We start from the raw sequence: 57,215 nt of genomic DNA on the forward strand, positions 1-57,215 counted from the left end.
GTATTGTATCATACGCAACCATTGGAGCTTTCTGATCCCTCGAATATGCTCAACGTAATCAAGACTTGGAGCGCATCCCGAAAAACGTCAAGCGCCCAGCCAACATCACAACAAGAGGCGCGTCAAAACAAACAGATGAGACGGGCCCATCTCTTCAAGCAAATCAAAACGCGCTCCAAACTATCAAACAGCCGCATTATCAGAGGAAGACAATGGTGAACCTCCACCGGTCGGTGCTCGCCGATCTCAACATATTCGTGACAATCGTACGGCGACAAAGCATGAAACAGGCCGCCAACGAAATCGGAGTCTCAACATCCGCTATCAGTCATCGAATCAGAAAACTGGAGGCGGATCTGGGTGTGCGCTTGCTCAACCGCACCAGCCGTTCTCTCACGCCAACCGAAGCCGGCGCGGCGTTTGCGGCACAACTTGAAGGCGGGTTGCGGACGATAGGCGAGGCCATCGAGGCGCTGACCAGCCAGCGGGACTTCCCGTCGGGACGCATAAGGCTGAATGCATTGCGCGATGCCGCGCGGTTGATCATTGCACCCGTCTTGCCGCGTTATACGCAAACCTATCCGGACATGCATCTCGATATCACCATAGATGACCAGATGGTCGATATCGTCGCCGATGGTTTCGACGCGGGGATTCGCTATGGTGACCGGGTGCCGCAAGATATGATCGGTGTGGCGCTGACTGGTCCGTTGCAATGGATTGTCGTTGGTTCCCCAATTTTGATCTCGAGGGTAGGGCACCCGAGAATGCCCGACGACCTGCTTCATTTGCCGTGTATAGAGACGAGACTTGGCGACAATTCCCGTTATGCGTGGGAACTGGGAAACGGAGCATCGTTGCGACGGGTGGATGTGAAGGGGCCGATTTGCGCCAATGAGACTGAGCAGGCCATTGAGGCCGCCCTGGGCAGCGTTGGTTTTGCCTATTGTCTGGAGCCATTGGTGCAGAAGTACATTGCTAAAGGTGCGCTTGAAGCGGTGTTGCCGGACTGGGCTTCGGAAGGACCACCCCTGACCATGTACTATCCCAGTCGGCGACAGGTCCCTGCCGGTTTGCGACGGCTGATTGATCTTATCCGTGAGGAACAAGGCTTGACGAAGTTGGTGGTCACCGAGGAAGCGACGGCGCTTTGATATGTTGATCGTTGATATTTTCTCATTCGTTCGTTGAGGTAATCTCAACAAATTATCGTTGCCTCGGGTCCCTTTCGAGCTCAAATATGCGCCAGACCTGATATGTGTGGAACCGGCGCTGCCTTCCATGCATGGTCGAACCATTTCATTTATGGAGATGCGTCATGCATTACAATGCAGCGGCTGATCGCTACCAGACGAATATGATCTATCGCCGGACCGGTCGAAGCGGCCTCGATCTACCGGCAGTTTCGCTTGGTCTCTGGCACAATTTCGGTGGCCGGGATGTTTATGAAAATGGTCGCGCCATTCTGCGTCGGGCGTTCGATCTGGGTGTCACCCATTTCGACCTGGCGAATAATTATGGCCCGCCGCCTGGATCTGCGGAAGAAAATTTCGGTCGCATCATGGCCAGTGATTTTCGACCCTATCGCGATGAGATGATCGTCTCTTCAAAAGCCGGCTGGGATATGTGGCCTGGACCTTATGGCGGGATCGGCGGCAGCCGCAAATATCTGATCGCCAGTCTCGACCAATCGCTGCAGCGGATGGGGCTCGACTATGTCGACATCTTCTATTCGCATCGCGTCGATGCCACGACCCCGTTGGAAGAGACGATGGGAGCGCTTGCGCATCTGCATCGTCAGGGCAAGGCGCTGTATATTGGCATTTCCAGCTATTCGCCCGAACTCACTCAGAAGGCGGCGGCGATCCTGAAGGAAGAACGCGTGCCGCTTTTCATCCACCAGCCGAACTACAACATGTTCAACCGCTGGATCGAGAATGGCCTGCTCGACACGCTTGAGGAACTGGGCACCGGCTGCATCGTCTTTTCACCACTGGCCCAGGGGTTACTGACATCGCGCTATTTGAATGGCATCCCAGAAGGTGCACGGGCGAATCAGGGCGGTTCGTTGAAGGCTAGCGCCCAGAGCGAAGAATTGCTGGGACGTATCCGGGCACTGAACGCCATTGCGGAACGTCGTGGGCAGACCTTGGCCCAGATGGCTATTGCCTGGACGCTTCGCGATCCGCGTGTCACGTCTTCGCTCATCGGCGCGAGCTCGGTCGAGCAGTTGGAAAACTCTCTGGGAGCCATGAAGGGGCTGGATTTCAGCACCGAGGAACTGGCTGAAATTGACCAATATGCGCATGATGGCGGAACCGATTGGTGGAAGAGCTCGACTTCGCTTTGATGCATTATACCAGGGCGCTGAGATGCTGACGCATCACGCCCTGAAAATGCTCAATCGCCACACAGGCTTAACCAAAAACCCATGAGTCATACTCATAGGTTTTTGGTATTAGTTTTAACGAACACTATGATAAAGGGCCGTACGCTTTGCGTGCGGCCTTTTTGCTTGAAATAAGAGGCGGTGAAAGCAATTCACGCGGGGTGATGAAATTGCTATAGGGCAAATGGGGTTCAGGACTGGCGCTCTGCCTTTCACGAAGCCGGTCCGTCGGGGAAATGTATTCGAGACAATGTCGCTGCGTTCAATAAAGGGCAGTTTGAAGTATCCGCTGATCCGGGCAGGGCTGGAGGCTATCGCGCTTTCCGGTGCAGCGACGCTTTTCCCTTCTGCCGGTGGCCGCGGTGTTGTCTTCACGATGCATCACGTAAAGCCTGACGATGCGCAGGATGGATCTGATCCCAACGCCATACTTTCGATTACGCCGCAAACGCTCGGAATGGCGATAGAGGCGGCGTTGGAAGCGGGCCTCGTTCCGGTGCATCTGCATGATTTGCCAAAACTGCTTTCCGAGCCGGATAACCAACAGAAATATGTCGTTTTCACACTGGATGACGGTTATCGGAACAATGCGGAATTCGCGGCTCCTGTATTTTCCCGATATAACATCCCCTACACGATTTTCATCACGACCGGCTTTGTGGAGCGCAAGCGGTCCATGTGGTGGAGAACCGCCGCCGCTCTGGTGACGGAAGCTGACAGCTTCCGGTTTGACTTTGGCGGCGGTGCTGTCGATATCCGCTCGACAAATTCGGCTCAAAAATCGGCGGCCTTTGCCCGGCTTGTGCAGTTCATGCAGTGTTTCGATGAAGACGAAGCAGTAGCCCGCATTGATGCAGCCGCGCAGAGGGTCGGGATTGACGCAATTTCTCTTGTCGATGAATCAGTAATGAGCTCATCGGAATTACGAAATCTGGCTATCGATCCGCTTGTGCATCTTGGAGCCCACACGGTCACCCACGTTAATCTGCGTCGTGTGGATGACAAAAGGCTGGCAAAGGAAATTGCTGATTCGACCGATGCCGTGGCACGCTATGCCGGTTACAGACCGCGATCGTTCGCCTATCCATATGGATGGAAGGCGGCGGCTGGAGCGCGCGAGATCCGAGCCGTTTCCGAAGCAGGCTTCGATGTGGGGGTGACCACCCAGCCGGGCGTGCTGCAGCAGACAGACGAGATGCAGGTGGCGGCTATTCCGCGTATTTCCCTCAACGGCTATTTTCAGAAGAAACGCTATATAAAGGTGCTCGTTTCAGGCTTGCCATTCAAGCTTCTCTAGAGAATTTTCCCGAAAGTGGGAACCGGTTTTGGGATAAAGACATAGGTAAAAACAAACGGATAGAGTGGTTCCAACGACTCTGTTTTAAACAGAACCACTCTAGCTAAAGTCTGAATAGCTGCTCGGTCCTGAAAACACGAAAGGCCGCCTGTCGGCAGCCTTCGTAAAACCTGATCTGAAGAAAAACTGGAGCGGGCGAAGGGATTCGAACCCTCGACCCCAACCTTGGCAAGGTTGTGCTCTACCCCTGAGCTACACCCGCTCGCGCCAGTCATTCCGGAAACCATTCGTTTCCGTCAGGCAGGCGCTATATGGACCAACGCTTCGGAGATTGCAACAGGGAAATTTGCTTCCTTGTGCAAGTTATTTGCCGGTTCTCTCCAAAGCTGTGGATGAAATCAGCGCCCAAGGCGCGTGACGCTGATAAGTGAGGCGAACAGCGCAAATCCGGATGCGAAGAAGAGAATATACGGTGTTCCTCCACGCCCCATTGCGACAGCAGAAATGCCACGAATGCCGCCCCCAGCGACTGGCCGAGGAGACGCGCCGTACCCAGCATGCCGCTTGCAGCGCCACTGCGCGAGCGCGGCGTCGAGGTAATCATCATCCGGTTGTTGGGCGCCTGAAACAGCCCGAAACCGACGCCGCAGATCGCCATGCGCCAGCATATATCAGGAATCGACGGATGTTCCGGCAGCATGCCGACCAGAGCAAGCCCGATGGCGAAGATGACAAGGCCGAGTAAGCCCAGGATCGCTGGCGAATGCTTGTCGGACAGTTTGCCCGATAGCGGCGCGATGACTGCAAGAGCGATAGGCCAGGGCATCATCAGCAAACCGACTTCGATTGGCCTGAAACCGAAGACGACCTGAAAGAGGAAAGGCAGCGAGATAAATGCCATCATCTGGGCCAGGAATGACATGATCGACGTGCAGATGGAGAGCGTGAAGACCGGTATGCGCAGGAGATCGAGCGGCAGCAGCGGGTCGGCCATGCGCAGCGACCGCCGCGTGAGGAGAACGCCTGCGGTCACGCAGACGACCGCTTGCAAGAGGACGATAGAGGAATTGATCTCGTTGCCTGCGCTGTCGATGGTGGTGACCAGCAAGCCGATGGTAAGCGCTGACAGAATTGCGCTGACCACGTCGAACTTGCGCGCAGAGCGGTCATTTTCGGGCAGGCTTTTGATGCCCATCACGACGGCAGCAACGCCGAGCGGAATGTTGATGACAAAAAGCCACGGCCAGCTCAGGGAGGAGAGCATGACACCGGCGAGTGTCGGCCCGATGGTCGACGAAACGGCGACGAAAAGCGCATTGAGGCCGATGGCTGTGCCGAATTTCGCCTGCGGCACCGTATAGCGCAGAAGCGCGGCGTTCACGCTCATCAGGCCGGCTGCGCCCAGACCTTGAACGATGCGGGCGAAAGTGAGCGCTTCCAGCGAGCGTGAGAACACACAGGCCACGGAAGCGACCGTAAACAACGCTACGCCGCCCAGATAAACGCGCCGATAGCCATAGATTTCACCGAGTGCCGCAAGTGGAAGCAGCGTGACCACGATCGCAAGCTGGTAGCCGTTGACGATCCAGATAGAAGCGGCAGGGCCAGCCGAAAAGTCGGCGGCGATGGTCGGCAGGGCGACATTTGCAATCGTGCCGTCGATGACGGCGAGTGTCAGGCCCACCATCAGGGTTGCCCATGCCCAATAGATTCTGGGCTTAGGCAAACCGTCCGGAGCTGCGGACGCGGCTTGCTGAATAGCGGTTTCGTGCTTCATTTCATGACCAGTGTTCGGGACCAGAGCGGCGGGCGGTTCCGTGTGAAGAGGAACCGTTCCAGGTGCCGCAAAATAAAAGACAGGTTTCCTGTAACCTTAACCGTATCGGTAAGGTCAGCAAGCTATCTAGCCGAAAATCACCTGACGAACGCTGTTTTCGGGCCGTAAACCGGCTAGGTAACGCTATTGTGTGCCACTTTCCGCCGCAACCGGCAGTTTCATGACATGCGCATATTTGCGTGGATTGAAGCTCAGATAGAGCGGACAGATGCTTGCGACCAGAACGAGATGCATGATCCAGCCGGAGGCGAACGAACCGGTAAGACTGTGCAGGAACGCGGTCGCGACCGGGCCGAGAGCTGCGATCAGGAAGCCGCCGCCCTGCATCATGGCGGCCAGTGCACCGGCTTCCTCCGGCCTGGGCAGGTGGTCGAGCGATGTAATCATGGCGAGCGCGAAGCTGCCGCCGAGCCCTGCGCCGCAGATAGCTGACCAGCAGAAGGGCGAAAGTTGCGGTGCAAAAGCAAGACCTGCGAAGCCAATAGCCTGCATGGCCAGTGTCAGCAGCAACCAAGGGCGACGGTCGATACCGTGGCGGGCAAGCAGCGGCAGTCCGAAAGCCGCAAGCGCTTGTGCGACGGCCATTGCCGCGACGAGATTGCCGGTGGTGGACGCAGTAAGCCCCAGCGACTGATAATAGGGAGCAAGCCAGGCGACCATGGATGAATAGCCTGCATTGACGAGACCGAATGCAGCCATCAATACCCAGGTGCGCGGGCGTTGCAGCAGGTGCCCGGTTATTCCGGATTTTTTGCCCGACGATGACGTTTCGCGGAGAATGGGAATTGCTGTCAGCAATGCCAACACTGCGGGGATTGCAAGGACGGCGAGGGCGAACCGCCAGTTATGCTCCGGGCCTGCAAGCCACGGTGTCAGCCGTGCGCCGAGCGCGCCGCCACCCATGATCATGGCAGAATAGAGCCCCGTCACGGTGGCAATGCTCGACGGAAAGTTGGCCTTGATGAGGCCCGGCATCAATGCCTGGATCATCGCAACGCCTGCGCCGCACAGAACGGCGGTCAGCACCAGCGAAACACCGTCAGGAACAAAGCCGCGCAGGAGGGAGCCTGCTGCAAGAATGGCGAGTGCCGCGAACATGCTGCGGCGGGTGCCGAACAGCGACTGGATGCGGGGAGCAGCGAAAGCGCCAAGTCCCATCAGCATCATTGGCAGGAAGGTGAGCAGTGACAGCGCACCGAAACCCATGCCGGTGTCGGCTGCGATATTCGAAAGTACCGGCCCCGGCGCGGTCAGGAACGGACGCAGATTGAGGCCGATCAGGACGACGAGCGCGATGAGGGCGAAGCTTGCTGCGTTCTTGCTGCCGGTCGCCGGATGGGTGGTGGTCTGCATGTCTCAGGCGCCTGCCTTGTTCTTAGAACGCGTTTCGATCTGATTGAATCAGATCGGCGCTCTAACTTTTTGTTTTGAACTGCGCATCTTATCCGAAAACCGTTTCACACTTTTCGGGATGCGCTCTTATTTTTCCAGGCTTGGTAGAGTTCAGGATCGTTTTCCGGCGGGGAATGCTCGAAGCTGATACCTGTCTGCGCGTTGAGAGGCTTGGCAAGTTCAGCCGCGATTTTCGCGGTCGAAAGACCGAAGGGCTCGGCCTGCTTGTTGGAATAGGCGAAGCGGATTTTTTCGACGCCAGCCATGCGCATCGCGGCAAAGCACATGGGGCAGGGTTGACCGCTGGCATAGACTTCACAGCCATCGAGACGCGGCGATTGCAGCGTCTTGCCTGCCGCACGCAATGCCAGCAATTCGGCATGGGCGGTCGGGTCGCAATCGGCCTGCATGCGATTGACGCCTGTGGCGATGATCTCGCCGCCCTTGACGACCACCGCACCGAACGGGCGTCCGCCTTGTTCGACATTGTCGAAGGCGAGCTTGATAGCCTGATCGAGAAATGTGCTGTCGCTGCTCATTTCGCACCCGCCTTTTCCAGCAGGGCCACCATCGGCGCATAGCCGCGGCTGCGGGCATGCTGAAGCGGCGTGACGCCGTCATTGTCTGCCAGATTGACGTCTGCACCGGCGTCGATGAGAAGCTTCACAATATCGATATGACGCTGGCCGCCGTCGCCGAGCATGATGGCTTCGAGGAGCGCCGTCCAGCCAAGATTGTTGACGTGATCGACCTTGACGCCAGCCTCGATCAGCGTGCGTACCGTTTCGACATGCCCGCGTTCGGAGGCGGGAATGAGGGCCGTTCCGCCATAGCGATTGGTGCTCTTCAGGTCCGCGCCATGCGCAAGCGTCATCTTGAGGATTTCGAGGTGTCCGCGTGCGCCCGCATAAAGATAGGGGCTGTCCTTGATGGCATCCTTGGCGTTTACGTCGGCCCCTGCATCGATGAGCGCGCGGGCGACATCGATCTTGTTGGCATGGGTGGCTGCAAGAAGCGCTGTCTCGCCGTTCTTGCCGCGCGTTTCGAGGTTTGCTCCGGTCTTGATAGCCGCGTTGACTGCGGCCAGATCGCCTGCTGCTGCGGCCTGAAGCAGCGAGGTTTCGGCCTGGGCATGGGCTGCGGCGTGGTGGCCGGGCAATGTCGGTTCGGTCATAACTATCGTCCCTGCAATCAATGCCAAGGCACTCAAGCTGAATATCGTTTGACGCATCGGCTGGTTCTCCTGCTTGTTGTGTTCATACAAGCCGGATGTCATATTTGGAAATTAAATGTTGAACTGGTATCCAGTGATTTTATGAATAAAACGTTCAATCTCGATCTATTGAGAGCCTTCGTGGCCGTCGTTGACAGCCGCAGTTTTACGGCTGCGGCCTTGCAGTTGCACTCGACCCAATCGACGGTGAGCCAGAAGATCATACGGCTGGAGGAAGCTGCCGGACAAGCGCTTCTGGAACGTGCCCGGCATGATGTGCGTCCGACAGATGCAGGCGAAAAGCTGCTGGGCTATGCGCGTCGTATCCTGCATCTGCATGACGAGGCCGCAGCCGCGATGACCGGGACGGCGCTCGCCGCCGTGTTTCGCCTCGGCCTGCCAGAGGATTTTGCTTCACGGCTGGTTACACCTGCGCTGGCGCGTTTCATGCGCACGCATCCCAACACGAAACTTGAAGTGACAAGCGGTCTCAGCCGCGAATTGCAGAAAGGTTTCGAGACCGGTGAGTTCGACCTTGTCATGGTGAAGCAGAAGCGCGGCGAAACGGTTGGAACCATGCATTGGCCGGAGCCTTTGTCATGGCTCGATAGCGCTGATTTTCCCGTTTCTCATGTCGATCCGCTGCCGCTTGTCGTGTTCCCGCCCAACGGACTTTATCGCAGCGACATGATGGAAGCTCTCGATCGGGCGGGGCGGCGCTGGCATGTGGTTTTCACCAGCTCCAGCCTGGCGAGTATCCAGAGTGCTGTCGCTGAAGGACTGGGCGTCAGCCTGCTGCCGACGCGTGTAGCACTTCCCGGTCATCGGGTGTTGCCTGCCGCTGGGGGATTGCCGTCCGTCGAGCCGATGGAAATCGTCATCCGGCACATGGACAATGGTCCCGACCAGATCCGTCAGCTTGCCGAAATGCTGGCGGAAATCGTCGGCGAGTGAGGGCTCTTCCGACGGGCCACCGATAGAGGTTCTCCAGACGCAAATGCCCCGCACGACAGTTTGTATTGTTTCGAGCATCGTTTGCGAAATTTCCGGTCTTTCATTCCCTTGTTTATTTCTGAAAAGCGCGTTCGTTTTCAGATTGACTGATTTTGTATCCAGGATATTGTTTCCAGAAAAGTTGGGAGGCTTTTCTATTGGCGGCTTTTGAATGGCGCAGTCAGACCCGTTTGCTGGACGAAGTGGCAGAGGCGCTTCGCGAGCGAATTTATGCGGGCGTCTATGCGCCGGGCGCGATACTTCGGCAGGAACATATTGCTGCTGAATTCGGCATCAGCCGCACGCCCTTGCGTGAAGCCCTGCGCGTTCTGGAACGTGACGGGCTGGTCATCCATCTGCCGGGCAGGGGGGTGCGTGTCGCATCCGCCGATCTCACTCGCCTGATCGATGCCTATGCCGTGCGTGAAGTGCTCGACGGTGTCGCTGCCCGTTTTGCCGCCGAGCGGGCGAGCGATGCGGATATTGCCAGATTGCGCACCCATGTTGCAGGCCAGTCGGCTGTGGTCGATCCGTGGGACGCAAAAGCCTATACCCAGTCTAATGTCGATTTTCATATGGCGGTGATGGACACGGCGGGCAATACTTCGCTGATTGCCTTCGTGCCGCTCCTGCGTATGACATCGCAGGTTTTTGCACCGTCCTTCTCGCTGTCGGTAGACCGTGCGCGCGACGCTATCCGCGAACATGGCGCCATCGTTGAGGCTATTGCCGCGCGCGATGGCGAGCAGGCTGAGCGGCTGGCACGGGCGCATATCCGCGCCACCACAGCAAGATTGGAGGCGGAGCAGCCTCTTCGGGAGAATGAAGATGAAGCATGAGAACCAGACAGGAGGAGCTGGCTTGCTCCGTTATGGCAATTTCATCGCAGGTCAGTGGCAGGATGCGGCTGGCGGCGAGCATATCACCGTCAAGAATCCTTCCGATGGCAGCGATCTGGCGCTGATTGCGCGCGGCACCAAGGCCGATATCGATCAGGCCGTAGCGGCAGCCCGCAAGGCGCTTTCCGGCGATTGGGGCAAGCTGACCGCGACCGAGCGTGGCCGTGTGCTGCATCGCATTTCGGAAGAGGTGTTGAAGAACATCGACCTCCTGACCGATCTGGAATCGAAGGATGTGGGCAAGCCGGTCACTCAGGCGCGTGCCGATGTGGTGGCGCTGGCGCGCTATCTCGAGTTTTATGGCGCATCCGCCGACAAGGTGCATGGCGATACGCTGCCCTATCAGAACGGCTTTACGGTTCTGTCGATCTATGAGCCGCATGGTGTCACGGGCCATATCATTCCGTGGAACTATCCGATGCAGATTCTGGGTCGCAGCCTCGGCGCAGCACTGGCCATGGGCAATGCAGCCGTAGTCAAGCCTGCCGAAGAAGCCTGCCTGACGATTCTGGAATTCGCGAAGATCGCCGAAAAGGCTGGTCTGCCGGTCGGCGCGCTTAATGTCGTCACCGGGCTTGGTGCAGAAGCAGGCGCAGCGCTTTCCGAGCATCCCGATGTCAACCACATCTCCTTTACGGGGTCGGTGCGCACGGGCGAAGCGGTGCAGGCCGCAGCAGCGAAGAACACGGTGCCAGTGACGCTGGAGCTTGGCGGAAAATCGCCGCAGATCGTTTTCGCCGATGCAGATATCGACCGCGCTTTGCCGTTTCTGGTCAATGCGGGCATTCAAAATGCCGGTCAGACCTGTTCGGCTTCGTCGCGCATTCTGGTCGAGCGCAGCATTTACGAGGATGTCGTGGCGCGCATGAGCGAGCGCTATCGCGCATTGAAAGTGGGCCCGGCCAGCGCCGATCTGTCGGTCGGCCCGGTGGTATCGCAACGCCAGAAGGCAATTGTCGAGAGCTATCTCGATCTGGCGAAGGAAAGCGGGCTGGCCATTGCCGCGCAAGGCGTGCTTGTCGATGATGCGCCGGAAGGCGGGGCCTATGTGTTGCCGACGCTGATCCGCGACGTGCCCGCCGGTCATCGTCTGGCGCAGGAAGAAATCTTCGGTCCGGTACAGGTCATTCTGCCTTTCGATACCGAAGAAGAAGCCATCGCGATTGCCAATGGCACGTCCTATGGCCTCGTCTGCGGCATCTGGACCAATGATGGCGGACGGCAGTTCCGCCTGGCGCGGGCTATCCATTCCGGTCAGGTATTCATCAATAATTACGGCGCTGGCGGCGGTATCGAACTGCCATTCGGCGGCGTGAAGAAATCCGGCCATGGCCGCGAAAAGGGTTTTGAGGCGCTCTACGGGTTTGCCTCGCTGAAGACCATCTCGGTCTGGCACGGTTAGAAATAGCATTTGGGAGAAGCATAGTGTCGCTTGAAGGTAAGGTCGCGCTCATTACGGGAGCGGGTTCGGGGTTTGGCGAAGGCATGGCAAAGCGCTTTGCTGACGGCGGCGCAAAGGTCGTCATCGTGGACCGCGACAAGGCAGGTGCTGAGCGCGTCGCAGGCGAAATCGGCGATGCGGCGCTGGCCGTGGCTGCCGATATTTCCAAGGAAGCCGATGTCGATGCAGCGGTGGAAGCCGCTCTTTCGAAATTCGGCAAGATCGATATTCTGATCAACAATGCCGGCATCGGTCACAAGCCGCAAAATGCCGAACTGGTGGAGCCGGAAGAGTTCGACCGCATTCTGGGCGTCAATGTGCGCGGCGTCTATCTGATGACGCGCAAGCTCATTCCGCATTTCAAGGGCAATGGAGAGGGCGTTATATTGAATGTCGCTTCGACGGGTGCCGGTCGCCCGCGTCCGAACCTTGCGTGGTACAATGCCACCAAGGGCTGGGTTGTATCGGTGACGAAGGCGCTCGCCATTGAACTCGCACCGTCGAAAATCCGCGTTGTGGCGCTGAACCCGGTTGCCGGTGAAACGCCGCTTCTCACCACATTCATGGGCGAGGACACCGAGGAAATCCGCAAAAAATTCCGCGATTCCATCCCGATGGGCCGCCTGTTGAAACCCGACGATCTTGCTGAAGCGGCGGCTTTCCTTTGTTCGCCTGCTGCCTCTATGATTACGGGGGTTGCGCTCGACGTGGATGGCGGACGCTCGATTTAAAGTTGGAGGGATAGGGGAACTCATGGGTAACTTACTGAAAGCCGGGCTTATAACGGCTGCGATGCTGGCATCGATCAACGGTGCCTTCGCGAAAGACACGCTGGTGGTCGGCGAAGTGCTGGAGCCTCCGGGTCTGGACCCGACCGCCAATGCCGCTGCCGGTATCCGGCAGGTTACCTATGCCAACCTTTATGAAGGTCTTGTGCGCATTGTCGAAGACGGCACGGTGAAGCCTCTTCTGGCAGAAAGCTGGACTGTCTCCGACGACAAGAAGACCTATACGTTCAAGCTGCGTCAGGGCGTGAAGTTTCACGACGGCACGCCGTTCGACTGCTCGGTGGTGAAATTCTCCTATGAGCGCGCCGTCGCTCCGGATTCCATCAATGCGCAAAAGGGGCTGTTTGAACCGATTGCGAGCACGGAGTGTCCTGATCCCGCAACCGCCGTTGTGACGCTGAAGCGCCCGACCTCGAACTTCCTGTTCAATATGGGCTGGGGTGACGCGGTGATGGTCGCGCCGAATTCGGCTGCGGAAAACAAGACAAAGCCGGTCGGCACGGGTCCGTTCAAGTTCAAGCGCTGGGTGCAGGGCGACCGTGTCGAGCTGGAGCGCAATGCGGATTACTGGGGCGAGCCTGCAAAGCTCTCCGCTGTTACGTTCCGTTTCGTCAGCGATCCGTCGGCTGCCGCTGCTGCCATCCTTGCGGGTGATATCGACGTGTTCCCGATGTTCCAGGCGCCGGAACTCATCAGCCGCTTCAAGAGCGACGATAAGTTGCAGGTTGAGGTGGGCGATACCGCGGGCAAGGTTCTGCTGTCGCTCAACAATGCCAAGGCTCCGTTCGATAATCTGAAAGTGCGTCAGGCTCTGGCCCATGCCATCGACAGCAAAGCGCTGATCGAAGGCGTTTATTCTGGTTTCGGTACGCCAATCGGCTCGCATTATGCGCCGGTCGATCCAGGCTATGTCGATCTGTCGGAAACCTATCCGTATGATCCGGCCAAGGCCAAGCAACTGTTGGAAGAAGCCGGTGTTCCGGCTGGCACGTCGATCACCATCACGCTTCCGCCTCCGGCCTATGCGCGTCGCGGCGGCGAGATCATTGCAGCGATGCTGGCGGAAGTCGGCATCCAGGCCAATCTCGTACCGATCGAGTTTGCGCAATGGCTGGATCAGGTGTTCAAGCGCTCGGATTTCGATGCGACGATCATTGCTCATACCGAAGCGCGCGATCTCGATATCTACGCCCGCGACAAATATTACTTCAACTATAACAGCCCGGAATATAAGGCGCTCTACAAGGCCTATGCCGAGGCTGGCAGCGACGAGGAACAGCTCGAACTCGTCAAGAAGCTGCAGGAAAAGCTTGCCGCCGACGAGCCGAACATCTTCCTCTATGCGCTGCCGAAAATCGGTGTGTGGAACAAGAACGTAAAGGGTCTGTGGAAGAACATGCCGATCCCGGCTGACGATCTGACGCAAGCCTATTGGGCTGAATAAAAACATCCGCCCCGGCGCTTTGGCAAAGGGGCGGATAACAACACGAATAGCCGCGCACCCCATAAAGAAAAGGGGAGGGCGTGCGGCGAGTTGGAATGTGGAAAGCGGATATCCGTCTTTTCAAGGAGGTCGCTTTGCTGGCTTACATATCCGGGCGATTGGTTTCGCTCTCGCTGACGACGCTTGCGGCTTCCGTTATCGTCTTTCTGCTGATGCAGGTGCTGCCGGGCGATCCGGCGGCGGTGATCCTCGGCATCAATGCGCAGCCTGAAACGCTTGCAGCGCTCCACACCCAGCTCGGCCTCGACCAGCCGCTCTGGTGGCGTTATCTTTCGTGGATTGGCGGCTTTCTGAAAGGCGACTTCGGCACGAGTTACACATACTCCGTGCCGATCAGCGAACTGCTCGGGCCGCGCATCATGGTCACGCTGCCGTTGGCGCTTCTGTCCATGGTGCTGTCAGTTGCAGTTGCCATTCCGGTCGGTGTCTATGCGGCGTCCAAGCGCGGCAAGACCGGCGATGTGCTTTCCATGGGCGTAGCGCAGGTCGGCGTCGCCATCCCGAATTTCTGGCTTGGTTTGCTTTTGATCCTGCTCTTTGCCTTGCAGCTCGGCTGGTTTCCGGCCTCGGGTTTTGCAGGCTGGGAAGGCGGTTTTTGGAACGGCATCCGCTCGTTGTTTCTGCCCGCACTGGCGCTCGCGCTGCCGCTTGCCGCCATTCTGGCCCGCGTCACCCGATCCGCCGTCATCGAAACGCTGGGTGAGGATTTCGTACGGACTGCGCGCGCCAAGGGCCTCACACGCAACGCCGCACTCTGGCGTCATGCGGTGCCCAATGCGCTGATCCCGGTTGTCACCATCATCGGCCTGCAATTCTCCTTTCTGCTGGCGGGAACCATCATCATCGAAAACGTCTTCAATCTCCCAGGCCTTGGAAGGCTGGTGTTTCAGGCCATTGCCCAGCGCGATCTCGTCACCGTGCAGTCGCTGGTGACGCTGCTTGCGGCTTCCGTGATCGCGGTCAATTTCATCGTCGATCTTGTCTATGGCTGCATCGATCCGCGCCTTTCGACGGGAGGCAGCCGATGAGCGACGCGCAAATCCTGCCGAAGCCCGGCTTTTTCCGAACGGTGCTTTTGAGCCGCAGCCTGACCATCGGCACGCTGATAACGGTTATTCTCGTCGCGATGGCGCTCATCTCCTTTTTCTGGACGCCCTATTCGCCGACGGCCATGAATTTCCGCGACAAGTTGCAGGGGCCGAGCCTCAATCATCTGTTCGGCACGGATAATTTCGGTCGTGACGTGTTTTCCATGATCATGGTCGGCGCGCGCAATTCCATCGCGGTGTCGATCATTGCCGTACTGGTTGGCGCAGGCATCGGCATTCCGCTTGGGTCGCTTGCGGCTGCACGCGGCGGCATGGTGGACGGTTTCGTCATGCGCATGACGGATCTGGCCTTCGCCTTTCCGGCGCTGCTCACCGCCGTCATCATCACTGCCGTTTTCGGTCCCGGCGCGGTGAATGCGATGATCGCCATCGGCATTTTCAACATTCCTGTGTTTGCGCGTGTCACGCGCGGCGCATCGCTGGGGCTCTGGAAGCGCGAATATGTGCAGGCGGCCCGTTGCGCAGGGCGCGGCGACGTGTCGATCACGCTGTTGCATGTGCTGCCCAATATCAACCATGTGCTGATCGTGCAGGCGACGATCCAGTTTGCGCTCGCCATCGTGGCCGAGGCGGGCCTTTCCTATGTCGGTCTTGGCACCCAGCCGCCCATGCCGAGCTGGGGCAAGATGCTCAACGACGCACAGACCTTTATTTATGACGCGCCATGGCTCGCCATTTTCCCCGGCCTTGCCATCACGTTTGCCGTGCTTGGCCTCAACATGCTGGGTGATGGACTGCGCGATGTGCTCGATCCGCGCGTGCGGAGGCAGAGATGACAACACCCCTTCTTGAAATGGACAATATGTCCGTCGAGCTGCCCTTTGGCGTTCGTTCGGCAGATATTGTCTCCGGCATCACGCTGACGCTGAACCGTGGCGAGCGCCTCGGTATCGTGGGCGAATCCGGCAGCGGCAAGTCGATCACGGCACTTGCCGCAATGGGCTTGCTGCCGGAGCGCATGCAGGTGCGCGGTCGCTTGCGTTTTGACGGCGAGGATCTGGCGAACAAGCCGGAAGCGGAACTCTGCAAGATGCGCGGACGGCGCATGGCGATGATTTTTCAGGAGCCGATGACGGCGCTCAATCCGGTCAAGTCCATCGGCGCGCAGATTGCCGAAGGCCGCCGTCTGCATTTGGGCGAAAGCCGGACCGATGCGGAGCGTGAAGCACGCCGCCTTCTGGATCGCGTGGGGCTGCCTGCGCCGCGCTTCAATCTCGATCTTTATCCGCATCAGCTTTCCGGCGGTCAACGCCAGCGTGTGATGATCGCCATGGCGATTGCCTGCGAGCCGGACCTGTTGATCGCGGATGAGCCGACAACGGCGCTTGATGTGACCGTTCAAGCGCAGATCCTCGATCTGATGGACGAGTTGATCGACGAAACCGGCACCGCCCTGATGCTCATTACCCACGATCTCGGCGTGGTTTCCGAAATGACCGATCGTATTGCTGTCATGTATGCGGGCCGCATCGTTGAGACGGGACGCACCGAAGCCGTCTTTCATCGCATGGCGCACCCCTATGCCCGCGGCTTGTTTGCAGCCTCGCCCCATGGTGCGGCACTGGTGCGCAGCCACGGCACGGGGCGTCAGCGCCTTGCCGCCATTCCCGGCGTTGTGCCGGACCCACTGGCGCGTCCGCCTTATTGCACCTTTGCCGACCGCTGCGCCTTTGTGCAGGACGACTGCCGACAGGCGATGCCAGGGCTGGATTTCATCGCCGAGAATGACGGCATCGTGCATCGCGCCGCCTGCCTGCATCCGCGTGAAGGCGAGGTGGTTTCATGAGCAACATGATTTTGCAGGTGCGCGATGTGGTGCGCGAATATCAGCTTCCGCGAGCATCTTTCCTTTCAAAGCCCAGCGCATTGCGGGTGCTGCATGGTGTAAATGTCGAGATCGAAGCAGGGCAAAGCCTTGGCATCGTCGGCGAAAGCGGTTCCGGCAAATCCACGCTGGCGCGTGCGGTGATGGGGCTGGAGCGTCCGCAATCGGGTCAGATTCTCATCAACGGTCAGGATATCTATGCGCTGGATCGCTCGGGCCTGCGTGAAGCGCGCAAAGGCTTTCAGGCGATCTTTCAGGACCCTTATGGGTCGCTTGATCCACGCCATACGGTCAAGCGCATCATTTCCGAGCCGATTGTGTCGCTGGAAAGCGGCACCAGTTCCAAAGACCGCGACGACCGCGTGGCGGAAGTGCTGGAAGCGGTTGGCCTGCCCAAGGCATCTGCGGAAAAATATCCGCACGAGTTTTCCGGCGGGCAGCGCCAGCGTATTGCCATTGCGCGCGCCCTGATCACCAAACCGGCGCTGATCGTCGCCGACGAGCCGGTCTCCGCGCTCGACGTTTCCATTCAGGCGCAGGTCTTGAACCTGATGATGGATTTGCAGGAAAAGTTCGGCCTTTCCTATCTTTTCATCAGCCACGACCTTGGCGTGGTGCGCGCGATTACCGACCGTGTTGCGGTGATCTATCGCGGCAATATTGTCGAGCAGGGGCCGACCAATGCGGTGTTCGACAATCCGCAGCATGACTATACGCGGGCGCTGGTCGATGCCGTGCCAAAGCCTTTCTCCGGTCGCCGCAAGCGCGCGCGGCGATCCGATTCCACACTGAAATTGCCTGAGTGATTTGAGGAAATATCCAATGTCGAATCCTGCCGATTTGTCAGCCGTCGAACTCGTGGCCGCCTATAAGGCGAAGTCGCTTTCGCCGGTCGAGGTCACCGAAGCTGTCATCACCCGCATCGACGCCTGTGAGCCGAAGCTGAATGCGCTTTGGGCTTATGATCCGGATGCCGCGCGGGCGGCGGCCAAGGCCTCGGAATCGCGCTGGTCGAAAGGTGAACCTGCCGGTCCCATCGATGGTGTGCCGCTGACGATCAAGGAGAATATCGCGACGGAAGGGACAGCGGTTCCGCTTGGCTGCGCGGCGCTGCCGCTGAAGCCTGCCGCCGCTGATGCACCGCCTGCGGCGCGCACCCGCGAGGCTGGCGGCGTGCTGCTCGCCAAGACCACCATGCCGGATCTCGGCATGTTATCTTCGGGCCTGTCGAGCTTCCACAAACTGGCGCGCAATCCATGGAACCTCAACACCAATCCGGGCGGTTCGAGCGCGGGCGCAGGCAGCGCCGGTGCTGCCGGTTATGGCCCGTTGCACATTGGCACCGACATTGGCGGCTCCATTCGCCTGCCTGCTGGCTGGTGCGGTCTCGTCGGTCTGAAACCGTCCTTCGGGCGCATTCCGATTGATCCGCCATTCCTCGGTCGCGTTGCCGGGCCGATGACTCGCACGGTTGCCGACAGCGCGCTCTATATGTCGGTGCTGTCGCGGCCGGACCGTCGTGATGGCATGAGCCTGCCTTATCAGGACATCGACTGGATGAGCCTCGGCCTCGATGTAAAGGGCCTGAAGATCGGTCTATGGCTTGATGCCGGTTTCGGTGAGCCGACAGGCGATGAAACCCGCGCTGCCGTAGAAGCCGCAGCCAAGCTTTTTGCTGATGCAGGCGCGATTATCGAGCCCGTGGCACCGTTCGTGAACCGTACCATGATCGACGGTCTGGATCGCTTCTGGCGTGCGCGTTCATGGTCGGACATCAAGAAGATGACGCCGGAAAACCGTGCGAAGATTCTGCCTTATATCTATCAATGGACGGAGACTGCAGAAGGCCTGACCGGCGAAGAAGTGTATCTCGGTTTTGCGCAGATGGATGCCATGCGCAATGCAGCGCTTGCAGCTTCCAAGGGCTTCGACTTCATCCTGTCACCGACCGCTCCGATGCCGACCTATCCAGCAGAGTGGGCATCTCCGGTCAATGATCCGCAGCGTCCGTTCGAACATATCGCCTTCACCGTTGCGATGAACATGTCGGAACAACCGGCGGTCTCGATCAATTGCGGCTATACATCGTCGGGACTGCCAATAGGCTTGCAGATTTTCGGCCAGCGTTTCGACGATCTGGGCGTGTTGCGTCTCGCTCAAGCTTATGAAGATATGCGGCCAGCGCAACGCCCATGGCCGGTTCTCGTCTGATCGCCAAACGCATCCCTCATCCTGAGGAGGCGCGAAGCGCCGTCTCGAAGGGCGAGGGGTGCGAGCGGTAAGGTTAGAGTTTTGTCCCACCTTCTCCTCACCCTTCGAGACGATGTCCTTCGACAAGCTCAGGACCTCTCCTCAGGATGAGGGGGCGTACCCCATCTTTTCTATTTACCGGGCCTGAGTGGCGCGCGTTCCTTGTAGCGATCCACGGCGGTAAGCTTCTGGATCAGCGGATCGGCATCGCGCCAGCCGTAAATCTCGGTGCGCAGATAATCGAGCTCGGCGTCGAGTTCATCCTCGCCGATCTCCGTCCACCACGATTTCGGGCGTCCGTCACTGCCATCCGACCAGCGATAGCGGCGTTCTTTCAGCTTGTCCTTCATGTCGAAGGGGCTGTTTTCGGCATAGATGCGCAGTCGCGATTTCTGGCTGGCTTTCAGCAGCTCGGCAAAGGGCGTGATTTCGCCCGACTGCTCCTTCAACACCGCGAGCAGTGCCTGACAATCATCCTCGGCACGGTGCCCGTTATGAAAATAACCGCTCTGGCCGATCAGATAGCCAAGCTTGGTGCCTTCAAAACCACGTGCCGTCCAGTCGATTTCCTTGACCGAGCAGGCCCATGGCTTGTCGGCGAAAGCGATTGAGAAACGTTCGAGAAATGGACGGTCAAAACCGGCATTATGCGCAATGATGATATCGGCTTCGGTGATGAGTGCGTTCAGCTTCTCGCGCGGGATCGTCTGGCCCTTTACCATCTCGTCGGTAATACCGGTGATGCGGGTAATGTCAGCGGGGATTGGCTTCGACGGTTCCTGCAGCGCGCCGAAAGTGGCGCAGACGTCGCCGATGGAGCCATCGTCGGCATAGCGGAAGGCGACGGCGCCGATTTCGATGATTTCTTCCTGCGCCGCACTGAGGCCGGTGGTTTCCGTATCGACAACTACGCCGAGACGGGGAAAGGCAACCATGTCAGCATCCGGTACTGTCGGCGGCGGATCGAGCCGCTGCAAGATGCGATAACGTCCGCTATCTTTCAGGCGCTGCACCATTTCTGCTTCATCGATGCCCGTCGTCTTGCCGGATTTGGCGCGGGCAGGGCGCAGTTCTGCCCGTTCCTCTCCTTCCGCTGGGGAAAGAGCAAAAAGGTCGAACTGATGGCGCATGGAACTTCTCCGCATGGGGGAACGGGTTTGACAAAGAATGCCATTTTGCGGTGCTGCAACCAAGGCCGCAATCGTATAAGTAACAGGTAATCATCCTGTCGAGCGGTAGCAAGGCAGGCTTTTGCGTCGGAAAAGGGCAAGAGGAGGGACGTCTTGGCAGATTATGATTATTGCGTCATCGGCGGCGGTATTGTCGGACTTGCGACTGCAAAAGCCATGCAGGAAGCAGAGCCGGGCGCAAGGATCATTCTGCTGGAGAAGGAAAGCGACTTTGCTCGCCACCAGACAGGACAAAATAGCGGTGTCATTCATGCCGGCATCTATTATCAGCCGGGTTCATTGAAAGCGCAGCTATGTCGGGCAGGCGCCGAAGCCACGAAGGCTTTTTGCAGACAATATTCCATTCCGTTCGAAACATGCGGCAAGCTTCTGGTGGCAACCTCTCCGCAGGAGGTCGAACGCATGGAGGCTCTGGCCAAGCGCGCAATCCAGAACGATATCACGTTCCAGCATGTGGATCGGCAGGCGCTACGCGAGGTCGAGCCTGCGGTTTCAGGGCTCGAAGCACTCCTCGTTCCGGCGACAGGTATTGTCGACTATGCAAAAGTATCGCGGGCCATGGCTGCGGAGATCATCGAGCGTGGCGGGATCGTACGGCTCAATTCGCCGGTCACGGTAATCCGGGAGGATGACAGGGGCGTTACTGTAACGGCGAATGGGGAGATCGTGCGCGCTTCCAGATTGGTCGCATGTGCCGGATTGCAGTCAGACCGCATCGCGAGGCTTGCCGGACTGGATATCAGCCATCGCATCGTTCCGTTTCGCGGTGAATACTACACCTTACCGCAATCGAAGGCGAATATCGTCAAGCATTTGATCTATCCGATCCCCGATCCCGACCTGCCATTTCTCGGCATTCATCTGACGCGGACGATTGACGGCGGCGTGACCGTCGGACCGAATGCGGTTCTGGGTTTCTCCCGCGAAGGATATGACAAAGGTAGTTTTCGCGCAGGCGATGTCGCGGATATGTCGACGTTTCCGGGCTTCTGGAAAATGGCGAGGAAGAACTGGCGCTCGGCACTATCCGAGTTCAGCAATTCCGCATCTCGAACACGCTATCTGAAGGAATGCCGGAAATATTGCCCGACACTGGAGCTTTCCGATCTTGGTGCACCGGGAGCTGGCATACGGGCGCAAGCCGTCCTTGATGACGGCACACTGGTACATGATTTTCTCTTCAAGGAGACGGAGAGAATGCTTCATGTATGCAATGCGCCGTCACCGGCCGCGACGTCTTCCATTCCTATCGGTCGCATGATTGCCGAAAAGCTTCTGGGGATAAATCTGACGGTAAAAACTGCGTGAAAAGAGGCTTTCACCGAATCATGTTGTTTTCAATTTATTTTTAGCAATCGCTTATTCTCAATGCTGCTCTTTTAGGTTTTAGTGTTCATCTATATTGCAATCTAACAACTTGACTTTGATGTTGGTTTGTAATTGCACATGGGGTTCTATTTGAAATAGCGTTTTCGCATTCTCATTTTCAACCGATTTAGGGCCTGTACGTGAAGTTTGTGCCGCCGCTGGTAGTATTGCTGTTTGCTGCGACGATGTTGGGCATCTGGATGCTCGACACGAAGCGCAGGCATCTTTTGCTTTTCGGCCTGAGCTTTGCCAGCTTTGCTTTTGGACTTCTGGTCCCGATATCGCTGATCTCGAACAGCCTTACCCTGACCTCGCCGATTGCCACGACTTTTCATTTTATGGGCGGCTGGCTGCTATGCGAAGGTGTGATGATACGCATGGGCGGGCGATATTCCCGCCTGGCGTCAGGCTTGATAGGGCTCGGTCTCCTTGGTGCGATGATCTATTTCATCGCGAATGATACGAGCTATGCGCGGATTGCGCCTGCGGTGCAGTTGACTCTGGGCAGTCTGGTGGCCGTTCTTTGCATTCAGGCGCGCGATCTCGCACACCGAAGCTGGATCGAGCGCGTGCTGTTTGGCGCATTGCTGCTGTTGACGGTGCATTTCTATGTACAGGCTGGAATGGCGCTAGGGCTTTCCCCCGAAATTGCACGACCTTCCGAGCTGATACATTCGCGCTATTGGCAAGGCATCATGATATTCGGTGCCTTTGCTGGCGTCTTTGCCGGGCTTGTTCTTCTGGTGGTGACGACTTCCGATGTGGTGAAGGAGTTGCAGGCGGAGCGCGACTCCGACCCGCTGACCGGTGTTTTCAATCGTCGTGGTCTTGAGCGTCACGCGCATCTGCGCCTGGCCGAGGCCCAGCGCGGTGATTATGGGGTCATCATCGCCGATATAGACCACTTCAAGTCAATCAATGATGAGTTGGGCCATGCGACCGGCGATCAGGTTCTGGTCGAGTTCGCCCGCATCCTGCAAACGTCGGCAGCAAACACGACGATTGTCGGGCGCATCGGTGGTGAAGAGTTTGTTCTTCTGGTTCATGGCGATGCAGAGACATGCGAGCGACTGGGCAACAGGCTCTGCGGACGCGTCGCCCGCCACAGTTTTCCCATGCTGCCTGCAGGGCGCCAACTGACATGCAGTTTCGGTATCGCCATGGTGCGCGGTGGTGAGACACTATGGGAAACGGCGGCCCGTGCCGATCTTGCCCTGATGCGTGTAAAGCATCGCGGACGCAATCGCGTGGCCGTGGAGGGATTGGAATTCCCGAGCGCCACGCAGGGCGCCTATCTCCTGACCGCCTGAATTGTTTTCCGAGGCCCGCTGAACCGGATTTCTTCATCCCGTAAAGGATTTGGTTACCATAATTGACGATGCTGGAGGCGACCTTCCAGTCACCGTCTTGTCATGTCTTGTTCGTCTTTTTGCCGAACTGACATGCAAGGCGGTGCCGCGAAAGTTGATCTTCACTCGGATTTTGTATCATGGCGTGTGTAACAGAAGTGTATGACTACGCGGCACCGCGCAGCAACGGCATCAGGCTTCCATTCGGTTTCAGGGGTTTTACGCGCGTTGCGGTCTTCGCCGTGACGGGCCTCGTGGCCGGTAGCTGGATGATGACGGCGCTCGGCACGCTTGAAACGATCGTGCCGGCCTTTGCGCCTGTCGCTCCGATCATGCGCCGGGTTTCGTTGACAGCGCCGCAGGCACTTGCAGTCGTTGATCACAAGATCGCGCCATCACGGAAGATCAGGCAAAGTTTCATCAATGCCTACACTGCCGATACGGCCTATTCCAATCTCGACTGGCGCCGCACCAAAGGCGCGAGCGATGAACCGATCATTGCCGACATTGGGCCTGACTCCGTGATCGAGGACAAACCCGTCGATACGGCCTCTCTTGTCGAATTGCGCGCTGACCGCGTCCGGCGCGAAGAGCCTGTTGTGGCGAGAGTGGGGCAAGAGCAACCGGCTGCGACTACCGGTACGAACGTGGTCGCCTATGCGCCGATGCCGACCGCAGCGGCAGCTGCGTCGGCTTTCAGCAAGATAGCGCCTCTTTCGCAAGCAGAAGAAGCGGATGCCGTTGAAATGCAGGCGAACCTTCCCGCCGGCATTGCTGTTCCTGTTCCGCAACTCGCTCCGGATCAGAAGACCGATATGGCTGCAGAAGACGAGGCCGCCCGCGACGCGTTCCTGCCCGATGATGTACCGTTACCAGGCGCCAAGCCTTCGCTGCGTCGCTCCCGTATGCATGAGAAGACCGAACTCGCCTATGCGCCGGAAAGCGGTGCAACCGAGGAGCCACGCCCCGGCCTGTTCAGCCCGCTTCTCAATCAGGCTTCGCGCAGCAAAGTCGCTATCTATGACATTTCAGCAGCTACCGTTTATCTGCCGGGCGGAGAACGCCTGGAAGCACATTCCGGCCTCGGCCCGATGCGTGATAACCCGCGCTATGTGAACCAGAAGAACCGCGGGCCCACGCCGCCGCATACCTATGATCTGCGCATGCGCGAGGCGCTGTTCCATGGTGTCGAGGCGATCCGCCTTACGCCCGTTGACGGCAATAACCGCTATAATCGCGATGGTCTGCTGGCGCATACTTTTATGTTGGGGCGCCGTGGTGATTCCAACGGTTGTGTGGTGTTCAAGGACTACGCCCGCTTCCTGCGTGCCTTCAAGCGCGGTGAGTTCAACAAGATGGTTGTCGTCACGCGAATGCAGTCTTCGAAGCCTGCGCGGATCGCATCGCTTTTCTGACAAATCGCGCGTCGTGAGACGATCTTTCGAATGATGGTGCATCACAAAGAAATGTGATCCCCAGTTTCTTGCGAGGCGCGCCAGAATTGGTAGAAATCTTTCATCGAAACTGATCGGAGATTTCTATGAAGCTTTATTACAAGGTTGGTGCTTGTTCGCTCGCACCCCATATCATTCTGAGCGAAGCAGGCCTGCCTTATGAACTGGAAGCCGTGGACCTCAAGGCCAAGACGACGGCAGATGGTGCCGACTATTTCGTGGTCAATCCGCGTGGAGCAGTTCCCGCGCTGGAAGTGGAGCCCGGCACTGTCATTACGCAGAACGCGGCAATCCTCCAATATATTGGTGACCATTCCGATGTTGCGGCGTTCAAGCCTGCCTATGGCACGATTGAACGCGCACGCCTGCAGGAAGCGCTCGGCTTCTGCTCGGACTTGCATTCGGCCTTTAGTGGTCTGTTCGCGCCGAACCTGAGCGAGGAAGCCAAAGCTGGCGTTATCGCTAATATCAATCGTCGCCTGGGCCAGTTCGAAGCCATGCTGTCGGATAAGAATGCTTACTGGCTAGGCGATGACTTCACGCAGCCTGATGCCTATGCGTCTGTCATCATTGGCTGGGGTGTCGGCCTCAAGCTTGATCTCAGTGCTTATCCCAAGGCTCTGAAATTGCGCGAGCATGTGCTGGCCCGCCCAAACGTGCAGAAGGCATTCAGGGAAGAAGGCCTGAACTAAAAAATCAAAGCCGGAGGCCCAAACCTCCGGCTTTGATTACCTTGGCTACAGACGCAGCAATTGCCTACTGCGTTCATAGGTGCATCTCTTGTCAATTCTTGGGAAGATCAAATGGCGGAGAGAGCGGGATTCGAACCCGCGATACGGTTCCCCGTATACACACTTTCCAGGCGTGCGCCTTCAACCACTCGGCCACCTCTCCGTCCGCCTTGCTGTCGGGAAACCGTGTATCACGGTGAAAACTGACTGCAAACGTGGCACCGCTTTTCGAAACAGGCGCTGGTTAATCGCCAACTAGCGGGTGCGGCGCGAATATAGCCAGAAAATGCATATGTTCAACAGCTATTTGCAAGTTTTTGTGCCTAAATCACCGAGCCTGTGCAAAGAACGGTATATGAGGCGTAACCATATGTAATTATTTGGCTTTATTTTAATCGTGCAATTGTGTTGCTGCGTGGCTTTGAGTCTGACGGGCTCTGTGTGCTATGCTTTAGCAACATCAAAAAGACAAATCCTCGGATGACCGGGCTGAAAACCGGTGCCGAGATCAGGGTAGGAATTCCGGGGCAGAGAATCGTGATCCGATTTGTATTGCGTGGTTTTGCGGTTGTTTTTCTGGCTTTGGCTGTGATTTTCGCGGTCCTTGATGGTGCGCGTTCCGTCGGAGCATCACAGTTCACGGCAAAACCACTTTTGTCCATGTGGTCGCGTAATGCGCCCGAGACATTGGCCGATGCAGAAACCTTCGTGACGCACTATATAGGGGCAGGAGCCTGGAATGCAGTCTGCATTCCGCTGCTTGAGCAACCGGGCTGGCTTCTTTTCGGCATTCTCGCCCTTTTATTCTATGCAATCGGTCATCGTCGGGAGCGCCCTCTGGGACGCTTCACCGCTCGATAATCAGGAGGTGGAGACCATGAGTTTCTTGGACAGCTATCGCAAGAAGACGCAGATGCCTTCGTCGGATGAGGCCTTGCCCGGACGCGCGCAACCGATCCCGACATCCGTGACCCACTTCGTTAACGGTCGTCCGCTGAAAGGCCCCTGGCCGGAAGGCTACAAGCAGGTTCTGTTCGGAATGGGCTGTTTCTGGGGTGCCGAGCGCCTGTTCTGGCAGGTGCCGGGTGTTTATGTCACCGCTGTCGGCTATGCGGGCGGCTCGACGCCCAACCCCACCTATGAGGAAACCTGCACCGGACTGACTGGTCATGCCGAAGTTGTGCTTGTGGTCTACGATCCCAACGTCGTGAGCCTCGATGAGTTGCTGACCCTGTTCTGGGAGGAGCACGATCCAACCCAGGGCATGCGGCAGGGCAACGATATAGGCACGACCTATCGTTCGGTCATCTATACGTTCGACAAGGCGGATCGTGACGTGGCGGAAAAGAGCCGTGAAGCCTATTCGCAGGCGCTTGCTGCCCGTGATCTCGGTCCGATCACCACGGAAATCGAGGATGCGCCGGAACTCTATTATGCCGAGGACTATCACCAGCAATATCTGGCGAAGAACCCGAATGGTTATTGCGGATTGCGCGGCACCGGCGTGAGCTGCCCGATCCCGTTGGCACAATAAGCGGGTTGTAATCAACAGATCGCGCGGTCCTTACCGCGCGGTCTGTTTTTTCAGGATCAACATCCCGGCATAGTCGCCTTCCAGATGCTCGAAATCGCTCCAACCTATTTGCCGGTATAGGTCCGGCTTGTTCGTATAGAGATAGATTTCTCCATAGCCGAGTTCCTGCGCGGCGTCCTCGATGGCGCTGACAAGACCTTTGGCAATGCCTTTGCCGCGATAGTCGGGTGCGACGAACACGCTCGCCACCCAAGGCTTCAGATGTGGATGGGTTTCCAGATCGCTGTGGATCAGAAGGGCAAGACCGGCGGGTTGCCCGTTCCAAAGCGCGACCCGTGCCGCCTGTCCATCGTTTTCGCGGGAAATTTCGCCGAAAGCCTTGGCTGTCTGCTCAAGGGATGAACCGGAAAATTCGCCCCATTCCGCATGGTTCCATGCGGCACAGATGGGCACGAGATCGGGACGCTCAGCGAGGGAGGCGATCTGGAGCATGGCTTTACCAGTGCGGTGGCTTGGTGACCGGCACGTCCGGCGCAGTCTGTTCTTCCAGTTCCAGAAAACGGTCGGTCAATGCGCCGAGTTTCTTGGAAAGCTGATCTATGGTTTTCCATTGTTCGGCCAGAACGGATGACAACTCATCGATTGTCTTTTCCTGTTCGACTACGCGAATTTCGAGCTCGGTCAGGCGCTGGTCCGGTGTCATGGCTGGGTTCCATTGGTCTTTGGGTATCGGTGGTCAGCGGGGTTTAGCCGCTTTCGATCCATATCGGAAGTACGGTATCACATCATTGCGTCAGCACGAGTGTGCCGTTTGAAACTTCATAGTGACGCAGACGCTTCAGAAAGCTCATGCCGAGAAGCGTGTCGGACAGAGCATCGTCACGCAGTACCATGGCTTCCACATTTTCCAACCGGACTCGTCCGATTTCGATGCTGGGCAGGGTGGCGGATGCAGCAATGGTTTCGCCATTGGCGGTCGAGACGCGATATTTGAAATCGGCGGGTTTGAGCGACAGGCCGACGCGCCTTGCGGCGCTGGCGTTGATCGCAACGACACTTGCTCCCGTATCCACCATGGCGCGAAGGGATTGACCGGCAACCTTTATGTCCGTGATGAAATGACCGCGACTGTCCGGCGCGATCTGTGTGCGGCGTCCGCTATAGGCGGTGGCGTTCTGCGAAGGAACCGTCGAAGCTGTAGCGGATGTGTTTGAAACGGCTTTCGGTCCTTGGCCGAATTTCTCAAACAAAAGCGGGAAGGCTATTGCCAGTCCCGCAAATACCAGAAGGATCGTAAAAACCCGCGCCATGCCGCCCCCGTTTCCAAGGACAATAGCAGGCGCGGGCCGCTCTGCATTGTTTATTTTAGCGCGTATCCCGAAAGCCACTTTACACTTTTCGGGATGCGCGCTGGTGCTTATTTCGTGCCGTACATGCGGTCGCCCGCATCGCCGAGGCCGGGAACGATATAGCCCTTTTCATCGAGACGTTCATCGATGGAGGCCGTGAACACGTCGACATCCGGATGGGCGTCGGTAAATCGCTTGATGCCTTCCGGTGCGGCCAGCAGGCAGAGGAAGCGGATATTGGTCGCGCCGCGTTCCTTCAGCTTGTCGATGGCTGCAATTGCCGAATGCCCGGTGGCCAGCATCGGATCGACCACGATGATGAGGCGGTTGACGATGTCTTCCGGCGCCTTGAAGTAATATTCGACCGGCTGCAGCGTGTCGTGATCTCGATAAAGGCCGATATGGGCGACGCGGGCCGCAGGCACCAGATCGAGCATGCCTTCGAGAAGACCGTTGCCCGCACGCAGGATCGAGGCGAAGACAAGCTTCTTGCCTTCAAGCACCGGCGCTTCCATTGGCATCAACGGTGTTTCGATCGGCATGGTGGTCAGTTCGAGATCGCGCGTCACTTCATAGCAGAGCAACAGCGATATTTCCTTCAGCAGCCGCCGAAAGCTGGCTGTGGACGTTTCCTTCTTGCGCATGATGGTGAGCTTGTGCTGGACAAGCGGATGGCTGACGACTGTAACGCCCATGATCTTTCCACTTTTCTTGTTATCTTTTTGACTTTAGCGGCAGTTTGCGCCGGAGAAAACGCGTGGCGAGCGCGCACGCACAGTTTTATGTCTCTTTGGCCATTTTTAAGCGCTAACGCAAGCCAGTTCACAGGTGCCGGATCACAAAAGGGGTAGTGGAGGACGGTCTCTGCTTGTATCGTTCGGCACAAGCTTTATATGCATAACCGAAAATCATTTTCGTCAGACTATTCAAAAAGCAGGATGAGCTATGAGCCAGCAGAACGGCAATGCGGACCGCGTCGGCGCACAAGGTGGCATGGAGCATTCATTCGGCTTCAAGGCGGTTGACGAAAGCGAAAAGCAGAGCCTGGTCAACGACGTATTCCATAAGGTCGCCAGCAAGTACGACGTGATGAATGATCTCATGTCTGCGGGTATGCACCGCGTCTGGAAAGATGCGATGATTGCATGGCTGGCGCCATCGAAGCGCCCCGGCTGGACCTCCCTCGACGTCGCAGGCGGCACCGGCGATATTGCTTTCCGTATTGTCGAGGCTTCCGGCCGTCAGGCCCATGTCACCATTCTCGATATTAACGGATCGATGCTCGGTGTTGGTCGTGAACGGGCGATCAAGAAGGGCCTTGCCGACAATCTCGAATTCGTAGAGGCAAATGCTGAAGAACTGCCGTTCGAGGACAGCAGTTTCGACGCCTACACGATTGCCTTCGGCATTCGTAATGTGCCGCATATCGACAAAGCGCTGTCCGAAGCCTATCGCGTATTGAAGCCGGGCGGTCGTTTCCTCTGCCTCGAATTCTCCGAAGTTGAGTTGCCGGTTCTCGACAAGATTTACGACCAGTGGTCGTTCCATGCCATTCCACGCATCGGCAAGATGATTACCGGCGATGCTGATTCCTACAGCTATCTGGTTGAATCGATCCGCAAATTCCCCAAGCAGCAGGATTTTGCCGCGATGATCGAAAAGGCTGGTTTCGAGCGCGTGAGCTATCGCAATTTCACTGGAGGCATTGCCGCGCTTCATTCCGGCTGGAAGCTTTGATTGTGCCTGTGATGAATTGGGGTCAGAACGGGGCATCGAGGCATGAGTAATCTATCCGCCGCTTTTCGGCTGATGCGGGCCGGATGGATATTGACGCGCGAAGGCGTTATCAGCGCCTTGCCGGTGGAAGGGCTTTCCGGTCTTCCAGCGCTCGGACACAAGATTGCAGGCATTCTGGCGCGCCCGCGTGCGCGGCACATGCAGCGTTCCGAGCGCATGTCGCGAGCCATGAACAAGCTCGGTCCATCCTATGTGAAGCTTGGCCAGTTTCTGGCAACCCGCCCGGATATTGTAGGGCAAGACGTTGCTGCCGATCTGGAGCTTTTGCAGGATCGTCTCGACTTTTTCCCGCAAGCCGATGCGATTGCGGGCGTCGAAGGCTCGCTTGGACGTAAGATCGATGATCTTTACCTGCATTTCGATGCGCCGATAGCGGCTGCGTCGATGGCGCAGGTGCATCCGGCTGAAGTCATAAAGGACGGCAAACCGCAGAAAGTTGCAGTCAAGGTTATTCGGCCGGGCGTTCGCCAGCGCTTTGCCCGCGACCTTGAAGGTTTCTACATGGTCGCGCGCATGCAGGAGCGCCACGTTCCCTTCACGCGCCGACTGCGTCCGGTTCAGGTTGTCGAGACGCTACAGCAGACGACCCGCATCGAGATGGATTTGCGACTGGAAGCGGCAGCGCTTTCCGAGATTGCCGAAAACATCAAGAGCGATGCGGGTTTCCGTGTTCCCAATGTCGATTGGGAACGGACCGGTCGCGATGTGCTGACGCTCGAATGGATCGACGGCATTAAGATGTCGGATATTTCTGCACTTGAAGCAGCCGGTTTCGATCTGAAGAAGCTTGCCGAAACGCTGATCCAGTCCTTCCTGCGTCATACACTGCGCGATGGCTTTTTTCATGCCGACATGCATCCGGGCAATCTGTTCGTCGATCCGCAAGGCATCATTGTTGCGGTCGATTTTGGCATTACCGGACGGCTGAACAAGCAGCAGCGGCGCTTCCTTGCTGAAATTCTCTATGGCTTCATCACACGTGATTATATGCGCGTGGCGGAAGTGCATTTCGAAGCGGGTTATGTGCCACACACCCATGATGTGGCGAGCTTTGCACAGGCCATTCGCGCTATCGGTGAGCCGATCCACGGCCAGCCGGCAGAAACTATCTCCATGGCCAAGCTGCTGACGCTTCTGTTCGAAGTGACCCAGCTTTTCGACATGGAGACACGGCCGGAACTTCTGATGCTCCAGAAAACCATGGTCGTCGTGGAAGGGGTGTCGCGTACGCTCAATCCGCATTTCAATATGTGGAAAGCGGCGGAGCCGGTCGTCGGCGACTGGATCGCCAAAAATCTTGGACCGCAAGGTATGCTTGTCGATGCGAAGGACAGCGCTTATTCGCTGCTTCATTTCACGCGCAAGACGCCGGAACTTGTGGCGCGTGTGGAGCGAGTTTCGGTGGCACTGGATGATATGGCCGCCAACGGTTTGTGCTTCGATGCGGCGACGGCGGAAGCCATCGGTCGCGCCGAAGCCAAGCATTCACGCTGGGGCCGTATCGCGCAGGTGGTGATTGCGATTTCACTCGCGGCGATAGCGATTAAACTCTATCTTTGGCTCTAAACTCACTTTTAAAGTGACAGATCAACCCTGATATGATTTCAATGATTGCACTTGTAACGAGCAGGTGCAATCAGATGGCCAGTATTACCATTCGTAATCTCGATGATGCCGCTAAAGAACGACTGCGCATCAGGGCAGCACAGAATGGGCGCTCCATGGAAGAAGAGGCGCGGCTTCTTCTGGCCGGACTGAATGAAGCTCCGCAAGCTACTACAGTGTCTTCAGGCGCAGGAGCTTCGCTGGCTGGCAAACGGATTCTTCTCATTATCGGCGGTGGCATCGCCGCCTATAAGACGCCGGACCTCATTCGGCGGCTGCGTGAGCGTGGCGCGCATGTGCGTCCATTGATGACGGCAGCAGCACAGCAATTCGTGACACCGCTGACCATTGGCGCAGTTTCTGCCGATCACGTCTTTACCGATCTGTTTTCGCGAGAGGATGAGCAGGATGTAGGCCACATCCGGCTGGCGCGTGATGCGGACCTGATCGTCGTCGCGCCCACGACCGCCAACCTGATGGCCAAGATGGCCAATGGTCTGGCTGACGATCTTGCCAGCGCAGTGCTGCTTGCCCGCAAAGTTCCGGTGCTCGTTGCACCTGCCATGAACCCTGCCATGTGGGATAATTCCGCGACGAGACGCAACCGTCTGACGCTCGAAAAGGACGGCGTGCACTTCATTGGTCCGGAGAAGGGCGAGATGGCGGAAAGCGGTGAAGCCGGAACAGGCCGGATGAGTGAACCGTTGGCAATTGTTGCCGTAATAGAAAATTTGCTGGCACCGCAGGCAAAGCCGCTTGCGGGCAAAACCGTTGTCATGACTTCCGGGCCGACGCACGAGCCGATCGATCCGGTGCGCTATATCGCCAATCGATCTTCCGGCAAGCAGGGCCATGCCATTGCGGCGGCGCTGGCGCGGCTTGGCGCGACTGTGCATCTGGTGTCCGGCCCGGTCACTATTCCCGATCCCGAAGACGTCGATGTCATCCATGTCGAGACGGCGCGTGAAATGCAGGCTGCTGTGGAGCGGCATCTCCCCGCCGATGCGGCGATCATGGTGGCAGCCGTTGCCGATTGGCGCACCGCCAATGAAGCCGGGCAGAAGATCAAGAAAAAGCCCGGCGAAAGCGCTCCCACACTTGCCATGGTCGAGAACCCCGACATTCTCGCTGGTGTCGGTCACAGTGACAAGCGCCCCGGTCTTGTGGTGGGCTTTGCAGCGGAAACGCAGAACGTGGCCGAAAACGCGAGAGCCAAGCTTGAGAAGAAAGGTGCGGACTGGATTGTCGCCAACGATGTTTCGCATGTGCCGGGTGAAGGCAGCGTGATGGGCGGTGACCGCAATCATGTCCGTATTCTGAGCCATTCGGGTATCGAGGAATGGCCGGAAATGAGCAAGGAACAGGTGGCTGAAAGGCTGGCGGCAAAAATCGCCGAATGGCTCATCGAAGCGAAAGGCTGACCGTTCTTAGAAAAACTCGTCCAGTAGACGATAATAGGCGATCTTTGCATCATCGATTGCCGGGCCACCATAGGTGTCGAGGAAGGGCTTTACCCATTCTTCGCCCAGATTATAACGAATGCTCCAGCAGGTCAGTGCCAGATCCTGATGGCGGTCGGCAAGGCCGAGCCTGCCGCAGTCGATGAAACCGGTAAAACCGTTCTTGTCCATCATGAAGTTGGGCAAGCAGGCATCGCCATGCGTGACGACGATGTCTTCGTTTTCTGGTTTCAACCGACGCAGTTCCGCAAACAGGTCCTGTGCGGTCTGTCCTTCGCGCTCGTCGTCAAAATCCTCCTCGTCGACAGCACCTGCTTCGACACGCTTGCGCGCATCTTCGATCCGGATATCAAGCCTGTGATCGAACGGACATAAAGCCGGGTCGATGGCGTGTATCGATTTCAGCGCGATAGCCAGAATATGCGCGATGCGATCCGGTGGAACGGAGCCTACGGCGGAAGCGAGATCGATACCGGGAATCCGGGTCATCAGCAGAAAGCTCTGCTCTGTTCCGGCTTCGAAAGCGAGGACTTCGGGGCAGGGCAGATATTGTTGCGCAAGCCAGTCAAGCCGCGTGGCTTCATTGGCCAGTTCCCCGACCGGGCTTGCAGGCTCGACCTTCAGAACAAGGGGCCTGAGATCGGTATGATCGAGCAGATGGACATTGGCGGTTGAACGCCCCAGCTTGTCGCGCTCGCTGCCATAGCCCTTCAGTCGTTGCTGAAAGGCAGCAGGTAGATCGAGCGCTTTAAGAACCGGATCGTTCATGGCCTCACTGCCGGGTCAAACCTTGTCGCGGACCTGATAGTCCTTGATGGTTGCAAAGCGGATATTTTTCCAGCGTTCGGCCTCGTAATTGAGAGAAAAGCCGTTCTGCGCCAGGAAGACCGGGTCATGGTCGAGGTCATGCGCGATGTCCGCGCGATGCGAGGCAATGAAGCTGTCGAGTTCGGCCGGGTCGTCGGCGGAAATCCACCGGCAGACGGAGAAGCGCGACATTTCAAAGCCGACCGGTAGCGAATATTCCACTTTCAGACGTTCCGTCAGAACGTCGATCTGGAGAGCGCCGACGACACCGACAATGGCCGGAGAACCGTCATCGGGCACAAAGAGCTGCACGACGCCTTCTTCGGCCATTTGTTGCAGCGCTTCGCGCAGCTTCTTGGCCTTCATGGCGTCGTCGAGGCGTACGCGGCGCAAAATTTCCGGGGCAAAGTTCGGCACGCCACGGAACAGAATATCCTCGCCCTCGGTCAGCGTATCGCCTATGCGAAGCGTGCCGTGGTTCGGGATGCCGACCACGTCACCCGCAAAAGCCTCGTCGGCGATCTGGCGCGAACGGGCAAAGAAGAATTGCGGCGCAGACAGGCTCATCGGTTTGCCGGTGCGCACCAGTTTTGCCTTCATGCCACGTGCCAGCTTGCCCGAGCAGACGCGCAGGAAGGCGATGCGGTCGCGGTGGTTCGGGTCCATATTGGCCTGAATCTTGAACACGAAGCCAGTCATCTTGTCTTCGGTTGAACCGACCATACGCGTATCGGCCTGCTGGTCGCGCGGCGAGGGGCCGAAATCGCAGAAGGCTTCAATCAGGTCGCGCACGCCGTAATTCTTCAGCGCCGAACCGAAATAAACCGGGGTCATATGGCCTTCGCGGAAAGAGGCGAGATCGAACGGACGGCAGACGCCGCGTGCCAGTTCGACACCTTCCAGCCAGGCTTCGCGCTCGTTTTCCGGCAGCAGTGCTGCAGCCTCTGCCGGACCGCTGACCTTGGTTGGCCGCTCTTCATTGTCCTGACGGCGCATCGTGTCGTTATGCAAATCATAGGTGCCTGCAAAGCTCTTGCCGGAACCGATAGGCCAGGTGATCGGGGCTGTATCGAGCGCCAGCTTTTCCTCGATCTCGTCGAGGATTTCGAGCGGATCGCGTGCCTCACGGTCCATCTTGTTGACGAAGGTGACGATCGGAATGTCGCGCATGCGGCAGACTTCGAACAGCTTCAGCGTGCGCGGCTCGATACCCTTTGCGGCATCGATAACCATGACGGCTGAGTCCACCGCAGTCAGCGTGCGGTAGGTGTCGTCTGCGAAGTCTTCGTGGCCCGGCGTGTCGAGCAGGTTGAAGATGCAGTCCTTGTATTCGAAGGTCATCACCGAAGTCACGACCGAGATGCCGCGGTCGCGTTCGATGTTCATCCAGTCCGAGCGGGTCTGGATGCGATCCTTCTTGGCCTTCACTTCACCGGCAAGCTGGATGGCACCGCCGAACAGCAGCAGCTTTTCGGTCAGTGTGGTCTTACCGGCGTCCGGGTGCGCGATGATCGCGAATGTGCGGCGCTTGGAAACGGGATTGTCAGCGGGCATGAAGAAACTCGTGATGGCGAAACGTTGGGCTGCGCGTGAAAGCGCGCCGCGAAGATGTTGGGGAGCATCTAGCAGGACTTGGCCGAAAGGTCGAGTTCAAATGAAAAAGCGGCGCAGTACGCGCCGCTTTGACTGTGATATGTGGTGTTTTATCGACTCTTGATACCAAGGCCGAAGGCGATGAAGGACCAGCCCTGGAAGATCAGGTCTATCGCCAGAAATAGACCGAGGATGAACAGGCTGTTGACCGGCCATTTGATGGCGATGATGAGACCAAGCAGCAGGGTGATGACACCGGCTGCGACAACCCATCCCCAGCCGGCAGCGGGCTTGGACTTGAAACCGAGCCAGATGCGGAAAGCACCGGAACCCAGAAGAGCTGCCGCCAGAAGAAAGGTCAGCACACCGGCTGCCAGTACCGGATTGATGAAAGCGACAATACCGGCTGCCGTATAGAGCAGGCCGCTCAGGAGCCAGAAAAAGAAGCTGCCCCAGGTTTTGACGCCGAACGCGTGAATGATCTCGATGACGCCGCCGATCAGCATCATCAGGCCGACATAGTAGACCGAGACCACGGTGGCCAGAACGAGATTGCCGAAGGCGATGCCTCCGAGGATCAGCAGCGCCACCCCAAGGGCGACGAACCACCCCCACTTGCCGGTAAGTTCTTTTGGAAGGGTTGGGCGGTCGAAATCATTGTGAGCTGTTGCCATGAGTCGTCCCTCAAATTTTCATGCCTCGTGAACAATATAAGGCATCTCTAGAATTTGACCAGCTTATCACAACAGGTGCATTCTTCGTGATGCCGGGCTGCAAAGAGCAATTTTCTGCTCTTCGGTGCTCACATACCTTCAAGTACGCTCCGCTCCGGTGCTCGATAATCACTCTTTTCGCCACGGCCTGACGAATCTGCACCTGTTGTGTTCATGCGCAGTGCACGCCAGATCATCATTAATCCCACTGTTCGTTCGCTCGGCAGAGCATTATATCTCTTTGCTATTGCAGCCGTTTTCCGCTTAAAGTTGATGTGATGTTCGATCTCGTTTCCCACTACTGGCCGCATATCCTGTTTGTCCTGTCGGGCGTTCTTGGAGCGATCGCTGCCATTCACGCGACCATGACCAAGGAGGAGGTGCGCACCGCCATCGGCTGGGTTGGTGTGATCGTACTGTCGCCCATCGTCGGGGCGGTGGTTTATGCCATCGCGGGCGTGAACCGGATCCGGCGTTCGACGCTCACCCACCAGCGCGCCAATATGGGCAAGATCGCGCTCTATCACCTGTCGCACTTCGATACGACGAACGACCTCGTGCGTGCCGCCTTCGGACGCCAGTTCGGGGCGATGAAGATACTTGGCGATGCGGTCAGCCTCTATGATTTCACCAGCGGCAACAGTATCGAGATGCTGGAAACGGGCGACGAAGCCTATGCCGCAATGCTCGACGCCATTGGCAAGGCCGAGCGCAGCATCATGCTGGAAACCTATATTTTCGACCGGGATGGTATTGGCGAAAAATTTGCCGATGCTCTGGGCGATGCGGTCAGGCGCGGCGTGGAGGTGCGTGTGCTGGTCGATGCGGTCGGCGCGCGCTATTCCTTTCCGAGCATCGTCAAGCTTTTGAAGGACAAAGGCGTTGCTGTTGACGTGTTCAATGGCAATATCATCATCGGGCTGCGCCTGCCTTATGCGAACCTGCGCACTCACCGCAAAATCCTCATTGTCGACGGCAAGATCGCCTTTACCGGCGGCATGAATATTCGTGCGGGTTTCGTGCGCGCGATAGCGGGTGATGCGGTTGCCTTCGATACGCATTTCAAGTTGGAAGGTCCGGCGATTGCCGATCTCTTTCACATCGCATCCGAAGACTGGCGCTTTGCGACCGGCGAGCTTCTGACCGGCGAAGCCTGGAAGATAGCGCCGCCGGAAAACCCGCCGGGAACGGGAACGCTGGTGCGTGTCGTCGGATCAGGTCCCGACAAGAATGTGGAAACCAACCAGCGCATGATGATGGGCGCGTTTTCGATTGCCGAGCAGCATATTCTCATCATGACGCCTTATCTTTTGCCGGATCGCGAACTGATCAGCGCGCTGGTGACGGCAGCGCGGCGCGGCGTGTCGGTGGATATCGTCGTGCCGGGCGTCAACAATCTGAAGCTGGTGGATCGTGCCATGCGCGCCCAGTTCGACCAGCTCTTGAAGGATGGTTGTCGCATCTGGCGGGCCGGTGGCGCTTTCAATCACTCGAAGCTGATGACCATCGACGGGGCGTGGTCCTATGTCGGATCGTCGAATATCGATCCGCGCTCGCTGCGGCTGAATTTCGAGGTCGATCTTGAAATTCTCGACCGCGACGTGGCGCGTCAGGTAGAAGAGCGCATCGGCAAGGTGATAGAGGAGAGCCGCGAGGTCAATCTTGCGCGTCTCAAAAACCGACCATTTCTGGAGCGACTTTTGGACCGGATTATTTGGCTTGGTTCGCCTTATCTCTAAAACTATCCAGCTCTGCTCGTGAATATTTCCGGGCTGTATTCTTCAAGCAGGTTTGTTGCCGATTTGAGATCGAGATGTGCCTTGATGGGCAGATGATCGGATGCCAGGCGCGCCAGCGGCGTGTTGTGGACTTCAACCGATGTAACCAGATTGTGCGGCGCACCCAGCACGCGATCCAGGGCAAAAACCGGGAACCGCGAAGGGAAACTCGGGACTGCTGTGGCGACGTGATTGAAGGTCGGCATCAGAGCCGCGAGCGACGAGCGCTTGCCGATGCGCCATTCGTTGAGATCGCCGATCAGCAAGGTCGGCAGTGTGTCGGCCTCCTGCAAGGCGGTGAGAATGCTTTCGGCCTGCTGCTCGCGGGAACGTTTCAAGAGACCAAGATGCGCGGCGATCACGCGCAAGGGGCCTGCCGGAAACTGCAAGTCCGCGACCAGTGCACCGCGCGGCTCGACACCGGGCAGCTTGAGCTGCTGCACATTGCGCACCACGCCTTCGCGGAACAGAAGCACATTGCCATGCCAGCCATGGCCCTTGGGCATTGTTGAGGTGATGGGGACGGGTATGAGACCGTGGCGCCGCTCGAGCAGGCCGAGATCGAGTAAGCCGGAACGCTCGCCGAAACGCCTGTCGGCTTCCTGCAGGGCGATGACATCCGCGTCGATTTCACTGATGACTTCGGTCGTGCGTTGCGGATTGAACTGCTTGTCGATGCCGATGCATTTGTGGACATTGTAGGATGCAATGACGATATCGCCGCCGGTAATATTGGCGTTGAGCGGCCTGTAGCCCGGCCTGTTCCGGATAGCCGTCAGGATGGATTTCGATATCCGGTTTGGTTCTTTCTTCTTCAGCACCCGTTTTTCACCTGTCAGGTATTCGGTTCCGAAAGACTATGACATCCGCCAGTGAGATAAACTGGTATCCGTCTGAAACTGTATTGCAACATCCTATATATAGACAGGTTGCACGCCCGTTTGAATAGCAATCCCCTACACAATTAGGCGACTACCTTGCAATGAAACGGATCATCCTGTCGGTAAGACCTGTGTAGGGCGGCTTGATGAGATCGCTTGGAGCCGGGGCGTATTTGGTCAGGACCGGCATGGCCTTGGAAAAGGTCAGAAAGCCGTCATGGCCATGATATTGCCCCATGCCGCTCGCGCCCACGCCTCCGAACGGCAAGTCGCTACAGGCGAAGTGATAAAGCGTATCGTTGACGCAGACGCCACCCGCAACAATACGGCTGAGCATCATTTCGATCTCTGCCGTGTTGTCGCTGAAACAGTATAGCGCCAGCGGACGATCAAGTTTCAAAACAAAACTGATTGCATCGTCGAGCAGGCGATAGCTGACGATTGGCAGAAGCGGGCCGAAAATCTCCTCCTGCATGATCGCGCTGTCTGTGGTAGGTTCCAGCACGAGTGAGGGCGCCATTGATCGCGGCTGTTTGGAGCCCGCCGGAAGCTCGATGATGGCCTCGCTCCTGTTTGCGGCATCGGCCAGCAGTTTCGACAGTCGCGCTTCCTGAGCATCATTGATGATTGTCGTGCGGTCTTTTTCCGAGGATGTGCCACTGTAGCGCGCCTGCATTTCGGCACGCAGAAGGTCCACGAATTCGTCGCGCTTGCTGTGATGGATCAGAACATAGTCCGGCGCGATGCAGGTTTGCCCCGCATTGAAGAATTTTCCTGTGGCGATTGCGCGGGCGGCGCGTTTGAGGTTGGCGTTTTCGCTGACAATGGCGGGCGACTTGCCGCCAAGCTCGAGTGTGACCGGGGTCAGGTTCGGCGCAGCGGCTGCCATGATCTTGCGCCCGACGGCAGTAGAGCCGGTGAAAAAGAGGTGGTCGAATGGCAGCGACGCGAATTGCGCGGAAAGCAATGCGTCGCCGAGCGCTACGGCAACACGATCATCCGGAAAAACATCGGCAAGCAGGCTCTGCAGGAATTCGGCAGTGCGCGGCGTGTGTTCGGATGGTTTCAGGAAAACGTGGTTTCCGGCTGCGATTGCCGCGACAAGCGGCGCCAGCGCCAGATTGACCGGATAGTTCCATGGCGCGATGATCCCCACTACACCGAGCGGGACATAGCGGATTTCGGCTTTGGCAGGCCACATTTTCCAACCTGCCTTGCGGCGTTTCGGCTTCATCCAGCGTTTGAGTTTGTGCAGGGCATCGTCGATTTCGGCAAAAACGACGCTGGCTTCACCGAGCAGGGTTTCGTGCAACGACCTATTGCCGAAATCTGTGCTGATGGCTTTCGCCATTTCATCCAGTCTCGCTTCGAGCCTTTCACGCAGACGCTTCAGGTCGTCCAGCCGCTGTTCATAGGCAGGCCGATATTCAAGCCATGCCTGTCGCAGGCGCTCGAATGCGGTTTGCAACGCCTGTTCTTCAGTTGTCATAGGCAAAATCCTCCGTCGAACGGGCAAAGAGGAATTGCGCGGCATAATAGGTTGCAAGCACCCAGAGGCCGTTCAGCGGAATGTCGACGCTGAACCGTCCATAGGCAAGCAATGTGTCGCTTACCATGAAGAAGAGGCCACCTGCTGCAGCAAGCCAGGCGGCGTAGCGCTGCGGCGTTTCCGGTTCGGTGTCAAGCGCGCGGCTCATCGCCTGTGCCGCCATGATGCCGAGTGCAGCGGCATAGATGATGACGGGGATTTTCATGGGTGTCGGCAGCGACGACCAGAGTCCCGCTATGATGGCAAAGGCTGCGATGGCGAAAAGGACGAAAACGCCTTTATGCGCGGCAAAGCGTGCACCGCGGCAAAGCGCATAGATATAGGCGCAATGGGTGATGAGAAAGCAGATCAGTCCCGCCATGAAATAATCACCGGGCAGCATCAGGAAGAAATCGCCGAGTGCGGCAAAAGCCAGGCCAAAGGCGACCGCAAAACCATAGGTTTTCGATTTGGGGCGCCCGGCGCAAAGGACGGCGGCAAGCAGCAGCAGGGTCGCGGTCGGTTTGGTCAGATAATGCAGCCAGCGCCATGCGGAAGCTTCACCATTATAGCTCATGAGACTGCCTGCAATGGCGCAGACCGCGCAGAACAGAAACAGGCCGTAAAGCGTTCTGTTCCCTTCGAATTCCAGCAAGCCTTTCCGGCGCATATTCGCTCCCCGTTATTATATTTGTAAGCAAATGGATTAGGGTCAAAAGATCGTCGGATTGTGCCGCCAATTGCGAGATCAGCGCAATAGGCACAATTCATCGGGCTGTTGACAAAGCCCTGCCGACGGAAGGGGGCCCCAGTTGTCCGGGGCCGGAAAGCCCGATCGAAATCAGGAAAGGTTCTTGCGTCGCTCGATCTCTTCTTCCGATGGGTGGTCCATCGCAAAAGAACCGGTCTTGAGATCGCCTGAACGCTGATAATTGGCAATGATGACGCCGCTGGGCGATGTGGTGGAGCTAACCAGCTTGAAAGCCGATGGCATGGACTGTCCGTCGAACAGGCGCTTGCCCGTGCCGAGGACGACTGGATAGATCAACAGCCGCAATTCATCGACCAGATCGCTGGCAAGCAGCTGATGCGCAAGTTCGCTGCTGCCCGAAACTGACAGGTCGGGACCTTCGGTCGCTTTGATGGCTTTCAATGAGGCGATGATATCGTCGCCCAGCAGCTCGCTGTTCTGCCAGTTCAGGCTTTCCGGCCTGTGCGTCGCGACATATTTTGTCACTTCGTTGAACATTCTGGCGATTTCACCCTCGCCGGGCACAAAGCCGGGGGCGTCGGGGTCCGTTTCCTGATGCGGCCAGTGGGCAGCAAAAATATCGTAAGTGCGTCTGCCCAAAAGCAGGTCGAACGGCTTGGAAAAGCTCTCGCCCATCGCTCCGGCAACCACATCGTCCCAATAGGGCACTGTCCAGCCGCCATATTCGAACTGGCCTGTTTGATCCTCTTCCGGTCCACCCGGCGCCTGCATCACGCCGTCGAGGCTCAGGAACGTTCCAACAATGATCCGTCGCATGATTTTCCTCCCAGAAAGCCCGCCACGCGGGGCCTACCTTACAGATTGGGGCCGGATCAGGATAGACGAGCGCTGTCAGGAAATGATTCTGCTGCCTTGCGCCTTTTGCGGTCAATGCGCTCGGCGCGGGTGGAAAGCTCCGTATTGCCTTCAAGATCGGTCTGCAAAATGAGGCCTTCCTGCTTCAGCCAGCGGATGATTTCGCCAAAGTCCCGATCATAATCCGGTTGTTGCATGGCTCATCTCGCCTCCGATTTCCGTATGACGAGAATGCGCGGAACGGTCATCCGTTGCAACAGGGGCAAGAAAAGCGGGAAGCGCCGGAAGGGGTAATCAGTTCGAAGGGCGGTTCAACCGGAACAATCAGCCAGAAAGCAAAAAAGCCCGCTTGCGCGGGCTTTTTGGGGTGCTTCAGAACCTTGGTAGTGGTCCGAAGACTTGGAAATGGTGCCCAGAAGAGGACTCGAACCTCCACGCCCTTGCGAGCGCCAGCACCTGAAGCTGGTGCGTCTACCAATTCCGCCATCTGGGCGACGAGGACCCATCTAAGGGGTCGACCTGCCTCTGTCAATCGCGTTTTCGACATTCAGCCAGCTTTTTTTCAGCCGATGCTTTTTTCGCGTTGAAAAGAGGGACGGGCGCGCTGACGCGCCCGATAAGTTCACAGCCAGGCAGAGCGGAAACATGAAACATCGGAATCGCTCGGTCTGTTTGTATTCACGCATTTCCGAACGCAAAACCGTTTCACACTTTTGCTGGAAATGCTCTCTTAGGCTTCGAGGATTTCCTTCGAAGCGACAGTCGAATCGGCATTAAGCCGGTAAACGACCGGAACACCGGTGTTGAGTTCCTGCTTGAGAATCTGTTCCGGTGTCAGGCCGTCGAGCGCCATGATGAGTGCGCGGAGTGAATTGCCGTGTGCGGCAACCAGAACCGTCTCGCCGCGCAGCACGTGCGGCTGCACCGTGTGCAGATAATAGGGCCAAACGCGCGCGCCGGTGTCCTTCAGGCTCTCGCCACCCGGAGGCGGGACGTCATAGGAACGGCGCCAGATATGGACCTGTTCTTCACCCCACTTGGCGCGGGCGTCATCCTTGTTGAGGCCCGACAGGTCACCATAGTCGCGCTCGTTCAGAGCCTGATCGCGGATTGTCTTGAGATCAGACTGGCCGAGCTGGTCAAGAATGTGCTGGCAGGTCACCTGTGCACGCGACAGCGCAGACGTATAGGCGATGTCGAACTTGAGACCGGCGGCTTTCAGGCGCTGGCCAGCGGCCTTGGCTTCGGCATGGCCCTGTTCGGTCAGGCCCGGATCGCGCCATCCGGTGAAAAGGTTCTTGAGGTTCCATTCGCTTTGACCGTGGCGGACCAGGACGAGAGTACGAGACATATGCAACGCTCCATTAATAAAGATAGTCAGTCATTCAGCCCGAGAACGTCGAGCATGGAATAGAGACCGGGCTTTTTGCCATAGGCCCAGAGTGCGGCCTTGATGGCGCCACGCGCAAAGACCGAACGGTCTTCGGCATGATGGGAAAGAACGACGCGCTCACCGGGACCGGCCAGCATCACCGAATGATCACCGATCACAGAACCGCCGCGCAACGTTGCAAAGCCGATGGAACCGGTTTCGCGTGGGCCCGTATAGCCGTCGCGCACGCGGACGCTGTTTTCCGCCAGTGCGATGTCGCGGCCCTTGGCTGCGGCTTCTCCAAGAAGCAGCGCAGTGCCGGACGGTGCATCGACCTTGTGCTTGTGATGCATTTCGAGAATTTCGATGTCGAAATCTTGCGGGTCGAGCGCTTGCGCTGCCTTCTGCACGAGAACGGACAGAAGATTGACGCCAAGGCTCATATTGCCGGATTTAACGATGGTTGCATGACGGGCGGCGGCGCGGATTTTTTCATCATCCTCGGTCGAACAGCCTGTCGTACCGATGACATGAACGATGCGCGCCTGCGCGGCAAGCCCTGCAAACTCGACGCTGGCCGTGGGGCTTGTGAAATCGAGGACGCCTTGCGCCTTGGCAAAGACTGGCAGCGGATCGTCGGTGATGGTGACGCCGAGCGGCCCAATGCCGGTCACTTCACCTGCATCGCGGCCCAGAAAGGGAGAGCTGGAGCGTTCGATGGCACCGACCAGCTTCGCACCTTCGATGGTCTGGATGGTACGAATCAGGGTTTGGCCCATACGCCCGCCCGCGCCGACGACCACGAGGCCCATTTCGCTGTTCTGCGTTTCTCCGCTCATCGGGGTTCTCCTGTCCGCAATTCTTCTGCCGACTGTTCGGTGATGATATCGCCGTTGCCGCTCTGCAATTGATAGAAGCGCGCATAGACGCCGTTCTGGATGGCGATCAGATCGTCGTGACGGCCTTCCTCCACAACGCGACCGGCTTCCATCACCACGATGCGATCTGCATTGACCACCGTGGAAAGGCGATGCGCTATCACGATTGTGGTGCGGTTCTGCATGATGCCTTCCAGCGCCTGCTGGACCCGCTTCTCCGATTCATTGTCGAGCGCGGAAGTCGCCTCGTCGAGCAGGAGAACTGGCGCATTGCGGACAATGGCGCGGGCGATCGAGACGCGCTGGCGCTGGCCGCCGGAAAGGGTCACACCGTTTTCGCCGACAGGAGTATCGTAGCCCTGCGGCTGTTGCAGGATGAAGTCATGCGCATGGGCAAGCTTGGCCGCCTCGATGATTTCCTCATCCGTCGCGTCCGGGCGGCCATAGCGGATATTGTCGGCAATGGTGCCTTCGAACAGATAGGGCTGCTGAGAGACATAGGCGATGGCATGGCGCAATGAGCGCTTTCTGACCTGTGCGATATCCTGTCCGTCGAACAGGATCTTGCCGCTGTCGAGATCGTAGAAGCGCTGGACGAGATTGATGAGCGTCGACTTGCCCGCGCCAGAAGCACCGACCACGGCGGTGGTTTCGCCCGCTTTGGCGACAAAGCTGACGCCATGCAGCACAGGGGCTGTCTCGTTATAGGAGAAATAGATATCCTCGAAGCGGATTTCGCCGGGGCCGGCTTTCAGCTCCACAGCGCCGGGAAGATCGCGCTGGCGCGGCTCAATATCCAGTACTTCATAGATCATGCGCGCATTGACGAGCGCCTTCTCCAGCCCGACCTGAAGGCGGGCAAGACGGCGGGCCGGATCATAGGCAAGCAGCATAGCAGTGATGAAGGCAAAGGTTGCACCGGGCGGCTGCTGTTCGAGAATGGCGCGATAGCCGCTATAGGCCAGCACGCCGGAGACGGCAACACCGGCCAGCATTTCGGAGATGGGCGTCGTGCGTTCGGAGACCTTGGCGATCTTGTTGCTGCGGCCTTCGGACTGGTCAATGAGCTTGCCGATCTTGGCGCGCAACTGATCTTCCATCGTAAAGGCTTTGACGATGGCAATGCCTTGAATCGATTCCTGCATGGCGCCCAGCAGATGGGAATTGAGATGCACGAGATCGCGGGTGACGGAGCGGATGCGGCGAGAAATATAGGCGACGGCGAGAATGAGCGGCGGGCCGATCAGGAAAATTGCAACCGACAGGACCGGGTCCATGTAGAACATCGTGCCGATGAGACCGATAAGCGAGATGAGATCGCGCGCGATCGACGAAATCGTCATGTTGAGAAGATCGCGAATGCCCGAAACATTCTGGTTGATCTGCGCCGCCAAATGGCCGGAGCGGGTATCGTTGTAGAAGTCGAGGCCGAGCTTCATCAGATGGTCGAAGATGCGCTTCTGATAACGCGCGACCAGATTGTTACCGATCTTGGCCAGTTCCACCGCCTGCACATAACCGGCAATGCCGCGAAAGATAAACAGCGCGAGAAGTGTGCCGCAGATGATCCAGACCAGATTGAGCTGCTGCTCGACAAAAATCTTGTCGATCATCGGTTTCATCATATAGGCCAGCGCACCGTTCGAGCCGCCGACGATCAGCGATGCAAGGATGGCGATGATGTAATTCTTTTTATATTCGCGGATGTTTTCCGACATCATGCGCCGGATTACGCGGGTGGCTTCGCCCGTATCGATCTTCTTGTTCTTCTTCTTGAATAGACTCACGTGCAAAAGCGCTTTTTGTCTCAGAGCCTTCCGGCTGACCCGGCGGCTATCGTTGAAAAATACGACTTCCCATACGGAAACGCTGCACTGAAAAAGCCAGCGGCAATTTCAGTGCAGCGTTTCTATAACGTTATCCGTGCGGCTTGACCATCCTCAAGCTTTGCCGGTCAGTCGATGCGCCAGCGGCGTCCTTCGGTCGAGACTTCGAAACGGGCAGGGGCCTGCGCAAAGGCCGAAAGGCCAGTAAGGGCCGCAAGCTGATGCGTGATCACACGGACAGGAATGTCGCGCATGATGGCCTTGTGCGGGGCCTTGTCTTCGAAGGCTTCGCGAAAGGCGCCGGCCTTCAGCGCGGAAAGGATGCGTTGCGGAATGCCGCCGGAAAGATAGACGCCGCCATGCGCCATGAAGATCAGCGCCAGATCACCCGCAACACGCCCGAGATAGGTGACGAACAGATGCAGGGTTTCTTCCGCCTGCGCATTGCTGCCGTCAAGCCCGGCTGAGGTGATGTCGGCGGGTGTCTCCAGCGTTGGCGAAACTTCGTCGGCGGCGCAGATGGCAAGATAAAGATTGCGCAGGCCGCGCCCGCACAGAATCTGCTCGCCTGCGACGCGGCCTTCGATGCGCTCGATATGCGGGAAGACCTGATAATCGCGTTCACTCCGCGGACCGATATCAATGTGACCGCCTTCGCCCGGAACCGGCACCCATGCATGGCGCGTGCGGACAAGACCGGCAACGCCAAGCCCTGTGCCCGGCCCGAGCACGACGCGGGTGGCGATCACTTCTTCCGGCTTGCCGCCGATCTGCTCCAGATGATCGCTGCCGAGAGACACAACAGCGAGCGCCTGCGCCTCGAAATCGTTTAGCACCGTCACGTCCTCGAAACCGAGATCGGAGATCATCTTCTTCGGGCGCACGACCCAGTCGCAATTGGTAAGGTCGATCTCGTCGCCGTCGACGGGGCCGGCCACAGCAAGAATGGCGGACCGTGGCTGGATCGAGGTGTGATCGAGAATGGCGCTCTGTATCGCCTCATCGATGGTGGCATAATCTGCCGTCTGGAGAACGGGAAACTCCTTCGGCTCGGCATTGGAATCCACGAGGATAGCAAAGCGGGCATTGGTGCCGCCGATATCGCCGACGAGTACTGGAAACCGGAAACTCTGTTCGGCCCGCTCTATCTCTTTGTTTTCATGCATGTCTTTGTCCCAAAACCGGTTCCCACTTTTGGGAGACATGCTGTAGTCGCTTGCATGTCCTCTCCCTGGTCATGTCTTCCGCCCGCAATGGTCCCCCCACGGGCGAGCTTGTCTTGTGCATGCTTAATCAAGCGCCTTGATCAGTTTTTCCGCTGTTGCACGATTGAGCGCCATGGGAATGTCATAGACGCTGCCGAGGCGCGTCAGCGCCTTCACATCGACATCGTGTGGTAGTGGCGACAGCGGGTCGATGAAGAAGATGAGCACTTCGACCGTGCCTTCCGCGATCATCGCGCCGATCTGCTGGTCCCCGCCCAGCGGCCCGCTTTTCACACGCTGAATGCTCAGTGAGGGGCAGGCATCCAGAATGAGACCGCCGGTTGTGCCTGTCGCCACGATGTCATAGCGGGCCAGCGCCTGCTCGTGAGCCGTTGCGAAGGCAACCATGTCATCCTTCTTCTGATCGTGGGCGATCAATGCGATGCGCAGGCGTTCCGTCATGAATGAGCAACCTTACGAGTTGATAACCTTGTCATTAGCATTCTAAATCGTTTTAAACCTATAGCGAAGCACTAAAGACCTGAAAAGAGGTTTTACTTCAAAAGCCCTTCTACTGCGCGCCGTAGGTGACATCTGCGACCGAATTCGGTGCAGGGCCGTTGAGGACGGCAGCGCAGGCTTTCGGCAGATCGGAAACCATGACCGGACGTGGCTTTTTCGGCGGTTCCTTCGACGGCTTTGCAGGCTTCCATGGCTCGTCGGTGAACCACCAGGCAAGCGACTTGTCGCAACCGTCGCCAGCAGCCACTTTCGGCTGCGGCTTGCACTGGGGCGAACCGGGCTGGCAGGTCAGGCGGACGTGGAAATGATAGAAGTGACCCCAATAGGGACGCACCTTGCCGAGCCAGCTTCTGTCACCCGTCACCGTGTCGCAAAGCTGCTTCTTGATGCCCGGATGCACGAAGATGCGCTCGACTTCCGGATAGCTTGCGGCATGTTTGATGAGGGCCGTGCGGGCAGGGGTCCATTTCTTGGGATCGACGTATAGCGAATCCGGCTTCAGCATCGAAACGGCAGAAACGCTCTCGCGTTGGGCATCGGTAAACCGCTTTTTCGGCATCGGCGTCAGCCAGATATCGGCATCGAGGCCGACCTGATGCGAAGCGTGGCCGGTGAGCATTGGACCGCCGCGGGGCTGCGAGATGTCGCCGACGAGCAGGCCGGGCCAACCATCCTGTGCTGCATCGCGGGATAGTTTTTCCAGAAGACCGATCATGCGCGGATGCCCCCAGCGGCGGTTACGCGAAAGGCGCATCACCTGCCAGTTTGGGCCATCGGTCGGCAGTGCCACCGCGCCGGCGAGACAACCCTTGGCATAGAAGCCGATGGATTGTGGCTGCTGCGCCAGCACGGGAAGCGTTTCGCCACCGAAAGCCTGTTTGGCGGGCATGTCTTCCGCCATGGCCGTCGGCACGAAGTCGGGTGCAATCATTGCGGCCAGCGAGGCTGCGAGAATGATCTTTTTCAGTTTGTTTGCGATCATGGGGCAATTCCATGTTTGGCCAAAGGGCGCTGCGGTCGCGAATCAAGGCAACCGGATTGCGGGCATTATGCTGTGTGACGGGCGGGCCTTCAATGGTGGTCGACAGTTTGGAGCTGCCGACCACCATTTCCCTTAATCCTTCCGTATCTTTGCAAGCAAGACTAGAACCAATAGCGGCATGAATGTGCAGAAGACGATCAGCGGCCAGGCAGTATCGCCCGGCAGGAAGATGACCAACGCGGTTCCTGCCAGACTGACGATCAGGCTCTGAATGCAGAAATAGACTGCGACGGCCATGCCTGCACTGTCATCAAAGGCCGCAAGCGCACCATTTGCTGTCATCGATGCGGTGAGAACGATCCCGACGGCGGCAAGCCACATCGGGACGATGAGGCTTGTGAACGATGGTTGCAGCAGTTTCTCGCCCGCGAAAAGCAGCAGGGCGCTGGCAAGGAGCACGGCCATGCCAAGTGCGACGCTAGTGCGGGCGCCCCATCTTTGCGTATGGCGTGGCAGGATGCGCGTGGCGGCGATCATAACGATGGCGACGCTTGCGAAGGCAAAGCTGAAACTGGTCTCGCCGAAACCGCCGCGTTCGATCAGAATGCGCGGCGCCGTGGAAAAGAACACGAAAAATGTGCCCATTGCCGTCGCAAAGCCCAACGTATAGGTCCAGAAACTGAAATCCATCATGATCCGGCCCAAACTTCCGGTGCTTGAGGCATTGCTGGCCGGTCGCGTCTCGTGCCAGTGGCGCAAAGCGCGCCATGTTGCGACGAGGCCGAACACGCCAAGCGTCGCGAAGATTGCCCGCCATCCGAAACCCTTTGCAATGAGTGCGCCAGCGATTGGCCCAAGGGCAGGGACGAAGGAAAGCATAGCGCTGAAAAGCCCGTAGATCGTCGCGCCTTCGGGGCGCGTCGCATAGATATCGCGGACCGTTGCGAAAGTGGCGACAAGTGCCGCCGAGGCGCCTGTTGCCTGCACGAAACGAAGCGCCACGAATAACGTGGCATTGTCGGTGATCGCCAGAGCGAAGGACGAAAGGGCGAAGACCAATCCGCCGCCGACCAGGATTGGCCTGCGTCCGAAACGGTCCGACAACGGGCCGAACAGGAGTTGCCCGACACCCAGCATCACCATGTAGAGGCTGAGCGTGAGCTGCACCATGGCGGATGTCGTTTGCAGGATTGCGGGCATGGAAGGCACCACCGGCAGGTAGATGTCCATGGCCAGCGAAGCCAGAATGTCGAAGGGAGCCATCAGCGCGAGCGCAAATGGCAGGGAGTGACCCCAACGTGAATTTTGTTTGTTATCAAAAGGCATGACGAAGCATCCGCTCGAGAAAAAAGTCGGGCGGCGATCTGCCTTCGTTAGAGCGGTTCCGGTTTAAACGGAATCGTCGGAACCGCTCTATCTATTTGTTTTCACGCATTATCCGACGCAAAACCGCTTCGCACTTTTGCTGGAAATGCTCTAGAGCGCGTTTCGATCTGATCGAAGCATATCCGAAAACCGTTACACACTTTTCGGGATGCGCTTTAAAGGGAATAGGTCCGGGGCAGATGCCGCAACAGGTTGGAAAAGCTGTTGCGGCTTATTTATCTGCTGATTTTTCGTTACCCATAGGTCTGTCCCGGTTTGATTGCGGTCAAATTTTTAGCAGTCCCATCGGGGTAATGCAAATCAGCGCCAGCAATCCTCGCGCCACATGGCCGAAAAGGCCGTCTGATAATCGGGATAGGCAAATTCATAGCCGAGGTCCCTGATGCGCTGGTTGGAGACGCGCTTGTTCTCGCCATAAAAGGAGCGCGCCATCGGCGTCATGTCGGCTTCCGCGAAGGGGATTTCAGGTGGCGGGGTTACATCCATCAGTTCGGCTGCATAGGTGACGACGTCCTGCGGGGGGCTTGGTTCATTATCGGTGATATTGAAGATGCCGCCCGTATTGGTCCCTGCCAGAAAGCGAAGGCTGCCGGCAATGTCATCGACATGGATGCGGTTGAAGACCTGATTATCCTTGACGATGCGTCGTGCCGTGCCGCGTTCCAGATTGACGAAGGCGTTGCGGCCCGGTCCATAGATACCTGAGAGGCGCAGGACCGCGAGCGGCGTTCCATGCCGTTCGCTTAAACGTCCCCATGCCTCTTCGGCTTCGACGCGTTCCAGACTGCGACGGGATGCAGGCTTGCAGGGTGCCGTCTCGTCCACCCACTCGCCCTGATGATCGCCATAGACGCCGACCGTCGACAGATAGCCGATCCAGCGAATGGTGTTGTCGGGGCGGCGAAGCGCTTCTTCAACGACGGCGACAGCCGGATCGCCGCTTTCACCGGGAGAGATCGAAACGACCACATGGGTCGATTGGGCAAGCCGGTCCAGAACGTCGGGCGAGGGTGTTTCGCCATCGAAGAGTATCGGTTTTATGCCTGCCTGTTCAAGGAGCGGGAATTTCTGCTCGTGCCGCGTGGTCCCGTGGATGCGTTCCGCCTCACCGGTCATCCTTTGTGCAAAGGCCTGTGCAGAATAGCCGGCTCCGAACAGAAAAATGCGCATATCAGACTGCCTCCGTATTCCACTCTGCCTGTACCGTAGCATCCTCTTCGATGGAGGCCAGACGTTTCTGCATTTGTGCCACACGGTTGGGTTCAGCCAATTGCTTCAATGCCCAAATAGCAGCACCCCGCACGACTGGCGCTTCGTCTTCCAGCAATCGTTCGACATCTGGCAGAAGAGCTTCATCACCGGAATTGCCAGTGGCGATCAGCACATTACGAATAAAGCGATCACGTCCGATCCGCTTCACCGGGGAACCGGAAAACAAGGTGCGGAAAGCCGCGTCGTCCAGTTTCAACAGATCGGCCAGACGCGGCGCTTTCAGATCGTCGCGTGCCATAAGCTTCATTTCGCTGGTGGCTTGCGCAAACTTGTTCCATGGGCAGACGGAAAGACAGTCATCGCAGCCATAGATGCGGTTGCCCATCGCCCTGCGGAATTCGTGCGGGATCGGCCCCTTGTTCTCGATTGTGAGATAGGAAATGCAGCGCCGCGCATCGATGCGATAAGGCGAGGGGAAAGCTTTGGTCGGGCAGGCATCCAGACAGGCGCGGCAGGAGCCGCAATGGTCGCGGTCAGGCTCGTCGGGCGGAATTTCCGCCGTGGTGAAGATCGAGCCGAGGAACAGCCAGGAGCCGAGCTCGCGGCTCACCAGATTGGTGTGCTTGCCCTGCCAGCCGAGACCGGCGGCCTCAGCCAGCGGCTTTTCCATGACGGGTGCCGTGTCGACGAAGACTTTTACGTCCTGCCCGGCGCGCGCAGCAAAACGGCTCGCCACATGCTTCAGCTTACCCTTGATGATGTCATGATAGTCGCGGTTCTGCGCATAGACTGAAATGGCCGCGCGATCTTTTTCGTCCAGAATGGCGAGCGGATTGACGTCAGGTCCGTAATTCATTGCCAGCATCATGATGGAACGGACTTCCGGCCACAGCACACTCGGATCGGCGCGGCGCGCTTCCGTTTCTTCCATCCATTCCATATCGGCGTGGTGGCCGTCGGCAATATATTGCCGCAACCGTTCAGGCGCCTGCGGAATTGCGTCCGGCGTGGTGAAGGCAACGGCATCGAAACCAACCGCCTTCGCCTCTTCGATCAGGAAGCGCTTCAGCTTTTCCGTTTTGGAACTAGAAGTCGAGGTCGCCATAATGAGCCACCGGGGCAAGTCCGCGAACACGGTCGGAAAGCAAGGGACGGAAAGCCGGGCGCGACTTCATACGGGCATACCAGTCACGTGCCGCTTTGGTTTCGCTCCATTCGATCTCGCCCAGATAGTCTAGCACGGAAATGCAAGCCGCCGCCGCCGTGTCGGCGTAGCTTGGATGCGCGCCGCCGAGCCAGTCGCGGGTGGCGGCCAGCCAGTCGATATATTTCATGTGCTGGCGGATATTGGTGCGGGCGGCGCGAATGGCCGTTGAATCCGGTGCGCTACCGCCCATCTCGGCGGCCATCTGCAGCTTGAACACACGTTCACGGGCGATATGGCGCGTCACTTCGTTTTCGAACTTGAGCAGGAACCAGTCGACGAGGCGGCGTACCTCGGCGCGTTCCATCGGGCTTTCCGGCAGAAGACGGCGGCTGCGTTTCAAGGCACCGCGTGTCTCGTCCAGATATTCGGCGATTACCGTCGGGCCGACGACTGGAAGGTCGTTTTCAGCCAGAAGCACGGGCAAGGTGCCCGCCGGGTTCAGTGCCAGAAATTCCCTGCGGCGCGACCATGGTCGTTCCTCGATCAGCTCCGCTTCAACGCCATATTCGCCGAGGATGAGCCGCACATAGCGCGAACCCGAAGACATGGGATGATGAAAAAGCGTAAGCATGATCGACGCGATACTCTCGACTGAAGCTTGAATTGAACGTCCGGAGATTGGCACGGCGGCTGGCGTTTGCACATGCAGCAGGCTATTCCTGCTACCAAGCGATTCGACGCCGCCTCAACGGAATATAAAGTCTATAAGACCTATGTTTGCGGGAGACAAGCAATCGCTGGACGTGCTCGTTGTCGCCTCAACACCCGCAATCGCGGGCCGGTTCAGATGCCTCCATTGTACTCACCATTCTAAGGTACTGACTTCATGGATATTTTTAATCTGCTGGAAGCCGCGTTTCTCGGTCTTGTCGAAGGCTTGACCGAATTTATCCCGGTTTCCTCCACCGGGCATTTGCTGCTGATCGGTCATTTTCTCGGCTTTGAATCCACAGGAAAGACCTTTGAGGTGCTGATCCAGCTCGGCGCCATTCTGGCCATTCTGACTGTCTATTCGGCAAAACTCCTGAAAATTCTGACCGATTTTCCTCGCGATGCCCGCACGCGGCGCTTCGTCTTCGGCATTCTGGTTGCCTTCCTCCCCGCTGCCTTTATTGGTGCGCTGGCGCATGGCTTTATCAAGAGCGTGCTGTTCGAGACGCCGATGCTGGTCTGCATCATGCTCATCATCGGCGGGTTCATTCTGCTCTGGGTGGACCAGCTCAATCTGCGTCCGCGCTATCACGATGTCATGGATTATCCGCTGCCCATGTGCCTCGCCATCGGCTTCATCCAGTGTCTGGCCATGATCCCCGGTGTGTCGCGCTCCGGCTCCACGATTGTCGGTTCGCTGCTGCTTGGTGCGGACAAGCGCTCGGCGGCGGAATTCTCGTTCTTTCTCGCCATGCCGACCATGGCAGGCGCTTTTGCCTATGATCTTTACAAGAGCCGCAATATCCTGTCGTTCAACGACGGCGCGCTGATCGGGGTGGGCTTTGTAATGGCCTTCATCTCGGGCGTTTTCGTCGTGCGCTATTTGCTCGACTATGTATCTCGCCACGGCTTCAAGCTGTTTGCCTGGTGGCGCCTGATCATCGGATCGGTGGGGCTGGCAGCATTGCTTGTATGGGGTTAAACAAAAAGGGGCCTTTCGGCCCCTTATTCATTTTCCGGCAAATGAAATGTCTCACGCAAAGCCGGTCTTGGTGTACTGGCCGGCAACGCGGTAGCGCCACAGATAGGCGGGCAGAACGGCGTCGACGCCTTCCGGCGTGATGCCCATGCCTTCCAGCGTGCGGCCTTCCTTGATCGCCTTGTCGGAAACGACGTTGTCGAATTTCAACAGCGTCACCTGATCGTTGGTGATTGGCGGATTCGGCAGCAGGCCGAGGACTGATGCCTGCAAGCGGGCAACCCACCAAGGCATGGAAACGATGATGCGCTTGCGGTCGATGACGCGCAGCATATCCTTCATCCAGTTCTTGAACGGCTGCACATCCGGGCCGCCGAGTTCGTAGACACCGCCCGGCATCAGCTTGCCGTCGACGGCACGCGCGACTGCTTCCGCGACATCGCCCACATAAACCGGCTGGAGGCGGGTGTCGCCACCGCCGATGACCGGCAGGAACGGCGAGAAGCGTGCCATATTGGCGAAGCGGTTGAAGAAGCGATCTTCAGGGCCGAAGATGATTGATGGGCGCAGGATGACGCTTTCGGGCAGAATTGAAAGAATAGCGTTTTCGCCTTCCGCCTTGGTGCGCGCATAATCCGACGGCGAGTTGGCGTCGGCTGCAAGCGAGGACACATGCGTCATGCGGATACCTGCAGCCTTGGCGGCTTCGGCAATGTTCTTCGCGCCCAGCACCTGAACGGTGTTGAAACGCTGGCGACCGCTTTCGGCGAGAATGCCCACCAGGTTCACGACATGGTCGGAGCCTTTGACGACCAGCTCGACCGATGCGCGATTGCGGACATTGGCCTGCACCATCTGGATCTGGCCGACATTGCCGAGCGGTGCCATATAATAGGCGACTTCCGGCTTGCGCACGGCGACGCGCACACGATAACCGCGCTTGGTGAGAGCCGCTACGACCGCGCGCCCGACAAAGCCGGAGCCGCCGAAAACGGTGACCAGTTTCGGCCTGTTGTGGACTTCGTTCGGTTCGGTCTTCATCCTAAACTCCTGCATGAAAGCCAGTTGCGCCACTTTCGAACAGTGGTCGCGATGCGTCTGTATTGCCGGTGATTTATCGCCTTTTTGCCACAAGGCAAAGGGGACTTGTTGTCACGATCATGATAGCGGGGCTTTTTCCCATGTTTAACGCGCAATAGAGCTTTGAGATTTTGCTGCTTGCTGTTAAATCGCGCGCATGAGCACACCACTTGACCATATTCGCAATTTTTCGATCGTCGCCCATATCGATCATGGCAAATCGACGCTGGCTGACCGCCTCATTCAATTGACGGGCGGGCTGGATACGCGCGAGATGAAGGATCAGGTTCTCGACTCGATGGATATCGAGCGCGAACGCGGCATCACCATCAAGGCGCAGACCGTCCGTCTCAATTACAAGGCGAAGAACGGCGAAGATTATGTGCTGAACCTGATCGACACGCCCGGTCACGTCGACTTCGCCTATGAAGTCTCGCGTTCGCTGGCCGCATGTGAAGGTTCGCTTCTCGTGGTGGACGCTTCCCAGGGCGTGGAAGCGCAGACGCTGGCCAATGTCTATCAGGCCATCGACAACAACCATGAAATCGTGGTCGTGCTGAACAAGATCGATCTCCCCGCTGCCGAGCCAGAGCGCGTCAAGCAGCAGATCGAGGAAGTCATCGGCATCGATGCGGCGCAGGCCGTGCATATATCTGCCAAGACCGGCATCGGCATCGAAGATGTACTGGAAGCCATCGTCACGCAGTTGCCCGCGCCGAAGGAAGGCGACCGCAATGCGCCGCTCAAGGCCATGCTGGTCGATAGCTGGTACGATTCCTATCTCGGCGTCATCGTTCTGGTGCGCGTCATCGACGGTGTGCTCAAGAAGGGCCAGACCATCCGCATGATGGGCACGGGTGCGAAATATCCTGTTGAACGCACCGGCGTGTTCACGCCGAAGATGGTTCAGATGGATGAACTCGGTCCCGGTGAGCTTGGCTTTATTACCGCTTCGATCAAGGAAGTGGCCGATACCCGCGTTGGTGACACGATCACCGAAGATCGCCGCCCCACCGAAAAAATGCTGCCGGGCTTCAAGCCTGCACAGCCGGTGGTGTTCTGCGGCCTGTTCCCGGTTGATGCGGCGGATTTCGAAGATCTGCGCTCTGCCATGGGCAAACTGCGCCTCAACGATGCGTCGTTCTCGTTTGAAATGGAAACCTCTGCGGCGCTTGGTTTCGGTTTCCGCTGCGGCTTCCTCGGGCTTCTGCATCTTGAAATCATTCAGGAGCGCCTTGAGCGCGAGTTCGATCTCGATCTCATTACGACCGCGCCTTCGGTTGTCTATCGCCTGAATATGCAGGACGGTTCGCAGAAAGAACTGCACAATCCGGCTGATATGCCGGATGTGGTAAAGATCACTGCAATTGAAGAGCCTTGGATTCGCGCAACCATCATGACGCCCGATGATTATCTCGGCGCCATCATGAAGCTTTGTCAGGAGCGCCGCGGCCTCCAGATCGATCTGACCTATGTCGGCCCGCGTGCGATGATCACCTATGATCTTCCGCTCAACGAAGTCGTTTTCGATTTCTACGACCGTCTGAAGTCGATCTCGAAGGGCTATGCCTCGTTTGACTACAATCTTTCAGATTACCGCGAAGGCGATCTGGTCAAGATGTCGATCCTTGTCAACGAAGAGCCGGTCGATGCGCTTTCGATGCTGGTCCACCGCTCGGCGGCTGAAAAGCGTGGTCGTGTGCTTTGCGAAAAGCTGAAAGAGCTGATCCCACAGCACATGTTCAAGATCCCGATTCAGGCGGCAATCGGCGGCCGCATCGTGGCGCGCGAGACGATCTCGGCATTGCGCAAGGACGTGACGGCCAAGTGTTATGGCGGCGATATTTCGCGTAAGCGCAAACTTCTGGACAAGCAGAAGGAAGGCAAGAAGCGTATGCGCCAGTTCGGCAAGGTGGAAATCCCACAAGAGGCCTTTATTCAGGCACTCAAGATGGGCGATGATTGATTCCAAGGTTGTTTCAGGGGCACTTCGGTGCCCTTTTTCCATTGTGCAACAATGTTGAAAGAGGGCGCTACGCTCTTTCCCTCATCCTTCGAGGCTACGCTTTGCTCCGCACCTCAGGATGAGGGGGCGACGTCGCGCGCGATACAGGACTATCTTCGTTTCGCAAGTTCCGGCAGGCTTTCATAGTTCAGCGCAATCAATGCTTCTTTCTTTGCCCGCGACCATCCTTTGATCTGCCGTTCGCGCGCGATGGCATCGATAATCCGGTCATATGTTTCTGTGAAAACAAGTTCGACGGGACGCCGCTT

The 57,215-nt window shown here is 57.8% G+C and carries 54 protein-coding genes, 3 tRNA genes and 1 pseudogene (1 of these 58 running past the window's edge); 26 read left to right on the plus strand and 32 right to left on the minus strand.

The genetic code is table 11. From position 1 onward, the window contains the following. The 4 genes from FIB18_RS25070 to FIB18_RS14965 all read left to right on the plus strand — a co-directional run. Positions 1-219: hypothetical protein (locus FIB18_RS25070; RefSeq protein ID WP_206667399.1), on the plus strand; the 219-nt coding region annotated here is incomplete at its 5' end. Further along, complete coding sequence (locus FIB18_RS14955) at positions 213-1,154, plus strand: LysR family transcriptional regulator (protein ID WP_168436585.1); 942 nt, start codon at positions 213-215, stop codon at positions 1,152-1,154. The genes FIB18_RS25070 and FIB18_RS14955, both read left to right, overlap by 7 nt. 164 nt (positions 1,155-1,318) lie before the next feature. Next, positions 1,319-2,350 carry an L-glyceraldehyde 3-phosphate reductase gene (mgrA, locus tag FIB18_RS14960; protein ID WP_140021468.1) on the plus strand — a complete coding sequence of 344 codons (1,032 nt, stop codon included), beginning with the start codon at positions 1,319-1,321 and terminating at the stop codon, positions 2,348-2,350. 289 nt (positions 2,351-2,639) lie between these two features. Next, on the plus strand, positions 2,640-3,686 hold the full coding sequence (locus tag FIB18_RS14965; RefSeq protein WP_140021469.1) for a polysaccharide deacetylase family protein: 1,047 nt from the start codon (positions 2,640-2,642) through the stop codon (positions 3,684-3,686). Positions 3,687-3,873: 187 nt separating this feature from the next. Here FIB18_RS14965 and FIB18_RS14970 read toward each other — a convergent pair. The 5 genes and pseudogenes from FIB18_RS14970 to FIB18_RS14990 all read right to left on the minus strand — a co-directional run bounded on the left by FIB18_RS14970 (position 3,874) and on the right by FIB18_RS14990 (position 8,146). Then, a tRNA-Gly gene (locus FIB18_RS14970) sits at positions 3,874-3,948 on the minus strand. 136 nt (positions 3,949-4,084) lie between these two features. Next, positions 4,085-5,463: pseudogene (locus tag FIB18_RS14975) on the minus strand (MFS transporter). A 183-nt stretch (positions 5,464-5,646) separates the two neighbouring features. After that, positions 5,647-6,876, minus strand: a complete 1,230-nt coding sequence (locus FIB18_RS14980; RefSeq protein ID WP_140021471.1) for a cyanate transporter — start codon at positions 6,874-6,876, stop codon at positions 5,647-5,649. 104 nt (positions 6,877-6,980) lie between these two features. Then, positions 6,981-7,454: a nucleoside deaminase gene (locus FIB18_RS14985; RefSeq protein WP_140021472.1), complete on the minus strand. Its 474-nt coding sequence runs from the start codon at positions 7,452-7,454 to the stop codon at positions 6,981-6,983. Next, positions 7,451-8,146, minus strand: coding sequence for an ankyrin repeat domain-containing protein (locus FIB18_RS14990; RefSeq protein ID WP_140021473.1), 696 nt, complete (start codon positions 8,144-8,146; stop codon positions 7,451-7,453). Before FIB18_RS14990 ends, FIB18_RS14985 begins: the two co-directional genes overlap by 4 nt. An 84-nt stretch (positions 8,147-8,230) precedes the next feature. Between FIB18_RS14990 and FIB18_RS14995 the strand changes: the two genes are divergently transcribed. The 10 genes from FIB18_RS14995 to FIB18_RS15040 all read left to right on the plus strand — a co-directional run bounded on the left by FIB18_RS14995 (position 8,231) and on the right by FIB18_RS15040 (position 18,898). Further along, complete coding sequence (locus tag FIB18_RS14995) at positions 8,231-9,082, plus strand: LysR substrate-binding domain-containing protein (RefSeq protein ID WP_140021474.1); 852 nt, start codon at positions 8,231-8,233, stop codon at positions 9,080-9,082. 197 nt (positions 9,083-9,279) lie between these two features. After that, positions 9,280-9,960, plus strand: coding sequence for a GntR family transcriptional regulator (locus FIB18_RS15000; protein ID WP_140021475.1), 681 nt, complete (start codon positions 9,280-9,282; stop codon positions 9,958-9,960). Next, a complete protein-coding gene (locus FIB18_RS15005; RefSeq protein WP_140021476.1) occupies positions 9,950-11,422 on the plus strand; it encodes an aldehyde dehydrogenase family protein in 1,473 nt (490 codons plus the stop codon). Before FIB18_RS15000 ends, FIB18_RS15005 begins: the two co-directional genes overlap by 11 nt. 23 nt (positions 11,423-11,445) lie before the next feature. Next, on the plus strand, positions 11,446-12,192 hold the full coding sequence (locus tag FIB18_RS15010; RefSeq protein WP_140021477.1) for an SDR family oxidoreductase: 747 nt from the start codon (positions 11,446-11,448) through the stop codon (positions 12,190-12,192). A 22-nt stretch (positions 12,193-12,214) separates the two neighbouring features. Next, positions 12,215-13,693 carry an ABC transporter substrate-binding protein gene (locus tag FIB18_RS15015; RefSeq protein WP_140021478.1) on the plus strand — a complete coding sequence of 493 codons (1,479 nt, stop codon included), beginning with the start codon at positions 12,215-12,217 and terminating at the stop codon, positions 13,691-13,693. 134 nt (positions 13,694-13,827) lie between these two features. Then, positions 13,828-14,781 carry an ABC transporter permease gene (locus FIB18_RS15020; RefSeq protein ID WP_140021661.1) on the plus strand — a complete coding sequence of 318 codons (954 nt, stop codon included), beginning with the start codon at positions 13,828-13,830 and terminating at the stop codon, positions 14,779-14,781. Next, the gene (locus FIB18_RS15025) at positions 14,778-15,638 is read left to right on the plus strand and encodes an ABC transporter permease (RefSeq protein ID WP_140021479.1); all 861 of its coding nucleotides are present in this window, start codon (positions 14,778-14,780) and stop codon (positions 15,636-15,638) included. The genes FIB18_RS15020 and FIB18_RS15025 overlap by 4 nt, the downstream gene beginning before the upstream one ends. Next, complete coding sequence (locus tag FIB18_RS15030; protein WP_140021480.1) at positions 15,635-16,648, plus strand: ABC transporter ATP-binding protein; 1,014 nt, start codon at positions 15,635-15,637, stop codon at positions 16,646-16,648. The genes FIB18_RS15025 and FIB18_RS15030 overlap by 4 nt, the downstream gene beginning before the upstream one ends. Next, on the plus strand, positions 16,645-17,493 hold the full coding sequence (locus tag FIB18_RS15035; RefSeq protein WP_140021481.1) for an ATP-binding cassette domain-containing protein: 849 nt from the start codon (positions 16,645-16,647) through the stop codon (positions 17,491-17,493). Before FIB18_RS15030 ends, FIB18_RS15035 begins: the two co-directional genes overlap by 4 nt. 16 nt (positions 17,494-17,509) lie before the next feature. Beyond that, a complete protein-coding gene (locus FIB18_RS15040) occupies positions 17,510-18,898 on the plus strand; it encodes an amidase (protein WP_140021482.1) in 1,389 nt (462 codons plus the stop codon). Positions 18,899-19,068: 170 nt separating this feature from the next. Here FIB18_RS15040 and FIB18_RS15045 read toward each other — a convergent pair whose 3' ends face one another. Continuing rightward, positions 19,069-20,067: a 3'-5' exonuclease gene (locus FIB18_RS15045; protein WP_140021483.1), complete on the minus strand. Its 999-nt coding sequence runs from the start codon at positions 20,065-20,067 to the stop codon at positions 19,069-19,071. A gap of 153 nt (positions 20,068-20,220) precedes the next feature. Between FIB18_RS15045 and lhgO the strand changes: the two genes are divergently transcribed. The 4 genes from lhgO to gst all read left to right on the plus strand — a co-directional run bounded on the left by lhgO (position 20,221) and on the right by gst (position 24,990). Continuing rightward, a complete protein-coding gene (gene lhgO / locus FIB18_RS15050; RefSeq protein ID WP_140021484.1) occupies positions 20,221-21,435 on the plus strand; it encodes an L-2-hydroxyglutarate oxidase in 1,215 nt (404 codons plus the stop codon). 200 nt (positions 21,436-21,635) lie between these two features. Then, positions 21,636-22,805: a GGDEF domain-containing protein gene (locus FIB18_RS15055; protein WP_140021485.1), complete on the plus strand. Its 1,170-nt coding sequence runs from the start codon at positions 21,636-21,638 to the stop codon at positions 22,803-22,805. A gap of 179 nt (positions 22,806-22,984) precedes the next feature. Continuing rightward, positions 22,985-24,259 (plus strand): DUF2778 domain-containing protein, encoded by a 1,275-nt coding sequence (locus tag FIB18_RS15060; RefSeq protein ID WP_140021486.1) that lies wholly within the window; start codon positions 22,985-22,987, stop codon positions 24,257-24,259. A gap of 125 nt (positions 24,260-24,384) precedes the next feature. Next, complete coding sequence (gst, locus tag FIB18_RS15065) at positions 24,385-24,990, plus strand: glutathione transferase (protein WP_140021487.1); 606 nt, start codon at positions 24,385-24,387, stop codon at positions 24,988-24,990. A gap of 112 nt (positions 24,991-25,102) precedes the next feature. Here gst and FIB18_RS15070 read toward each other — a convergent pair. Then, positions 25,103-25,192 (minus strand) — tRNA-Ser (locus FIB18_RS15070). Positions 25,193-25,566: 374 nt separating this feature from the next. On the opposite strand from FIB18_RS15070, the gene FIB18_RS15075 reads away from it, so the two are divergent. Beyond that, positions 25,567-25,890, plus strand: a complete 324-nt coding sequence (locus tag FIB18_RS15075) for a hypothetical protein (RefSeq protein ID WP_140021488.1) — start codon at positions 25,567-25,569, stop codon at positions 25,888-25,890. A 16-nt stretch (positions 25,891-25,906) separates the two neighbouring features. Further along, a complete protein-coding gene (gene msrA / locus FIB18_RS15080; protein WP_140021489.1) occupies positions 25,907-26,563 on the plus strand; it encodes a peptide-methionine (S)-S-oxide reductase MsrA in 657 nt (218 codons plus the stop codon). 30 nt (positions 26,564-26,593) lie between these two features. Here msrA and FIB18_RS15085 read toward each other — a convergent pair whose 3' ends face one another. The 4 genes from FIB18_RS15085 to upp all read right to left on the minus strand — a co-directional run bounded on the left by FIB18_RS15085 (position 26,594) and on the right by upp (position 28,607). After that, positions 26,594-27,055, minus strand: coding sequence for a GNAT family N-acetyltransferase (locus FIB18_RS15085; RefSeq protein ID WP_140021490.1), 462 nt, complete (start codon positions 27,053-27,055; stop codon positions 26,594-26,596). Between the two features lie 4 nt (positions 27,056-27,059). Beyond that, a complete protein-coding gene (locus FIB18_RS15090; RefSeq protein ID WP_105542547.1) occupies positions 27,060-27,266 on the minus strand; it encodes a SlyX family protein in 207 nt (68 codons plus the stop codon). Between the two features lie 82 nt (positions 27,267-27,348). After that, a complete protein-coding gene (locus tag FIB18_RS15095) occupies positions 27,349-27,873 on the minus strand; it encodes a retropepsin-like aspartic protease family protein (protein WP_140021491.1) in 525 nt (174 codons plus the stop codon). A gap of 107 nt (positions 27,874-27,980) precedes the next feature. Continuing rightward, positions 27,981-28,607: a uracil phosphoribosyltransferase gene (gene upp / locus FIB18_RS15100; RefSeq protein ID WP_174977437.1), complete on the minus strand. Its 627-nt coding sequence runs from the start codon at positions 28,605-28,607 to the stop codon at positions 27,981-27,983. Positions 28,608-28,857: 250 nt separating this feature from the next. On the opposite strand from upp, the gene ubiE reads away from it, so the two are divergent. The 3 genes from ubiE (at position 28,858) to coaBC (ending at position 32,735) form a co-directional block, all read left to right on the plus strand. Further along, complete coding sequence (ubiE, locus tag FIB18_RS15105) at positions 28,858-29,649, plus strand: bifunctional demethylmenaquinone methyltransferase/2-methoxy-6-polyprenyl-1,4-benzoquinol methylase UbiE (protein ID WP_140021493.1); 792 nt, start codon at positions 28,858-28,860, stop codon at positions 29,647-29,649. Positions 29,650-29,691: 42 nt separating this feature from the next. Then, entirely contained in the window at positions 29,692-31,275 is a 1,584-nt protein-coding gene (gene ubiB, locus FIB18_RS15110) for a 2-polyprenylphenol 6-hydroxylase (protein WP_140021494.1), read from the plus strand. A gap of 74 nt (positions 31,276-31,349) precedes the next feature. Continuing rightward, the gene (gene coaBC / locus FIB18_RS15115; RefSeq protein WP_235894902.1) at positions 31,350-32,735 is read left to right on the plus strand and encodes a bifunctional phosphopantothenoylcysteine decarboxylase/phosphopantothenate--cysteine ligase CoaBC; all 1,386 of its coding nucleotides are present in this window, start codon (positions 31,350-31,352) and stop codon (positions 32,733-32,735) included. Positions 32,736-32,741: 6 nt separating this feature from the next. Here coaBC and FIB18_RS15120 read toward each other — a convergent pair whose 3' ends face one another. The 3 genes from FIB18_RS15120 to FIB18_RS15130 all read right to left on the minus strand — a co-directional run bounded on the left by FIB18_RS15120 (position 32,742) and on the right by FIB18_RS15130 (position 35,848). Next, positions 32,742-33,542, minus strand: a complete 801-nt coding sequence (locus tag FIB18_RS15120) for an APH(3')-II family aminoglycoside O-phosphotransferase (RefSeq protein ID WP_140021495.1) — start codon at positions 33,540-33,542, stop codon at positions 32,742-32,744. A gap of 15 nt (positions 33,543-33,557) precedes the next feature. Further along, positions 33,558-35,135, minus strand: coding sequence for a peptide chain release factor 3 (locus FIB18_RS15125; protein WP_140021496.1), 1,578 nt, complete (start codon positions 35,133-35,135; stop codon positions 33,558-33,560). A gap of 149 nt (positions 35,136-35,284) precedes the next feature. Beyond that, on the minus strand, positions 35,285-35,848 hold the full coding sequence (locus FIB18_RS15130; protein ID WP_140021497.1) for an HdeD family acid-resistance protein: 564 nt from the start codon (positions 35,846-35,848) through the stop codon (positions 35,285-35,287). 317 nt (positions 35,849-36,165) lie between these two features. Between FIB18_RS15130 and cls the strand changes: the two genes are divergently transcribed. Beyond that, positions 36,166-37,626, plus strand: a complete 1,461-nt coding sequence (cls, locus tag FIB18_RS15135) for a cardiolipin synthase (RefSeq protein WP_140021498.1) — start codon at positions 36,166-36,168, stop codon at positions 37,624-37,626. Positions 37,627-37,628: 2 nt separating this feature from the next. On the opposite strand, the gene FIB18_RS15140 is transcribed toward cls, so the two are convergent. From FIB18_RS15140 to FIB18_RS15215, 16 genes are all read right to left on the minus strand, one after another. After that, complete coding sequence (locus FIB18_RS15140) at positions 37,629-38,486, minus strand: endonuclease/exonuclease/phosphatase family protein (protein WP_140021499.1); 858 nt, start codon at positions 38,484-38,486, stop codon at positions 37,629-37,631. 151 nt (positions 38,487-38,637) lie between these two features. Continuing rightward, on the minus strand, positions 38,638-40,035 hold the full coding sequence (locus FIB18_RS15145; RefSeq protein ID WP_140021500.1) for a coniferyl aldehyde dehydrogenase: 1,398 nt from the start codon (positions 40,033-40,035) through the stop codon (positions 38,638-38,640). Next, a complete protein-coding gene (locus FIB18_RS15150) occupies positions 40,025-40,744 on the minus strand; it encodes a lysoplasmalogenase (protein WP_140021501.1) in 720 nt (239 codons plus the stop codon). Before FIB18_RS15150 ends, FIB18_RS15145 begins: the two co-directional genes overlap by 11 nt. Positions 40,745-40,915: 171 nt before the next feature. Then, entirely contained in the window at positions 40,916-41,602 is a 687-nt protein-coding gene (locus FIB18_RS15155; protein ID WP_140021502.1) for a dihydrofolate reductase family protein, read from the minus strand. Between the two features lie 56 nt (positions 41,603-41,658). After that, on the minus strand, positions 41,659-41,838 hold the full coding sequence (locus FIB18_RS15160) for a hypothetical protein (RefSeq protein ID WP_140021503.1): 180 nt from the start codon (positions 41,836-41,838) through the stop codon (positions 41,659-41,661). A gap of 209 nt (positions 41,839-42,047) precedes the next feature. After that, positions 42,048-42,134 (minus strand) — tRNA-Leu (locus tag FIB18_RS15165). A 237-nt stretch (positions 42,135-42,371) separates the two neighbouring features. Then, positions 42,372-42,992 (minus strand): 2,3-bisphosphoglycerate-dependent phosphoglycerate mutase, encoded by a 621-nt coding sequence (locus tag FIB18_RS15170; RefSeq protein ID WP_010659395.1) that lies wholly within the window; start codon positions 42,990-42,992, stop codon positions 42,372-42,374. Positions 42,993-43,018: 26 nt separating this feature from the next. Beyond that, positions 43,019-43,852 (minus strand): 4-hydroxy-tetrahydrodipicolinate reductase, encoded by an 834-nt coding sequence (gene dapB, locus FIB18_RS15175; RefSeq protein ID WP_140021504.1) that lies wholly within the window; start codon positions 43,850-43,852, stop codon positions 43,019-43,021. Next, positions 43,849-45,678, minus strand: coding sequence for an ABC transporter ATP-binding protein (locus FIB18_RS15180; protein ID WP_140021505.1), 1,830 nt, complete (start codon positions 45,676-45,678; stop codon positions 43,849-43,851). The genes dapB and FIB18_RS15180 overlap by 4 nt, the downstream gene beginning before the upstream one ends. A 167-nt stretch (positions 45,679-45,845) precedes the next feature. Beyond that, complete coding sequence (locus FIB18_RS15185) at positions 45,846-46,883, minus strand: glucokinase (RefSeq protein WP_140021506.1); 1,038 nt, start codon at positions 46,881-46,883, stop codon at positions 45,846-45,848. A 123-nt stretch (positions 46,884-47,006) separates the two neighbouring features. Then, positions 47,007-47,384, minus strand: a complete 378-nt coding sequence (locus FIB18_RS15190) for a methylglyoxal synthase (protein ID WP_105542529.1) — start codon at positions 47,382-47,384, stop codon at positions 47,007-47,009. Positions 47,385-47,493: 109 nt separating this feature from the next. Further along, positions 47,494-48,426, minus strand: a complete 933-nt coding sequence (gene mepA, locus FIB18_RS15195) for a penicillin-insensitive murein endopeptidase (protein ID WP_140021507.1) — start codon at positions 48,424-48,426, stop codon at positions 47,494-47,496. 132 nt (positions 48,427-48,558) lie between these two features. Beyond that, on the minus strand, positions 48,559-49,752 hold the full coding sequence (cml, locus tag FIB18_RS15200; protein WP_140021508.1) for a CmlA/FloR family chloramphenicol efflux MFS transporter: 1,194 nt from the start codon (positions 49,750-49,752) through the stop codon (positions 48,559-48,561). A 360-nt stretch (positions 49,753-50,112) separates the two neighbouring features. Then, positions 50,113-50,982, minus strand: coding sequence for an SDR family oxidoreductase (locus FIB18_RS15205; protein ID WP_140021509.1), 870 nt, complete (start codon positions 50,980-50,982; stop codon positions 50,113-50,115). 1 nt (position 50,983) lies between these two features. Next, positions 50,984-52,129, minus strand: a complete 1,146-nt coding sequence (gene queG, locus FIB18_RS15210; RefSeq protein ID WP_140021510.1) for a tRNA epoxyqueuosine(34) reductase QueG — start codon at positions 52,127-52,129, stop codon at positions 50,984-50,986. Next, positions 52,110-52,802, minus strand: a complete 693-nt coding sequence (locus FIB18_RS15215; protein WP_105543267.1) for a glutathione S-transferase family protein — start codon at positions 52,800-52,802, stop codon at positions 52,110-52,112. Before FIB18_RS15215 ends, queG begins: the two co-directional genes overlap by 20 nt. A gap of 255 nt (positions 52,803-53,057) precedes the next feature. On the opposite strand from FIB18_RS15215, the gene FIB18_RS15220 reads away from it, so the two are divergent. Further along, positions 53,058-53,864, plus strand: a complete 807-nt coding sequence (locus FIB18_RS15220; RefSeq protein WP_140021511.1) for an undecaprenyl-diphosphate phosphatase — start codon at positions 53,058-53,060, stop codon at positions 53,862-53,864. Between the two features lie 51 nt (positions 53,865-53,915). On the opposite strand, the gene FIB18_RS15225 is transcribed toward FIB18_RS15220, so the two are convergent. Next, the gene (locus tag FIB18_RS15225; RefSeq protein WP_140021512.1) at positions 53,916-54,902 is read right to left on the minus strand and encodes a complex I NDUFA9 subunit family protein; all 987 of its coding nucleotides are present in this window, start codon (positions 54,900-54,902) and stop codon (positions 53,916-53,918) included. A gap of 196 nt (positions 54,903-55,098) precedes the next feature. Between FIB18_RS15225 and lepA the strand changes: the two genes are divergently transcribed. Then, a complete protein-coding gene (lepA, locus tag FIB18_RS15230) occupies positions 55,099-56,907 on the plus strand; it encodes a translation elongation factor 4 (protein ID WP_140021513.1) in 1,809 nt (602 codons plus the stop codon). A 149-nt stretch (positions 56,908-57,056) separates the two neighbouring features. Here lepA and FIB18_RS15235 read toward each other — a convergent pair whose 3' ends face one another. Continuing rightward, positions 57,057-57,215 carry the 3' portion of a GIY-YIG nuclease family protein gene (locus FIB18_RS15235; protein WP_140021514.1) on the minus strand. The gene runs 123 nt beyond the window's last position, so only the last 159 of its 282 coding nucleotides appear in the window; its start codon lies beyond the right edge, outside the window; it ends in the stop codon at positions 57,057-57,059.

Source organism: Brucella pecoris (genome assembly GCF_006376675.1).
GTDB classification, from domain to species: Bacteria; Pseudomonadota; Alphaproteobacteria; order Rhizobiales; family Rhizobiaceae; genus Brucella; species Brucella pecoris.

Bases quoted from the DNA above. Each gene is read 5' to 3' on its own strand.
- FIB18_RS14955 (WP_168436585.1), top strand. From the start codon at position 213: ATGGTGAACCTCCACCGGTCGGTGCTCGCCGATCTCAACATATTCGTG.
- mgrA (WP_140021468.1), top strand. From the start codon at position 1,319: ATGCATTACAATGCAGCGGCTGATCGCTACCAGACGAATATGATCTAT.
- FIB18_RS14965 (WP_140021469.1), top strand. From the start codon at position 2,640: ATGTCGCTGCGTTCAATAAAGGGCAGTTTGAAGTATCCGCTGATCCGG.
- FIB18_RS14980 (WP_140021471.1), bottom strand. From the start codon at position 6,876: ATGCAGACCACCACCCATCCGGCGACCGGCAGCAAGAACGCAGCAAGC.
- FIB18_RS14985 (WP_140021472.1), bottom strand. From the start codon at position 7,454: ATGAGCAGCGACAGCACATTTCTCGATCAGGCTATCAAGCTCGCCTTC.
- FIB18_RS14990 (WP_140021473.1), bottom strand. From the start codon at position 8,146: ATGCGTCAAACGATATTCAGCTTGAGTGCCTTGGCATTGATTGCAGGG.
- FIB18_RS14995 (WP_140021474.1), top strand. From the start codon at position 8,231: ATGAATAAAACGTTCAATCTCGATCTATTGAGAGCCTTCGTGGCCGTC.
- FIB18_RS15005 (WP_140021476.1), top strand. From the start codon at position 9,950: ATGAAGCATGAGAACCAGACAGGAGGAGCTGGCTTGCTCCGTTATGGC.
- FIB18_RS15015 (WP_140021478.1), top strand. From the start codon at position 12,215: ATGGGTAACTTACTGAAAGCCGGGCTTATAACGGCTGCGATGCTGGCA.
- FIB18_RS15025 (WP_140021479.1), top strand. From the start codon at position 14,778: ATGAGCGACGCGCAAATCCTGCCGAAGCCCGGCTTTTTCCGAACGGTG.
- FIB18_RS15030 (WP_140021480.1), top strand. From the start codon at position 15,635: ATGACAACACCCCTTCTTGAAATGGACAATATGTCCGTCGAGCTGCCC.
- FIB18_RS15035 (WP_140021481.1), top strand. From the start codon at position 16,645: ATGAGCAACATGATTTTGCAGGTGCGCGATGTGGTGCGCGAATATCAG.
- FIB18_RS15040 (WP_140021482.1), top strand. From the start codon at position 17,510: ATGTCGAATCCTGCCGATTTGTCAGCCGTCGAACTCGTGGCCGCCTAT.
- FIB18_RS15045 (WP_140021483.1), bottom strand. From the start codon at position 20,067: ATGCGCCATCAGTTCGACCTTTTTGCTCTTTCCCCAGCGGAAGGAGAG.
- FIB18_RS15060 (WP_140021486.1), top strand. From the start codon at position 22,985: ATGGCGTGTGTAACAGAAGTGTATGACTACGCGGCACCGCGCAGCAAC.
- gst (WP_140021487.1), top strand. From the start codon at position 24,385: ATGAAGCTTTATTACAAGGTTGGTGCTTGTTCGCTCGCACCCCATATC.
- msrA (WP_140021489.1), top strand. From the start codon at position 25,907: ATGAGTTTCTTGGACAGCTATCGCAAGAAGACGCAGATGCCTTCGTCG.
- FIB18_RS15085 (WP_140021490.1), bottom strand. From the start codon at position 27,055: ATGCTCCAGATCGCCTCCCTCGCTGAGCGTCCCGATCTCGTGCCCATC.
- FIB18_RS15090 (WP_105542547.1), bottom strand. From the start codon at position 27,266: ATGACACCGGACCAGCGCCTGACCGAGCTCGAAATTCGCGTAGTCGAA.
- FIB18_RS15095 (WP_140021491.1), bottom strand. From the start codon at position 27,873: ATGGCGCGGGTTTTTACGATCCTTCTGGTATTTGCGGGACTGGCAATA.
- upp (WP_174977437.1), bottom strand. From the start codon at position 28,607: ATGGGCGTTACAGTCGTCAGCCATCCGCTTGTCCAGCACAAGCTCACC.
- ubiE (WP_140021493.1), top strand. From the start codon at position 28,858: ATGAGCCAGCAGAACGGCAATGCGGACCGCGTCGGCGCACAAGGTGGC.
- ubiB (WP_140021494.1), top strand. From the start codon at position 29,692: ATGAGTAATCTATCCGCCGCTTTTCGGCTGATGCGGGCCGGATGGATA.
- coaBC (WP_235894902.1), top strand. From the start codon at position 31,350: ATGGCCAGTATTACCATTCGTAATCTCGATGATGCCGCTAAAGAACGA.
- FIB18_RS15120 (WP_140021495.1), bottom strand. From the start codon at position 33,542: ATGAACGATCCGGTTCTTAAAGCGCTCGATCTACCTGCTGCCTTTCAG.
- FIB18_RS15125 (WP_140021496.1), bottom strand. From the start codon at position 35,135: ATGCCCGCTGACAATCCCGTTTCCAAGCGCCGCACATTCGCGATCATC.
- FIB18_RS15130 (WP_140021497.1), bottom strand. From the start codon at position 35,848: ATGGCAACAGCTCACAATGATTTCGACCGCCCAACCCTTCCAAAAGAA.
- cls (WP_140021498.1), top strand. From the start codon at position 36,166: ATGTTCGATCTCGTTTCCCACTACTGGCCGCATATCCTGTTTGTCCTG.
- FIB18_RS15145 (WP_140021500.1), bottom strand. From the start codon at position 40,035: ATGACAACTGAAGAACAGGCGTTGCAAACCGCATTCGAGCGCCTGCGA.
- FIB18_RS15150 (WP_140021501.1), bottom strand. From the start codon at position 40,744: ATGCGCCGGAAAGGCTTGCTGGAATTCGAAGGGAACAGAACGCTTTAC.
- FIB18_RS15155 (WP_140021502.1), bottom strand. From the start codon at position 41,602: ATGCGACGGATCATTGTTGGAACGTTCCTGAGCCTCGACGGCGTGATG.
- FIB18_RS15160 (WP_140021503.1), bottom strand. From the start codon at position 41,838: ATGCAACAACCGGATTATGATCGGGACTTTGGCGAAATCATCCGCTGG.
- FIB18_RS15170 (WP_010659395.1), bottom strand. From the start codon at position 42,992: ATGTCTCGTACTCTCGTCCTGGTCCGCCACGGTCAAAGCGAATGGAAC.
- dapB (WP_140021504.1), bottom strand. From the start codon at position 43,852: ATGAGCGGAGAAACGCAGAACAGCGAAATGGGCCTCGTGGTCGTCGGC.
- FIB18_RS15185 (WP_140021506.1), bottom strand. From the start codon at position 46,883: ATGCATGAAAACAAAGAGATAGAGCGGGCCGAACAGAGTTTCCGGTTT.
- FIB18_RS15190 (WP_105542529.1), bottom strand. From the start codon at position 47,384: ATGACGGAACGCCTGCGCATCGCATTGATCGCCCACGATCAGAAGAAG.
- mepA (WP_140021507.1), bottom strand. From the start codon at position 48,426: ATGATCGCAAACAAACTGAAAAAGATCATTCTCGCAGCCTCGCTGGCC.
- cml (WP_140021508.1), bottom strand. From the start codon at position 49,752: ATGCCTTTTGATAACAAACAAAATTCACGTTGGGGTCACTCCCTGCCA.
- FIB18_RS15205 (WP_140021509.1), bottom strand. From the start codon at position 50,982: ATGCGCATTTTTCTGTTCGGAGCCGGCTATTCTGCACAGGCCTTTGCA.
- queG (WP_140021510.1), bottom strand. From the start codon at position 52,129: ATGGCGACCTCGACTTCTAGTTCCAAAACGGAAAAGCTGAAGCGCTTC.
- FIB18_RS15215 (WP_105543267.1), bottom strand. From the start codon at position 52,802: ATGCTTACGCTTTTTCATCATCCCATGTCTTCGGGTTCGCGCTATGTG.
- FIB18_RS15220 (WP_140021511.1), top strand. From the start codon at position 53,058: ATGGATATTTTTAATCTGCTGGAAGCCGCGTTTCTCGGTCTTGTCGAA.
- FIB18_RS15225 (WP_140021512.1), bottom strand. From the start codon at position 54,902: ATGAAGACCGAACCGAACGAAGTCCACAACAGGCCGAAACTGGTCACC.
- lepA (WP_140021513.1), top strand. From the start codon at position 55,099: ATGAGCACACCACTTGACCATATTCGCAATTTTTCGATCGTCGCCCAT.